Annotated in this window: 60 protein-coding genes and 1 tRNA gene (1 of these 61 running past the window's edge); 29 read left to right on the top strand and 32 right to left on the bottom strand. The window is 56.0% G+C overall.

Annotation, left to right across the window (positions count from 1 at the left end; translation table 11 throughout):
- Nucleotides 1-288 carry the 3' portion of a hypothetical protein gene (locus QFX31_RS04020; protein ID WP_348530837.1) on the top strand. 255 nt of this gene lie to the left of the window's left edge, so 288 of the gene's 543 nt are visible here — the last part of the coding sequence; the start codon falls outside the window, past its left edge; it ends in the stop codon at nt 286-288.
- 36 nt (nt 289-324) lie between these two features.
- Here QFX31_RS04020 and QFX31_RS04015 read toward each other — a convergent pair whose 3' ends face one another.
- The 3 genes from QFX31_RS04015 to QFX31_RS04005 all read right to left on the bottom strand — a co-directional run bounded on the left by QFX31_RS04015 (nt 325) and on the right by QFX31_RS04005 (nt 3,313).
- Nucleotides 325-1,560, bottom strand: coding sequence for a tRNA (N(6)-L-threonylcarbamoyladenosine(37)-C(2))-methylthiotransferase (locus QFX31_RS04015; RefSeq protein WP_348530836.1), 1,236 nt, complete (start codon nt 1,558-1,560; stop codon nt 325-327).
- A gap of 9 nt (nt 1,561-1,569) precedes the next feature.
- Nucleotides 1,570-2,601, bottom strand: coding sequence for an AI-2E family transporter (locus QFX31_RS04010; RefSeq protein ID WP_348530835.1), 1,032 nt, complete (start codon nt 2,599-2,601; stop codon nt 1,570-1,572).
- Nucleotides 2,602-2,758: 157 nt separating this feature from the next.
- Nucleotides 2,759-3,313 (bottom strand): hypothetical protein, encoded by a 555-nt coding sequence (locus tag QFX31_RS04005; protein ID WP_348530834.1) that lies wholly within the window; start codon nt 3,311-3,313, stop codon nt 2,759-2,761.
- A 577-nt stretch (nt 3,314-3,890) separates the two neighbouring features.
- On the opposite strand from QFX31_RS04005, the gene QFX31_RS04000 reads away from it, so the two are divergent.
- On the top strand, nt 3,891-4,088 hold the full coding sequence (locus QFX31_RS04000; RefSeq protein WP_348530833.1) for a hypothetical protein: 198 nt from the start codon (nt 3,891-3,893) through the stop codon (nt 4,086-4,088).
- Here QFX31_RS04000 and QFX31_RS03995 read toward each other — a convergent pair.
- Entirely contained in the window at nt 4,085-5,419 is a 1,335-nt protein-coding gene (locus tag QFX31_RS03995) for a signal recognition particle protein Srp54 (RefSeq protein WP_348530832.1), read from the bottom strand. The genes QFX31_RS04000 and QFX31_RS03995 overlap by 4 nt on opposite strands.
- Nucleotides 5,420-5,646: 227 nt before the next feature.
- On the opposite strand from QFX31_RS03995, the gene QFX31_RS03990 reads away from it, so the two are divergent.
- The 4 genes from QFX31_RS03990 (at nt 5,647) to QFX31_RS03975 (ending at nt 11,425) form a co-directional block, all read left to right on the top strand.
- On the top strand, nt 5,647-6,945 hold the full coding sequence (locus QFX31_RS03990) for a tryptophan--tRNA ligase (RefSeq protein ID WP_348530831.1): 1,299 nt from the start codon (nt 5,647-5,649) through the stop codon (nt 6,943-6,945).
- 486 nt (nt 6,946-7,431) lie between these two features.
- A complete protein-coding gene (locus QFX31_RS03985; protein ID WP_348530830.1) occupies nt 7,432-8,088 on the top strand; it encodes an ATPase domain-containing protein in 657 nt (218 codons plus the stop codon).
- A 2-nt stretch (nt 8,089-8,090) separates the two neighbouring features.
- Nucleotides 8,091-8,303: a hypothetical protein gene (locus tag QFX31_RS03980; RefSeq protein ID WP_348530829.1), complete on the top strand. Its 213-nt coding sequence runs from the start codon at nt 8,091-8,093 to the stop codon at nt 8,301-8,303.
- Complete coding sequence (locus QFX31_RS03975; RefSeq protein WP_348530828.1) at nt 8,300-11,425, top strand: DUF835 domain-containing protein; 3,126 nt, start codon at nt 8,300-8,302, stop codon at nt 11,423-11,425. The genes QFX31_RS03980 and QFX31_RS03975 overlap by 4 nt, the downstream gene beginning before the upstream one ends.
- Nucleotides 11,426-11,574: 149 nt before the next feature.
- On the opposite strand, the gene QFX31_RS03970 is transcribed toward QFX31_RS03975, so the two are convergent.
- Complete coding sequence (locus QFX31_RS03970; RefSeq protein ID WP_348530827.1) at nt 11,575-12,735, bottom strand: NAD(P)/FAD-dependent oxidoreductase; 1,161 nt, start codon at nt 12,733-12,735, stop codon at nt 11,575-11,577.
- A 54-nt stretch (nt 12,736-12,789) separates the two neighbouring features.
- Between QFX31_RS03970 and ala the strand changes: the two genes are divergently transcribed.
- The 3 genes from ala to trxA are packed head-to-tail and all read left to right on the top strand — an operon-like array spanning nt 12,790 to nt 14,823.
- Nucleotides 12,790-13,764, top strand: coding sequence for an alanine dehydrogenase (gene ala, locus QFX31_RS03965; protein WP_348530851.1), 975 nt, complete (start codon nt 12,790-12,792; stop codon nt 13,762-13,764).
- A 53-nt stretch (nt 13,765-13,817) separates the two neighbouring features.
- Nucleotides 13,818-14,408 carry a DUF1638 domain-containing protein gene (locus QFX31_RS03960; RefSeq protein WP_348530826.1) on the top strand — a complete coding sequence of 197 codons (591 nt, stop codon included), beginning with the start codon at nt 13,818-13,820 and terminating at the stop codon, nt 14,406-14,408.
- Entirely contained in the window at nt 14,401-14,823 is a 423-nt protein-coding gene (gene trxA, locus QFX31_RS03955; protein WP_348530825.1) for a thioredoxin, read from the top strand. The genes QFX31_RS03960 and trxA overlap by 8 nt, the downstream gene beginning before the upstream one ends.
- A gap of 206 nt (nt 14,824-15,029) precedes the next feature.
- On the opposite strand, the gene QFX31_RS03950 is transcribed toward trxA, so the two are convergent.
- Both QFX31_RS03950 and QFX31_RS03945 read right to left on the bottom strand, forming a co-directional pair.
- Nucleotides 15,030-15,689: a thymidylate synthase gene (locus tag QFX31_RS03950; protein WP_348530824.1), complete on the bottom strand. Its 660-nt coding sequence runs from the start codon at nt 15,687-15,689 to the stop codon at nt 15,030-15,032.
- Nucleotides 15,690-15,853: 164 nt separating this feature from the next.
- Complete coding sequence (locus tag QFX31_RS03945) at nt 15,854-16,015, bottom strand: hypothetical protein (protein ID WP_348530823.1); 162 nt, start codon at nt 16,013-16,015, stop codon at nt 15,854-15,856.
- 62 nt (nt 16,016-16,077) lie between these two features.
- On the opposite strand from QFX31_RS03945, the gene QFX31_RS03940 reads away from it, so the two are divergent.
- From QFX31_RS03940 to QFX31_RS03925, 4 genes are all read left to right on the top strand, one after another.
- Nucleotides 16,078-16,572 carry a hypothetical protein gene (locus QFX31_RS03940; RefSeq protein WP_348530822.1) on the top strand — a complete coding sequence of 165 codons (495 nt, stop codon included), beginning with the start codon at nt 16,078-16,080 and terminating at the stop codon, nt 16,570-16,572.
- A gap of 532 nt (nt 16,573-17,104) precedes the next feature.
- A complete protein-coding gene (locus QFX31_RS03935; RefSeq protein ID WP_348530821.1) occupies nt 17,105-18,034 on the top strand; it encodes an ABC transporter ATP-binding protein in 930 nt (309 codons plus the stop codon).
- Nucleotides 18,018-18,803, top strand: a complete 786-nt coding sequence (locus QFX31_RS03930; protein WP_348530820.1) for an ABC transporter permease — start codon at nt 18,018-18,020, stop codon at nt 18,801-18,803. The genes QFX31_RS03935 and QFX31_RS03930 overlap by 17 nt, the downstream gene beginning before the upstream one ends.
- Nucleotides 18,804-18,975: 172 nt before the next feature.
- Nucleotides 18,976-20,220 carry an anion transporter gene (locus QFX31_RS03925; RefSeq protein ID WP_348530819.1) on the top strand — a complete coding sequence of 415 codons (1,245 nt, stop codon included), beginning with the start codon at nt 18,976-18,978 and terminating at the stop codon, nt 20,218-20,220.
- Between the two features lie 19 nt (nt 20,221-20,239).
- Here the strand turns inward: QFX31_RS03925 and QFX31_RS03920 are convergent, their stop codons facing one another.
- From QFX31_RS03920 to QFX31_RS03900, 5 genes are all read right to left on the bottom strand, one after another.
- Nucleotides 20,240-20,482: a pro-sigmaK processing inhibitor BofA family protein gene (locus tag QFX31_RS03920; protein WP_348530818.1), complete on the bottom strand. Its 243-nt coding sequence runs from the start codon at nt 20,480-20,482 to the stop codon at nt 20,240-20,242.
- A gap of 94 nt (nt 20,483-20,576) precedes the next feature.
- Nucleotides 20,577-21,269 (bottom strand): MBL fold metallo-hydrolase, encoded by a 693-nt coding sequence (locus QFX31_RS03915; protein WP_348530817.1) that lies wholly within the window; start codon nt 21,267-21,269, stop codon nt 20,577-20,579.
- A 264-nt stretch (nt 21,270-21,533) separates the two neighbouring features.
- The gene (locus QFX31_RS03910) at nt 21,534-22,052 is read right to left on the bottom strand and encodes a hypothetical protein (RefSeq protein ID WP_348530816.1); all 519 of its coding nucleotides are present in this window, start codon (nt 22,050-22,052) and stop codon (nt 21,534-21,536) included.
- Nucleotides 22,053-22,089: 37 nt separating this feature from the next.
- Nucleotides 22,090-22,536 (bottom strand): N-acetyltransferase, encoded by a 447-nt coding sequence (locus QFX31_RS03905; RefSeq protein WP_348530815.1) that lies wholly within the window; start codon nt 22,534-22,536, stop codon nt 22,090-22,092.
- A 4-nt stretch (nt 22,537-22,540) separates the two neighbouring features.
- Nucleotides 22,541-22,924: a DUF2111 domain-containing protein gene (locus tag QFX31_RS03900; RefSeq protein WP_348530814.1), complete on the bottom strand. Its 384-nt coding sequence runs from the start codon at nt 22,922-22,924 to the stop codon at nt 22,541-22,543.
- A gap of 362 nt (nt 22,925-23,286) precedes the next feature.
- Here QFX31_RS03900 and cooS point away from each other — a divergent pair, with 362 nt between their 5' ends.
- From cooS to QFX31_RS03870, 6 genes are all read left to right on the top strand, one after another.
- A complete protein-coding gene (gene cooS / locus QFX31_RS03895; protein ID WP_348530813.1) occupies nt 23,287-25,158 on the top strand; it encodes an anaerobic carbon-monoxide dehydrogenase catalytic subunit in 1,872 nt (623 codons plus the stop codon).
- A 3-nt stretch (nt 25,159-25,161) separates the two neighbouring features.
- On the top strand, nt 25,162-25,665 hold the full coding sequence (locus QFX31_RS03890; RefSeq protein ID WP_348530812.1) for a 4Fe-4S dicluster domain-containing protein: 504 nt from the start codon (nt 25,162-25,164) through the stop codon (nt 25,663-25,665).
- 5 nt (nt 25,666-25,670) lie between these two features.
- A complete protein-coding gene (fdhF, locus tag QFX31_RS03885; protein ID WP_348530811.1) occupies nt 25,671-27,665 on the top strand; it encodes a formate dehydrogenase subunit alpha in 1,995 nt (664 codons plus the stop codon).
- A complete protein-coding gene (locus QFX31_RS03880) occupies nt 27,665-28,099 on the top strand; it encodes a 4Fe-4S binding protein (protein ID WP_348530810.1) in 435 nt (144 codons plus the stop codon). The genes fdhF and QFX31_RS03880 overlap by 1 nt, the downstream gene beginning before the upstream one ends.
- A 5-nt stretch (nt 28,100-28,104) precedes the next feature.
- Nucleotides 28,105-28,494 carry a ferredoxin gene (locus QFX31_RS03875; protein WP_348530809.1) on the top strand — a complete coding sequence of 130 codons (390 nt, stop codon included), beginning with the start codon at nt 28,105-28,107 and terminating at the stop codon, nt 28,492-28,494.
- Between the two features lie 594 nt (nt 28,495-29,088).
- Nucleotides 29,089-30,972 carry a SpoIIE family protein phosphatase gene (locus tag QFX31_RS03870; protein ID WP_348530850.1) on the top strand — a complete coding sequence of 628 codons (1,884 nt, stop codon included), beginning with the start codon at nt 29,089-29,091 and terminating at the stop codon, nt 30,970-30,972.
- Between the two features lie 231 nt (nt 30,973-31,203).
- On the opposite strand, the gene QFX31_RS03865 is transcribed toward QFX31_RS03870, so the two are convergent.
- From QFX31_RS03865 to artA, 6 genes are all read right to left on the bottom strand, one after another.
- A complete protein-coding gene (locus tag QFX31_RS03865) occupies nt 31,204-31,818 on the bottom strand; it encodes a hypothetical protein (protein WP_348530808.1) in 615 nt (204 codons plus the stop codon).
- A 48-nt stretch (nt 31,819-31,866) separates the two neighbouring features.
- Nucleotides 31,867-32,982 carry a fructose-1,6-bisphosphate aldolase/phosphatase gene (fbp, locus tag QFX31_RS03860; RefSeq protein ID WP_348530807.1) on the bottom strand — a complete coding sequence of 372 codons (1,116 nt, stop codon included), beginning with the start codon at nt 32,980-32,982 and terminating at the stop codon, nt 31,867-31,869.
- A 261-nt stretch (nt 32,983-33,243) separates the two neighbouring features.
- Entirely contained in the window at nt 33,244-33,570 is a 327-nt protein-coding gene (locus tag QFX31_RS03855; protein WP_348530849.1) for a dihydroneopterin aldolase family protein, read from the bottom strand.
- Nucleotides 33,549-34,190, bottom strand: a complete 642-nt coding sequence (pssA, locus tag QFX31_RS03850) for a CDP-diacylglycerol--serine O-phosphatidyltransferase (RefSeq protein ID WP_348530806.1) — start codon at nt 34,188-34,190, stop codon at nt 33,549-33,551. The genes QFX31_RS03855 and pssA overlap by 22 nt, the downstream gene beginning before the upstream one ends.
- Nucleotides 34,187-34,774 carry a phosphatidylserine decarboxylase gene (locus tag QFX31_RS03845; protein WP_348530805.1) on the bottom strand — a complete coding sequence of 196 codons (588 nt, stop codon included), beginning with the start codon at nt 34,772-34,774 and terminating at the stop codon, nt 34,187-34,189. The genes pssA and QFX31_RS03845 overlap by 4 nt, the downstream gene beginning before the upstream one ends.
- Entirely contained in the window at nt 34,771-35,532 is a 762-nt protein-coding gene (gene artA, locus QFX31_RS03840; protein ID WP_348530804.1) for an archaeosortase A, read from the bottom strand. The genes QFX31_RS03845 and artA overlap by 4 nt, the downstream gene beginning before the upstream one ends.
- Before the next feature lie 61 nt (nt 35,533-35,593).
- On the opposite strand from artA, the gene QFX31_RS03835 reads away from it, so the two are divergent.
- Both QFX31_RS03835 and QFX31_RS03830 read left to right on the top strand, forming a co-directional pair.
- Complete coding sequence (locus QFX31_RS03835) at nt 35,594-36,457, top strand: S8 family serine peptidase (RefSeq protein ID WP_348530803.1); 864 nt, start codon at nt 35,594-35,596, stop codon at nt 36,455-36,457.
- A gap of 1 nt (nt 36,458) precedes the next feature.
- On the top strand, nt 36,459-38,954 hold the full coding sequence (locus QFX31_RS03830) for a S8 family serine peptidase (protein ID WP_348530802.1): 2,496 nt from the start codon (nt 36,459-36,461) through the stop codon (nt 38,952-38,954).
- A gap of 258 nt (nt 38,955-39,212) precedes the next feature.
- Here QFX31_RS03830 and QFX31_RS03825 read toward each other — a convergent pair whose 3' ends face one another.
- The 8 genes from QFX31_RS03825 to QFX31_RS03790 all read right to left on the bottom strand — a co-directional run bounded on the left by QFX31_RS03825 (nt 39,213) and on the right by QFX31_RS03790 (nt 43,499).
- Nucleotides 39,213-39,362, bottom strand: coding sequence for a 30S ribosomal protein S27ae (locus tag QFX31_RS03825; protein ID WP_297757478.1), 150 nt, complete (start codon nt 39,360-39,362; stop codon nt 39,213-39,215).
- Entirely contained in the window at nt 39,363-39,662 is a 300-nt protein-coding gene (locus QFX31_RS03820) for a 30S ribosomal protein S24e (protein ID WP_348530801.1), read from the bottom strand.
- A gap of 26 nt (nt 39,663-39,688) precedes the next feature.
- Entirely contained in the window at nt 39,689-40,225 is a 537-nt protein-coding gene (locus QFX31_RS03815; RefSeq protein ID WP_348530800.1) for a GTP-dependent dephospho-CoA kinase family protein, read from the bottom strand.
- Between the two features lies 1 nt (nt 40,226).
- Nucleotides 40,227-40,412 (bottom strand): transcription elongation factor subunit Spt4, encoded by a 186-nt coding sequence (spt4, locus tag QFX31_RS03810; RefSeq protein ID WP_297757483.1) that lies wholly within the window; start codon nt 40,410-40,412, stop codon nt 40,227-40,229.
- Entirely contained in the window at nt 40,409-41,023 is a 615-nt protein-coding gene (locus QFX31_RS03805; RefSeq protein ID WP_348530799.1) for a DNA-directed RNA polymerase, read from the bottom strand. Before QFX31_RS03805 ends, spt4 begins: the two co-directional genes overlap by 4 nt.
- Nucleotides 41,023-41,406 (bottom strand): PIN domain-containing protein, encoded by a 384-nt coding sequence (locus tag QFX31_RS03800; protein ID WP_348530798.1) that lies wholly within the window; start codon nt 41,404-41,406, stop codon nt 41,023-41,025. Before QFX31_RS03800 ends, QFX31_RS03805 begins: the two co-directional genes overlap by 1 nt.
- Nucleotides 41,407-41,419: 13 nt before the next feature.
- Entirely contained in the window at nt 41,420-42,649 is a 1,230-nt protein-coding gene (locus tag QFX31_RS03795) for a translation initiation factor IF-2 subunit gamma (RefSeq protein WP_348530796.1), read from the bottom strand.
- A gap of 70 nt (nt 42,650-42,719) precedes the next feature.
- Nucleotides 42,720-43,499: a hypothetical protein gene (locus tag QFX31_RS03790; RefSeq protein WP_348530795.1), complete on the bottom strand. Its 780-nt coding sequence runs from the start codon at nt 43,497-43,499 to the stop codon at nt 42,720-42,722.
- 72 nt (nt 43,500-43,571) lie between these two features.
- On the opposite strand from QFX31_RS03790, the gene QFX31_RS03785 reads away from it, so the two are divergent.
- A complete protein-coding gene (locus QFX31_RS03785) occupies nt 43,572-43,799 on the top strand; it encodes a PC4/YdbC family ssDNA-binding protein (protein WP_348530794.1) in 228 nt (75 codons plus the stop codon).
- A 134-nt stretch (nt 43,800-43,933) separates the two neighbouring features.
- Here QFX31_RS03785 and rlmJ read toward each other — a convergent pair whose 3' ends face one another.
- On the bottom strand, nt 43,934-44,695 hold the full coding sequence (gene rlmJ, locus QFX31_RS03780) for a 23S rRNA (adenine(2030)-N(6))-methyltransferase RlmJ (RefSeq protein WP_348530793.1): 762 nt from the start codon (nt 44,693-44,695) through the stop codon (nt 43,934-43,936).
- 60 nt (nt 44,696-44,755) lie between these two features.
- Between rlmJ and QFX31_RS03775 the strand changes: the two genes are divergently transcribed.
- Nucleotides 44,756-46,474, top strand: coding sequence for a ferrous iron transporter B (locus QFX31_RS03775; protein WP_348530791.1), 1,719 nt, complete (start codon nt 44,756-44,758; stop codon nt 46,472-46,474).
- A 274-nt stretch (nt 46,475-46,748) separates the two neighbouring features.
- Here QFX31_RS03775 and pstA read toward each other — a convergent pair whose 3' ends face one another.
- A complete protein-coding gene (gene pstA / locus QFX31_RS03770; protein WP_348530790.1) occupies nt 46,749-47,978 on the bottom strand; it encodes a phosphate ABC transporter permease PstA in 1,230 nt (409 codons plus the stop codon).
- Nucleotides 47,968-48,873, bottom strand: coding sequence for a phosphate ABC transporter permease subunit PstC (gene pstC / locus QFX31_RS03765; protein WP_348530788.1), 906 nt, complete (start codon nt 48,871-48,873; stop codon nt 47,968-47,970). Before pstC ends, pstA begins: the two co-directional genes overlap by 11 nt.
- Nucleotides 48,874-49,085: 212 nt before the next feature.
- On the opposite strand from pstC, the gene QFX31_RS03760 reads away from it, so the two are divergent.
- The gene (locus QFX31_RS03760; RefSeq protein WP_297757408.1) at nt 49,086-49,766 is read left to right on the top strand and encodes a DUF5612 domain-containing protein; all 681 of its coding nucleotides are present in this window, start codon (nt 49,086-49,088) and stop codon (nt 49,764-49,766) included.
- On the opposite strand, the gene QFX31_RS03755 is transcribed toward QFX31_RS03760, so the two are convergent.
- Both QFX31_RS03755 and QFX31_RS03750 read right to left on the bottom strand, forming a co-directional pair.
- Entirely contained in the window at nt 49,763-50,008 is a 246-nt protein-coding gene (locus tag QFX31_RS03755; protein ID WP_348530787.1) for a glutaredoxin family protein, read from the bottom strand. The genes QFX31_RS03760 and QFX31_RS03755 overlap by 4 nt on opposite strands.
- Nucleotides 50,005-50,346: a hypothetical protein gene (locus tag QFX31_RS03750; RefSeq protein WP_348530786.1), complete on the bottom strand. Its 342-nt coding sequence runs from the start codon at nt 50,344-50,346 to the stop codon at nt 50,005-50,007. Before QFX31_RS03750 ends, QFX31_RS03755 begins: the two co-directional genes overlap by 4 nt.
- Nucleotides 50,347-50,854: 508 nt before the next feature.
- Between QFX31_RS03750 and QFX31_RS03745 the strand changes: the two genes are divergently transcribed.
- The 4 genes from QFX31_RS03745 (at nt 50,855) to polX (ending at nt 54,184) form a co-directional block, all read left to right on the top strand.
- A tRNA-Thr gene (locus tag QFX31_RS03745) sits at nt 50,855-50,949 on the top strand.
- Nucleotides 50,950-51,396: 447 nt separating this feature from the next.
- Nucleotides 51,397-51,819, top strand: a complete 423-nt coding sequence (locus QFX31_RS03740) for a hypothetical protein (protein WP_348530785.1) — start codon at nt 51,397-51,399, stop codon at nt 51,817-51,819.
- A 21-nt stretch (nt 51,820-51,840) separates the two neighbouring features.
- Nucleotides 51,841-52,302, top strand: coding sequence for a hypothetical protein (locus QFX31_RS03735; protein WP_348530784.1), 462 nt, complete (start codon nt 51,841-51,843; stop codon nt 52,300-52,302).
- Between the two features lie 166 nt (nt 52,303-52,468).
- Nucleotides 52,469-54,184 carry a DNA polymerase/3'-5' exonuclease PolX gene (polX, locus tag QFX31_RS03730; protein ID WP_348530783.1) on the top strand — a complete coding sequence of 572 codons (1,716 nt, stop codon included), beginning with the start codon at nt 52,469-52,471 and terminating at the stop codon, nt 54,182-54,184.
- Nucleotides 54,185-54,248: 64 nt separating this feature from the next.
- Here the strand turns inward: polX and QFX31_RS03725 are convergent, their stop codons facing one another.
- Nucleotides 54,249-56,267 (bottom strand): adenosylcobalamin-dependent ribonucleoside-diphosphate reductase, encoded by a 2,019-nt coding sequence (locus tag QFX31_RS03725; RefSeq protein ID WP_348530848.1) that lies wholly within the window; start codon nt 56,265-56,267, stop codon nt 54,249-54,251.
- Nucleotides 56,268-56,325: 58 nt separating this feature from the next.
- Between QFX31_RS03725 and QFX31_RS03720 the strand changes: the two genes are divergently transcribed.
- Entirely contained in the window at nt 56,326-57,120 is a 795-nt protein-coding gene (locus tag QFX31_RS03720; RefSeq protein ID WP_348530781.1) for a carbon monoxide dehydrogenase accessory protein CooC, read from the top strand.
- Nucleotides 57,121-57,160 lie beyond the last annotated feature (40 nt).

Here is a 57,160-nt window from a genome sequence, read left to right as displayed (position 1 = left end):
GGGCGTGCGATAGACAAGCATGCAAGGGCGCTGATAGAGATCATGAGCGAGAGGCCAGGGGACTACACCACCGCAGAGCTGGTGGACATGCTGGGGCTCAATAAAACGACAGTGATCACAGTGATGAAGCGCGCCGCAGATCTCGATCCAAAGCATGTCAGGCTCACGCACGGCAAGCGCAGGAAGCTGACGCTTACGTATGTGCCGGACGATTCGCTCACATCCGGCACCGGATCGGATATGAGCGATCGTGAGCGCATGAAGCTGGAGCTCATGGCCCTCACGTAGATTAGTTGCTGTAGACTTTCGGTCAGCTCAGAGCGTTCACAGACTTTCAGTGCATCTGGCCTTTATGTAGAAGGGCGTTGCATCTGTCGTCACCGCCCTCAACCATTTTCCAACGGAGCTGGCGCCATGGACCACGACCCCGACGTAGTTCCTGGTCCTCCCCTTCATGGTGCCGGCTCTCCCGTGCTCTGTGACCAGCACCTCCAGCTCCTGCCCCACGTACCGCTTGTTCCGCATGAGAGCGATCTCCTTCCAGAGCTCCGTCATCCTGCGCGACCTCTCCTTCTTTATCCTGTCAGGCATATCATACATCGTAAAGGCGGGGGTGTGAGGTCTCCGCGAGTACCTAGTGACGTTCACCTTGTCAGGCTGTGTTGTTCTTATCACATCCTCAGTCAATCCGAAATCCTGATCTGTCTCTCCCGGAAAGCCGGTTATCACATCGGTCGTGAGCGAGATCTCCGGAAATCTCGATCTGAAAGCATTCACGATATGAACAAAATCACCGGATGTGTAGCCCCTTCCCATCCCCTCCAGAACCCTGTCGGAGCCTGACTGGAGCGGAAGATGGAGAAATTTGTATACCTTCCCGCTCCTGTACGATTCCAGCAGTTCGTCGAGAATCCTCATAACAGAGTCAGGGTTCATCATGCCCACCCGTATCATGAACGTCCCGTCCATATCAGAGAGCAGATCGAGGAGCTCCGGAAGTGAAGCTCCGATGTCACATCCGTAAGCTCCGGCATCCTGTGATGCCAGCTGGATCTCAACAGCACCGCTGCTCACGAGACGTCTTGCAGCATCCTCTATTTCGCGCGGCTCTCGGCTCCTGAGAGGCCCCCTTGCCCTCTTCACTATGCAGTATGAGCATGCTCCTAGACATCCCTCTGAGATGCTGACAACTCCGCACAGGCTTCCGGGCAAGCATGATGTGATGCGATCTGGTTCCGGCTGCTCAGCTCTTCCAATGGCATCGATAACCCTGTCTATGCCATCTCTGTTCAGAACGCCCACGGCCTCGAGACCCTCAACCAGCTCCGGAATGGCAGCAGGCAGACAGCCTGCCACTATCAGCCTCCTGCCTCTGAGCTCGCCGATCCGCCGGAGCATGTCCCTCTCTGTGCGTGATGTAACTGCGCATGTGTTTAGGATCACGACGTCTGCATTATTAAGATCGCTCTCACAATGCCCGTGCGCTATCAGCGCTCCCCTGAGCTCCATGGAATTCCCGATGTTCGCAGTGCAGCCGTATGTCTCTATGCAGAACCGCATATCTCCACCTCAGAGATCCTGCTCGCTCTGAGGCTCCTTCGCCAGAGACTGCTCCCTTCTGACCTGGTATATGCCCACGATCACGCCCATGATCGCAGGGGCCAGGAAGAAACCGCCTATTCCAGCCACCATCGCGCCGCCCAGGAAAGAGAGTATAACAAGCAGCGGATGCAGTGAGGAGCGAGCCGCCACAAGGTACGGCCGTATGATCAGCTCAGATGGGAGATAGATGAGAGCGGATGCTACGGCGAAGAACATGAGCGCCTCGGCTGGACCCAGGAGAAGGTATCTGTATATCGATATCGGTACAATGACAGCCCATGCGGTCAGCACAGGCACCAGACCTGCTATGAAAACCAGGCTCGCCATTGCAAACGGCCTGGGAACATCGAATGCGTAGAAGACTATGGCCGAGATCACGCTTCCAACGATCGCGGTGTACATGCTGCCGAGGAATATGCCGCTCAGGATCCTGTCGATCCTCTCGAAGTATGCCCTGTATGTTTCCAGGCTCTCCTCAGGGACTATGGTGAACCAGGACTCAACGAAACGCTCGCCGTCGCAGAGCAGGAAGTAGCATACAGGTATCGAGAGCACAAGATTTATTGCGAGCAGGATCATTCTCCTGCCGTAATCGAATATCGGCATCCTCGCAGCTAGATCTGCCACGAAGCTGAGGACGTTCTGCAGGCTTCCCGTGATGAGCGTGTATATCTCCTCAGGGATCTCGAGGCCTGAGATGGTGCCGCTTATCTCCCTCGTTATGCTTCCCTGGTTCTGGGCGATCCACATGAACAGGTTCGCTATCTCCATCACGCCCAGGATCAGAACGAGCGAGATCGGCACTATTATCCATATGGATGCGATGGCTGAGCCCAGGCGTTTCCTGGACCCGAACATATCTCGTATCGGCCTTCCTATGTATGCGAAGACCGTGCCGAGGATGATGCCATCCATGAGTGGGAACATGAAGTAGGCTATGGCGATGAGCGCTACGAGAACAACAGCGGTAATCCAGCCAAGCCTGATGCTCAAGTTCACACTGCTTTACCCAGAATCCCAAAGTCTAAAATCTTTCCGGATGGGCGGAGACAACCGGCCCCCTTTTACGGAGATCGCATCTATCGTTGATTATTCTTGGAGCAGGAGCTTGAGCTGCTCTCGTTGATAGCGAGCAGGAGGGCGTAAACTCCGGTTTTCAGGCTGGAGGGGAAGTCACCGCCATCCCGCGTTCGTATGCGCCTGTCTCAGCTCTTCTGGCGCTCGTCTCCGCGGATTCAGCCATCGATCTCGCGATGCTCGCGTTCTCATATGCATAAGCTGCCATGAGTCTCGTCAGGTTGTAGATGGAGAGGACCTCAGATCTCACGCTCCTCGTCTCGTTAAGAGCAGCCCTGCATTCATACACGCTTGTTTTGGCAGCTCCGGCGTTCATCTCAGCGGATTCAGCCATCGATCTCGCGATGCTCGCGTTCTCAGATGCGTAAACCACCAGGAGTCTCGTCATGTTGTAGATGGATAGAACATCATCTCGTGCTCTCTTCGCCTCAGAGAGCAACGATTCCGCCTGATGGACCATCGCGCCCGGGCTCAGCGCCATCACCTGAGGGGAGACAGGCGCTGCAAATCCCCTCGTACCGAAGGATGGCACATAACCAGGAGATCTCGCCCCCACGTCGAGATTCACCACATCCTCAGGGGCGCCACGGCCAACCCACAGAGGCTCCTGGGCGTAAGAGACTGGGAGCATCATCAGAAGCACCAAAGCAATGAAGGGCAGGCGTGCATGCAATCATATCACCTTTTGGTAACACAAAGTAAATCTTTATTGTGGCAGTATGTAGCATCATTTAAATATCTTTCCGGGAGCCGGAGACTCACCGGCATGAAGGGACATATGATCACCCAACTCAGATCGCGGGATCGAATAACTGAACGGGCTGCTAGGAATCTTCATCCACTGGCAGGATGCCAGTCGGATCATGGGCTTGAACATCGGAAAAGCCTGTCAGTAATTCGATGTCCAGTGGCATGATACATCATGAATCCTGCGAGGTCAGATGCTTTTGATCTCAAATCAGGAAAGGAGGCAGAAGACCCTTCACATTAGGGGAGGAGGTCACACGAGCACACTACCAGTTGAATCCCACAAAGTCGCATCTCCATGCAGTGATACGATTGCGCGACCCTGGCTTACTGGACGCTAATGCAAACGCTTATGCATAACAGAGAGATGGTTATATATTGAATTCTCTACATCAACCCTCACTTGCATCACGAATATCATCTGAAAGGAGGGATCTGCTCTGAAGCTTGGAGATGTTCTGAAGGTGATTATTGGCATTCTGGTGGCCATTGTGGGCATATGGACCATGGCCGACCCGGCATGGTCTGGACACAACAGCTGGCTGTACGGTCTTAACTGGTGGTCGTACACAGCGAACATCATAAAGGGATCCATCGGGCCGCTTCTGATCCTGGTGGGGATAGTGATAGTATGGATAGCGTATGAGGAATCGAAGGTCTAGACCTTCGGCTGTCCCAGACGCTTCATGAGCTTCTTCACGTTCATACGCCCCATTCCCCCTCTCATCCCTTTTATGGCCTTCTGCATTGCTGCATGCGACTTAAGAAGCTCCTTGACCAGCTCGGGCCGAGTGCCGCTTCCGCGCGCGATTCGCTTTATCCTGCTCGCGTTGATTATCTTTGGATCCTCAAGCTCCTCCTCTGTCATGGAGTCCATGATGAACCTGTATGCGTCGAGCCTCTCCTTTGTGACCTGGTACTCTCTGTCTGAAAGCTCGATGCCCATTCCGCCGATCGGGAGCATCTGCATTATCTGCTTCAGCGGGCCCATCTTGTTCATCGCCTCTAGCTGCTTGTACATGTCCTTCAGGGTGAACTTGCCCTTCATCATCGCATCGACATCGACGTCGCTCTCGATCTGCACCTCCTGGGCCTTCTCGATCAACCCCTTTATGTCGCCCATGCCGAGAAGGCGTGATATGAAACGGTCAGCCTCGAACTTCTCCAGGTCGGCCGCTGTCTCGCCAACGCCTATAAACGCGACGGATGTCTTCGTCTCCGCGACCGCGCTCAACGCCCCACCGCCCTTCGCGGTGCCGTCGAGCTTTGTTATTATCACTCCCGTTATTCCAACGGCCTCGTTGAAGGCCCTGGCCTGCTCGCTAGCCTGCTGGCCGATAGCAGCATCCATGACGAGAAGCTTGTGATCAGCGTTCACAACCGCATGGATCTCCTTCATCTCCTGGATCAGATCGCTCTCGAGCGCGTGCCTGCCGGCCGTATCCACTATTCGCACATCGTACTTCTTCGTCGCCTCCAGGCCGTTCTTCGCGACCTCAGGCGCGTTCTTGTTCCCCTTCTCCCCGTAGAAGAAGATCCCCTGACGGTCGCAGAGCGCCTTGAGCTGATCGTACGCCCCCGCCCGGAATGTGTCCGCGCATATGACAGCTGTTCTCAGACCCTTCCTCTGGAAGTATGTGGCGAGCTTTGCGGCTGTCGTTGTCTTGCCGCTGCCCTGGAGACCAACAAGCATGATCGTCTGCTTCTTGAGCGGGATGTCTGTGCCCCTGCCGACGAGATTGATCAGCTCCTGGTAGACGATGTTTATCACGTGCTCCCTGGGATTCATCCCTGCAGGGGGCTTTTCGTTGAGCGCGCGCTCGCGTATCCTGTTCGAGAGGCTCATCACAAGCTTCACATTCACATCAGCCTGGAGCAGGGCGCGCTGGATATCACGCACAGCCTCATCCACAAGAGCCTTATCAACACGTGTTGCCGAGGCTATCTTCTTCAGGGCACCTCGAAGCGATCCGCCTAGGTTATCGAGCACCATAATTTCTCACGCAGACTTACAGAAGCTGTACCTACATGTTCATAACTTTTGGCATTGCCGTGCTGCTTGCATTCAGAATGATGTGGTATGCCCTGTTACTGAGATCCACAGCATTGAGCTGTCAGGATTCATGGTGCATTCTCACTGGATCGCAGTTCGTCTCAACCCACTCGATAAGAGCGGATGAGAGATAACTTAAATATACGTCCGGATCATTGCCCCCAGCCATGGAAGTGAAGCTGGATCCCTGGGGCTCATCTCAGATCGAAGATTACTCAAAGCTTTTCGAGGAGTTTGGCATCTCTCGGTTCGAGGAGATCCTGCCGGAGATCGAAGATCCGCATCCGTACATGAGAAGGCGCATCATATTCGGGCACAGAGATTACGATGTCGTTCTCAGGGCGATGAAGGAGCACAGGCCCTTTGCGGTCATGAGCGGCTTCATGCCCAGCGGCAGGGCGCACTTCGGCCACATGATGGTGATGAACGAGATCATATGGCATCAGAAGCACGGCGCGGATGCGTTCGTGGCCATCGCAAACATGGAGGCGCATGCAGTGCGCGGGATCAGCTGGCATAGGTGCAGGGAGCTCGGGATCAACGATTACATCCTGAGCCTCATAGCTCTCGGCTTCGAGCCCACCGGCCACATATACTTCCAGTCTGAGAACTACAGGATGAGGGATCTCGCGTTTGAACTGGCAGCGGAGACGAACTTCTCGGAGGTGAGTGCGATCTACGGTTTCTCCGGAGAGACATCGATCGGCCACATGGAGAGCGTGATGGCCCAGAGCGCGGATATCCTCCACCCGCAGCTTCCGGACTACGGAGGTCCGAAGCCTGTTGTTGTTCCGGTGGGATCCGACCAGGATGCGCACATGCGGCTGACCAGAGATCTCGCATACCGGATGCGAAAATTCCTGGTCGAGCAGAGGGAGGGATACATAAGCATCCGGGGGAAGGCGGCCGGTCCTGATCTCATCAGGGCTGCTGCAGATGCGCTGATCGATTCAGGGTACAGGATCAAGCAGTACTCAGAGCACATAGATCTCTTCGATGGTGAGAGCGCTGATAGGATAGATGAGATCATAAGAGAGGTCGAGGTTAAGAACGGCGAGTTCGGCTTCATCCCGCCGGCATCGATATACCACAGGTTCATGACCGGGCTGACAGGAGGAAAGATGTCGTCCAGCCGGCCGGAGAGCCACATAGCGCTGACAGAGGATCCTGATGAGGCTGCGAGCAAGATCATGAGGGCGATAACCGGAGGGAGGCAGTCTCTGGCCGAGCAGCGACGCTATGGTGGAGAGCCTGAGAGGTGTGCTGTCTACGAGTTCCTGCTCTTCCACCTCGCCGAGGACGACAGGGAGCTGGAGGAGCTGTACGGAGAGTGCAGAAGCGGCAGGCAGATGTGCGGCTCGTGCAAGAAGATCGCTGCAGCCAGAATCAGGGAGTTCCTGAGAGAGCATCAGAGCGCCCGCAGGGATGCCGTCCACAGGCTGAAGGAGTTCGGGCTGAAGCTGTGATGCTCGCCTGCGCTCCTCCTATGGCGAGTGCCGCAGGATCGCAGAGGTGTAGCCTGTTAGATCCCGATTCCATAGATCGCACATAATGAGACATGTAGATACTTTTGAGATGTGCTGTCTTAGCCCGTATTCATGTTCATCTCTGCGAATTATCGGAAAGCTGGATCTCGGGGCATTTTTAGCATCACCTCCAGCCGTTCTAGCTGCTCACTAATTCACCTGTGATGTACCCATTGATCGTACAGTCAGAGGTCGTCGATTCCTGATGCCCAGCTGTTTTAGGCATTTATCGATGCCTTCAGCTCATCAGTCCAATGAACATCGGTTTTCCCCAATTTTGCACCAGATACGAAGCCTGCACGATCTCCTTCAGATTATCTCCACAGACAAAAGAGAAATAATAAAAGATGGTAATTGATCACTCAGGATTCAGGCTTTCATGCTCCGCCACATAATGGAGGCGGTCGGACGGGACAGATAGAGAAGATGCCCACGGGAATCCCGGGGCTGGATGAGATGCTGGAGGGCGGGATACCGGTACCTTCCAGCGTTCTGATCTCAGGGGAGACCGGCAGCGGAAAGACGACCCTGTGCATGCAGTACCTCTTCAAGGGAGCGGAGCTTGGGGAGCGCGGGATATACTTCATGGCCCTCAGCGAGCCTGCCGAGCTGATGCTCAGGTTCATCTCCACCTACGAGTTCGTGGACCACAGGCATTTCGGCACCCTGATAAAATACGTTGATCTCGGCGAGGTGATCGAGAGGGGTGATGAGGACGAGATCCTGGAGCTGATGGATCGCGAGGTGAGGAGCTTTCAGCCCAGGAGAATAGTCATAGACTCCCTCCCATTCCTCAGGACGGTGCTGAGGGATGGCTACAGCAGATTCCTCTTCAGGCTGGGCGCCATGATGAAGAGCTGGAACAGCGTGGTTCTGATAACAGCCGAGTCCAGATCTAGCACTCCGTATCCCCAGGATATAGCCTGCATAACAGATGGGGTGATAATACTCTACAACATGGAGATAGGCAGGACCAGAAGGCGGTCCCTGGAGATTCTCAAGATGATGGGCACATCCCACCGCGCTGGGAAGCATGCTCTCGATATATCATCGAAGGGCATCACGGTTTACCCGGGACTTTAGGCATGACCATATCAACGAAAGGACTATTCGAGCAGGTCGAACTGTGGGTTCTGGCCTTCGTGATAGCTGTGGCTCTGTTCAACTGGCCGATACTCTCGATACCCAGCCCCGCTGAGAGGATACTGGGTTTCCCCGAGCGGCTGGTTTACATCCTTCTTGTGTGGTCGCTTGTGATAACCTGGGCTTACCTCTTCGACAGGAGGGGTTCCAGTTGAGCGCGCCGCTCTTCGCATTCTCCCTCATAGTCTCATACCTCCTCCTTCTTAGCCTCATAGCGTATTACGCGGACAGGCAGAGGCAGGCCGGCAGGAGCATAGTCTCTAATCCATATGTCTATGCGTTATCCCTGGCGGTATACTGCACAGCATGGACATTCTATGGAAGCATCGGGAGGGCTGCGACAAGCGGCCTGGAGTTTCTCACGATATACATCGGCCCGACACTTGCGATGCTGCTCGGATGGGTGATGATACGCAAGATAGTCCGCATATCAAAGGAGTACCGTCTCACATCTGTCAGCGACTTCATAAGCTTCAGGTACGGCAGAAGCTACGCCATAGGCGCAATAGTCACCGTTGTGAGCCTGATGGTCGTCATACCTTACGTTGCGCTCCAGCTCATCGCCATCTCCAGCTCTATACAGATAATAAGCGGCGGAGAGACATTCTGGGGCACAAAGCTCGTCGTGGCAGTCCTGCTAGGCATATTCGCCATAATCTTCGGGGCGCGCCATCTCGATCCGATGGAGAGGCACGAGGGGCTTGTCGCAGCTGTTGCGTTTGAATCCATAGTCAAGCTGACCGCATTTGTTGTCGCTGGCGCATACATAACGTGGGGGATATTCGGCGGATACTCGGAGATAATCGACCGTGTCCTTTCAACAGAGGAGTTCTCGCATCTAATTAACATAGATTACACATCCTGGTTCTCGCTCACGGTGATATCCTTCTTCGCTGCGTTTCTTCTCCCCAGACAGTTCCACGTGATGGTTGTCGAGAACGCTGATGAATCGCACATAAGAAAGGCGATGTGGCTCTTCCCGCTTTACCTGCTCCTTATAAACCTATTCGTTCCAGCGATAGCCGGCGCAGGCCTGATTCTGGGCGTTCCCGGCGTGAAGGATATGTTCGTGATAGAGATCCCGTACTCCACGGGCAACATACCTCTCGCTCTGCTCGTCTTCATAGGAGGTGCGTCCGCAGCCACTGCGATGGTGCTTGTGGACAGTGTTGCAGTTGGCCATATGATGCTGAACGAGCTCGAGCTGCCGTACCTCATGAGGTACATAGGCAGGGGAAGGGGTCTCCCGGGGCTCCTGCTCAACGCCAAGCGCATCAACATCATTCTCGTGGTGATGCTCGGATACCTCTACTCCAGGGCTGTCGAGTACCAGAGCCTGGTTGATATCGGTCTGATATCATTCGTGGCCGCGAGCCAGATGGCGCCAGCTGTTATTGGAGGTCTGTACTGGAGGAAGGGCAGCAGGGAGGGGGCCATCGCAGGCATGAGCGCAGGGTTTGTGCTCTGGGTATACACCGCGCTTGTACCCACAGTCGTCAAGGCCGGCTGGCTCTCGCAGTCGATCTTGGACGCAGGCCCGTTCGGGGTATCTGCGCTAAATCCGACGAACCTTTTCGGCGTGGATCTGGATCCATGGACGAACTCTGTGTTCTGGAGCCTCTTCGCGAACGCGAGCCTGTATGTGCTGTTCTCCCTGATGAGCGCCCCGACGCCTGAGGAGAAGATCCAGGCAGAGGGATTTGTCGAGATATTCAGCGAGAGGAGGGGTGCGATCCCGATCGAGAGGCCTGCCATAAGATTGGGGACTGTAGATGAGGTCGAGTCGATGCTCTCCAGATACATAGGGGCGGAGAAGGCCAGGATGCTCATAGACGCGGATCTTGCAAGGCTTGGCGTCTCCAGGGAGAGGGTCGATGCCAGGCATCTCCTTGACCTCTGGGATCACGTGGAGAGGGTTCTCACAGGCTCGCTCGGCACATCAACAACGAGACTCATCGTGGAGGAGGAGATCACGTTCAAGCCGGCTGTCGAGAGAGCCGGAGCTGCTCCGCTGAAGTTCAGACTCGAGCCTGGAAAGATCTACTTCTCCGCTGAGAAAGCATATGAGGTCTTCACGGATCAGGTGACGCATGGGTTTGAGGGGCTGTGCGTCACACGCAGGCCGCCAGAGGATGTGAGAAGCAGTCACGGTCTCACCGAGACTCCGATCATATGGCTGAACCCGAAGAGGGAGGGCAGAGAGAAGCAGATATCGCCCGCGAATCTTCCGCTGCTCTTCCTCACGATAAAGACGTTCGTCGAGTCCAGCAAGAAGGGCGTGATACTTCTTGACAACCTCGAGCATCTTGTTCGCGCCAATGAGAATGTGATACCTGAAGAGGACGTGCTGGATTTTGTAAATCAGCTGGAGAATCTCGTTCGCAGAACAAACACAAGACTCATCCTGGCGGACTCTTCTGACTTCATAGGCTTCTGCGGCGTATCCGGGGCTGAGCCCACAGAGGTCAAAGGGCTGATATTCACAGCAGGCCCGCTGCCCTCGTATCTCCTCAGGACGTTTATACTCGCCATAATCGCGGGGACGAGATCGCCTGAGGCCGCGATGGATATCGCCAACTCTGTTCTCAGCGAGCAATCAGGGATCGCAGAGGGCGCATCCTGCGATCCAGACATGCGCGGCAGGGGCCTGATCGAGATCGATACGCGGTGCAAGATCACGAGGAGGCATTTCTTCGCGATAATAAGACGCATCTGCTCCAGCGTGAGCAGAGCTGATCCTGGTTTTGATTATGTAAAGGCGCTGAGACCGCTCATCGACAAGTACGGATTCAGCATCTACGAGCTGATACTGAACCCAGGAACGACATATGCGATCGAGGAGGACAAGCCGGTTCGGTGCTTCGAGATATTCAGCGAGCTCATCCACGCAGGGCTGGATGGACTGTGCATATCCAGGTACAACCCTGAGAGCCTCCGCGAGAAGTACGGGATATCTCCTGAGAGGGTCATATGGCTCACGCAGAAGACTGAAGAGGGAAAGTTCAGATCCGTGGATCCCACAAACTTCCCCAGGCTCAGCTCGATGATATCAGATTTCCTCAGGAGAGCTGAGTACCCTGTTATACTCATGGAGGGCATCGGATACCTGATAACACAGAGCAACTACGAGACCGTCCTGAGGTTCATACAGTCGCAGAGGGATGAGGTCTCGCTGAGGGGAGCTGTGATGCTCGTGCACATCGATCCGCTCGCGCTGGACACGAAGGAGCTGCACAGGCTTGAGGGCGAGATGGAGCAGCTGAAGCTTCTGAGCTGATGCCACATTCATCCTGTCCCAGAGCTGCACCAGCAACCAACGGCAGGATGTGATCCTTCAGTGCATTCAGGTTCCGGGGCCCCTACCGATATACCGTGTGCCGCTGGCTATTTCGAGACGGGTTCACGCAGATCCGCAGAAAATGATCCTCAGAACACGGCCTTTAGTATCGTTCTGATAAAAGAGAGATCCCGCGCCAGCATCGGCATAAGCCGGAGCAGCACACGGCTCGGTCTGTCGATATCGCCATGCTCCTCGATCGCCCTTATGGCCTCCGGCGTTGAGGCGATCTTTCTTATCATCATATCGATCTCTCCATCGCTCATCCGCCTCAGGATATCGTTGACCCTCATGCCAAGAGATATCTCCCTGCCGATCGCGGATCTCCATTCGCGCTCGTATCTCTCAAGCGGCCTGCCACTCAGAGCGTGCTCAGCTGCAACCCTTCCTGCGATTCGTCCGCATACTAGTCCAGGATACACACCTCCGCCGGATGTGGGCTTCACCTGGGCCGCCGCATCCCCGACGGCGAGCATGCCATCTGCACATGTCCTCTCCGGAGGGCCTAATGGAAGACCTCCGACAACAAGCGAGACAGGAGAGCCGAGGATCCTCTCCTTTATCCTCGCTGAGCTCAGGAATCTTTTGAGGTGATGGCATGCGCTCTCTGTGGCGCAGAGGCCTATCCTCGCTGAGCTCCTGGATATCGGGATCACCCATGCGAAGAGGCCTGGCGCGATTTCTCTGCCGAGATGCACCTCCACCGATTCTAAATCATCAACATCAAAAGGCACCTCAACCTGTGCGCCGGAGAGCAGGCGTTTTGGAGGGGGGATGCCGGAGCGCCTGGCCAGCGATGCCCTCACACCCTCAGCGGATATAACAGCGCGCGCTGCTATCTCTTTATCGCGGAGATGCAGAACCATGAGGTCGTCGGCTCTTCTCATGGACCTCACATGCGCGCCGAGCATGATCTCAACTCCATGATGGACAGCGGCCACTGCCATGCTCCTGTCGAAGAGCCTTCTGTCGACGGCCCAGGCACGGACATCCGATGACCTGAATGATAGCCTGGAGCCATCGGGGGAGACGAATACAGCGCCCCTGAATGGGTTCAGCAGAAAGCCCTCCGCCTGAATTTCTGATGCCTCAAGCGCTCTGACGCCGAGAAGGCCCGCGCACTGGACAGGGTGGCCGATGGCCCTGTGCTCCTCCAGGACAACAGTGCTGGCGCCGCAGATTGACGCATGCTTCGCTGCCATGAGCCCTGCAGGACCCGCGCCTATCACAGCCACGTCATAGCGATCCATCGCACAGAGCTAAGATTATCTCCCATAACATCTTTTTGTGTGCCGGTGTTGAGCTTGGAGATACTCTGGCTTTCAGAAGATGACGTGAGATCTGTTCTGACCATGGAGGATGCTATTCCGGCTGTTGAATCTGCGTTCGCAGAGCACGGCCTGGGGAATGTTCAGATGCCACCGAAGTCGTATCTCTACTACGAGCATGGCGATCTCAGAACGATGCCTGCGTACATCAAAAAGCTCGAGGCGACAGGGGTCAAGATAGTCAACTCCCACCCAGGGAACCCGGAGATAGGTCTGCCCTCTGTCATGGCAGTGGTCATCCTGAATTCCGTCGAGACCGGCGCCCCTCTTGCCCTGATGGGCGGCACGTATCTCACAGCCATGCGCACCGGTGCCGCAGGCGGGATAGCGGCGAAGCACCTGGCACGCCGGGATTCGAGCGCTGTGGGCATCATCGGCGCGGGAGCGCAGGCGAGGACCCAGATCATGGCCCTCGCAAAGCTATTCGATCTTGAGGCTGTGAGGGTCATGGACAGGAGAAAGGAGCGTGCGAGGGCATTCGTCTCAGATGTGAGTGGTTTCCTGGAATGCGAGTGCGTTCCTGTGAGCGATGCAAGGGATGCGTGCGACTGCGATATACTCGTCACAGCCACCCCCTCGAGGGCGCCTGTTGTTCTCTCGGAGTGGGTGAGGGATGGAACTCACATCAACGCGATAGGCGCTGACGCTCCTGGAAAGCAGGAGCTCGACCCGAGGCTCCTGAGGCGCGCGAAGGTGGTCGTCGATGATCTCTCCCAGGCGGTCCACTCCGGCGAGGTGAACGTCCCGATATCCAGAGGGGAGTACAGGAGCGATGAGATTCACGCCCAGCTCGGAGAGATCGTTGCCGGGAAGATTCCAGGAAGGGAAAACGACATGGAGATAACAATCTTCGACTCCACAGGACTGGCAATACAGGACATCGCTGTCGCCAGCCTGGTTTACAGAAGGGCTAGAGAGCTCAGTATCGGCACCTTGCTGGAGTTCATGTGAGCTTTGCTCAGACACATATGAGATCAGCTACCACTGCACCCGAGGAGGTTCCTATGAGCACCGCTGGGTACTCCATGATCGCATGCGGCGTCTTCAGAAAGGAGATCGAGCGTATCTCCGGGGATCTGGATTTCTCGTTTGATCCAATTTATTTGGATCCGGGTCTGCATGTCGATTTCGATGCGCTGGCGCTCCGGCTGAGAGAGGCGCTGGAGTCCTGTAAGAATAGCAAAATCATCGTGGTCTACGGCGCCTGCCATCCGAAGATGAACGATCTTCTAAGAGGATACAGAGCTGAGCTGATAGACTGCCAGAACTGCATAGACGCGCTCATAACAAGGCGTGAGGTTGAGAGGATCGCATCAGAGGGGCTATACTTCTACCTGACCCCGGGATGGATCGAGTGCTGGCGCGACATATTCAGACGGCTCGGCTGGGGCATGGAGGAGGCACGACTCGAGATGGGATGCTTCAAGGGCGTTATATTCATAGACACGCTGGGAAATGCAGACGCTTACGAGAAGGATCTCCTGGAGTTCATGGACTTCACGCTCCTCCAGTACCGCATAATCCCTGGAAAGCTTGATCACTTCAGATCGCTCATATCTGATGCGGCGAAGAGGCTGGAGGTCCGCTATGGATGAGCTGGATGAGATAAGGAGAAAGAAGCTCGAGGAGCTGAAGCGCGAGCTGGCCGCGAGGTCGCATGTGGCGAGCGAGCCCAGAATAGAGTACCCGGACAGGCCGGTTCTGGTGACGGACAGCAGCATGGATTCCGGAATAAAGCAGTACCCTGTATTCGTGGTTGACTGCTGGGCTGAGTGGTGCGGGCCTTGCAGGGCCATCGCGCCTGTGATAGATGAGATGGCGCGCGAGCTGAAGGGACGCGTGGTGTTCGGGAAGCTGAATGTGGATCAGAACCCGCTCACATCGAGAAAGTACGGCATCACCGCGATACCAACGCTCCTGGTCTTCAGGAACGGCAGGCTCGTCGACAGGCTTGTTGGAGCGTATCCGAAGCAGATCCTGATGAGCAGGATTAAGAAATACCTGGATTAGGTCGCATCGGGCGCCCTAGGAGATCGCATCGGTGCGATATCACGCATCTTCATTCGATGGCGCGCCAGCAGAGCGGCTTATAGATAATAAACATGGCGCAAGCTCCGGTCTTCAGGCCGGAGAGGAGTGCGCTTAGCAGCGCCATCTGGAGGATGAATGTCTTCATGAGTGGCCAACCGCCAGATGGGGTAGGGCTGGTGCGATCCCTAAAGACCAGCCTGCCGCTCCCCCACTCTCACGATCATGCTCTCCACCCAGTCCCAGTCGTGCTCATAGATGTGGGCTGATGCGCTAAGCGTGGTGATGCTCCCCGGTGCCGTTCCGGTCTCCTCTGAGACATAGCGGAGGAGCCTTGTCAGAGCGTAAACATTCGCAGGATAAGCTCCGGCGAAGTCATGGCTCCTGAACATCACTGTGAGGTTCAGCCTGCCGGATCTTATTTTGAAATCGCAGACTACCATGCACGGCACCTCATCCCTCCTGTGATCCACCGGAGGAATCCAGGTCACCGCGGTCGCCCTCCTCGTCCCGGGATTCTTTCTAAGGCGATTTATTATCACAGCGATCTGGTCGACCTCTCCGTTCCACGACCTGAGCCTCTCCCCGTAGGTGTACTCGAACCCGGGGTTCTCAGGGGAAAGGAGCTGTGACGCATACTCATCCAGACGCTCCTCTGTCCAGGAGTACTCGCGGGGTGCAACGCAGGAGCTCGCGTCCTCGACGACTACCATGAGGTTCATCAGCTCCTTCGTCCTCGAGCCCCTCTCGTCCTCGATCTCGGCGCCCTGCCGCCATATGATGTTGAGACCACGGCGCCACGCTTCATCCGCTGCTCTGGCACGAACAAGCCGACCGATGCTATTCATGATGCTGATCCCGAACCCGCAGAGGTTCGCAAGAATCGAGATATCTTGGGCTCTCCGACACCCTCACCTGTTATCATCAACTGCATTGCTCCCGGAACCATGAGTTCAGCGATACCACCGGATAACAGTGAAACAGAGCTATGTATGATCAGGCCCCGGAACTCTCAGCTCTTCTTCTCCAGCTCCTCCAGCGCCTCCGGGGGGAGCTGCTTTACTATATCGATCTTCTTAACGCATCGGGTCGGGATCCCGTACTTCTTGGCTATCGGCCTGAGATCCTTCATGGTGTACTTTGCCGCTATCTCCTCCAGGTCCAAGAAAACCACCCTTTTATTTTTCGATCACAAGAATCATAAACATATCGATTATCCCTTCACATGGGGTCTGCTTGGCTGAGTTCGAATGGGAGCTCGTGAGGGCATTCAACACGTTCTTCGAGGAGGAGGGGATCGAGGCGATCGCTTACAGGCTAAGGCAGGCCAGGTTCTCAGCGCAGCATATGGACGTGCTCGTCGACTCGAGATACCCCGAGTACTACCTCGCCATAGAGTGCAAGAGCCTCGCCACAGAGGGACCACTGTATTTCAAGCAGCACTTCTCCCCGGATCAGATCGAGAGGGAGGGCAGGTTCATAGAGCTCTCAGGCCGCACAGGGGTGCTGGCGGTTGAGTTCCGGGGCGGAAGAGGCAGATCGAAAAGCGCTCATCTGATACCCTGGTCTGTCCTGAAGGAGATCCGCGACTCGGGCGCTTCCTGTCTGAGCATCGAGACGGTCGAGAGCTATCCGGAGATCCCCAGAAGCAGAGGTGGCTACAGGCTGAGCCACGTGATCATCTCAGAGGTGTATAATGCATGCCGGTACAGATGTGAAAAACACATATGAACACAACAGCATCTCTGTGTTAGGGCGTACAGGCTGCATCCGAGTGGCTACTTATAGCGGTCACTGCTTCTACCCCAGATGCACATCTCAGCGCTGCTCAGGTTGTGGCATCATCGTACCGAAAACGCTGAAACGCTGCATGCGACATTAGAGGCGTGCCAAAAGGATGAAAGCGTTTGAGATGCGGGTTGGTTTCGTCCAAACAACCCGACAAGTAAGGTCAACCCTCCATGTCGTGCTTTCATGGTAACGATAGAGTCCATGAATGCCTGCGGTGCGGGATCAAGCTGGACAGAGACCGCAACGCAGAGTAGCCACTTATATAGTAGGACACTTCCTCTACGCCAGTAGGAGCACACTGGGTAACAGGATCCATGAAGCCTTCGACAGCTCTCGACTGCGTCGAGAGGCTTCGACAACATCGAAGCTCGTCGAAGCGCATGAAGCCCTTTCCCTTACTGGGAGGGAAGTCACGAGATGAACAACGATGGCAGGTTTCGTTTGCATCAGGGAGGATCAGGTCATTTGAGCCATGAATGATGCGGTCTGTGCACTCGGGATATGCAAGGGATTCAACACGCTGTTCCGGAGGAGGAAAGAGGTTCTCAAGGATATCAATCTCCTGATAGATGGAGAGGAGATATTCGGCATACTCGGTCCGAACGGCTCCGGTAAGACCACCCTGCTCTCGATATTCTCCACTCTGATATACCCTGACAGGGGCGAGCTCACGATTCTGGGTATAGACGCCCGCAGGAATACACACGAGGTCAGGAAGCACATTAACATAAGCACAGGCAAGCCGAACTTTCCGTGGAGCCTTACTGTCAGAGAGAACCTGCGCCACTCAGGCATGCTATACGGTCTCCATGGAAGGGAGCTCGAGAGGGCAGTGGACTGGTCGATGGAGAGCTTCGGTCTCTACGAGTATCAGGACACGCGCTTCGAGAACCTCTCGACCGGCGTGAAGCAGAGACTATCGCTTGCGAAGGCGATGCTGAACGGGCCTAAGCTCTTGTTTTTGGATGAGCCTACGACCGGCCTGGATCCGCAGATGGCCCAGAGGACGAGAGCGCTGGTGAGGAGAATCCACAGGGACATGGGCGTCTCTGTGGTCATGACCACGCACTACATGCCAGAGGCCGAGGAGCTCTGCGGCATGATAGCGTTCCTGAAGGAGGGGCGCATCGTCGCACAGGACACACCGGCAAGGCTGAAGAGGAGCCTGAAGCTTGGAGAGAGGCTGACGATATGGTACACGGGAGATATAGAGGCAAATGCCCTCCGGTCGATTCCAGGAGTGATATCAGCAGATCTTTCATCGGGCAGGGCCGATCTGGTCATCGATAAGAACGAGGCTACATTCAGCAGGGTCATGCGCACATTTCAGAGCGCTGAGATTCTTGATCTTAGTGTGGAAGAGCCTGATCTGGAGGATGTTTTCATTGAGCTTGCAGGGTGAGATCAACAAGTGCCTATCAGCGGCATACAAGAACTGGATAATATCAAAGAGGAACGTGTTCACGGTCTTCGAGCTCGTCTTCTGGCCGCTGATCAGCCTTCTCTCCATCGGCCTGATGACCAGGTTTTTGGGTGTAGGGGGGAACACAGTCGCGTTCCTCCTAGTGGGTGCGATCGGGCTGACGATCCTCCAGATATGCCAGATAGATGTCGCCTACGTTCTGCTCTTCGACATGTGGTCGAAGAGCATAAAGAACACATTCGTATCTCCTGTGCGTGGGTACCACCTCGTGCTCGGCGCCCTCCTTTTCGGGATGGTGAGGGGAACATTTGCATTCACGATACTCGTTGTCATCAGCAGAATCCTCTTCGGCTTTGATTTCCTCGCAGGAGGTATCCACACGGTTCTGATATTTCTGACAGGGGTCTTCGCAGTCTCAGCCATAATAGGGATGATCGTCTGCATCTCGATCCTCCTCTTCGGGCAGAAGGCAGATGTTGCAGCATGGAGCCTGAGCGGAGTGATCATGCTCATAAGCGGGATATACTATCCGGTCAGCGTTCTTCCGGAGCCGCTCCAGCTCATGGCACGTGCCGTGCCGCTGACGTACTTTCTGGAGTACTACAGGTCCGCCTACGGCTTTGGGGATCACCACATCCTGACAGGAGCGGCGATGGTGAGTGCGTACATGATCGCAGGACTGATCGCCCTGGAGATAACGATCGAGCGGGCCAGGAACACAGGCATACTCCTGCGCCTCTCGGAGTGAGAGCAGGGGGCAGAGCGATTTGCTCGATTCATTGAGAACAGCACCCCGGGGCAGTGGAGTTATCTGGAGCTGATCATCCTCCGGATCGCCACTCTTGGAGCAAAATATATATACCATGAAATAGCTGGGACTCGCTTCTGTCCAGAAATTCGATGCCAGAGGATGACCACAGTTGATCTCACCACTTATTCTGATCCTCGTGCTCGTGCTCATAGCGTTCAGGCAGGTCGGCGGACTCAGGCTGAAGATCTGGCAGATAATGACAGTAGGAGCGATAGCTGTCGTCGCGCTCGGCGAGATCTCCCCCGTGGATGCCATCCGCTCGATCAACGTCGATGTAATGATCTTTCTTGCAGGCATGTTTGTGGTCGGGGAGGCGATGCGCCAGAGCGGATATCTGTTCCATCTCACAAACAGGCTCTTCGGGAGGGCTGACAGCACAGATGAGCTTCTCATAATGCTGCTCTTCGGGATGGGCATGCTCTCCGCGTTTCTCATGAACGACACAATAGCGATAATAGGCACACCTGTGGTGCTTTACCTCTCCAGGGTCCACAGGGTCGCACCAGGTCTCATGCTCCTCTCGCTGGCGTTCGCGGTGACCATAGGAAGCGCGATGAGCCCGATCGGCAACCCACAGAACCTGCTCATAGCGATCGACGGTGGTCTGGAGAACCCATTTGCAGACTTCTTCGGGAATCTATTCATACCGACATGCATCAACCTCTTCATTGTATATCTCCTGATGAAGGCGTTTTACAGGAACGAGTTCAGGAGGCTGGATCAGATACATGTGAATGATGCGCTCAGGGACGAGCATCTCGCAAGAGCATGCAGGATCTCTCTCTCGATGATCGTGATTCTCATAGTGCTGAAGATGGGAGCTGTGATATGGGGCATCGGGGAATCGTTCAGGCTGACATACATCGCCGTGGCAGCAGCTCTCCCGGTTATCCTCCTGAGCAACCGCAGGTGGGAGATACTCAGAGGCATCGACTGGGAGACGCTGATATTCTTCGCATCGATGTTCGTTCTCATGGAGGCTGTTTGGAGGTCGGGCTTCATCCAGGGCTCACTGAATCTGGATAGCAGTGAGATCGCCTCCATACCCATGGTCCTCGGGCTGAGCGTCACGCTGAGCCAGCTGGTATCGAATGTGCCTTTCGTCGCCCTCTACCTGCCGGTGCTCAACCAGATCGGGGCGACAGCCCAGGCGATGGTCGCGCTGGCTGCTGGCAGCACCATTGCTGGCAACCTCTCGATTCTTGGAGCCGCAAGCAACGTCATAATCATTCAGAACGCAGAGAAGGATGGAGCCACGATAACGTTCGTGGAGTTCATCAAGGCCGGCATTCCCCTCACAGCAGCGAACCTGGCCGTCTACTGGCTCTTCCTGGAGATCCAGCCCCCTCTGTGAGATGTGCGCAGAGCGACTCTCAGAACGCCCATCCCATGATGTGAAGTGCTATCACCATCAGGGCGCCGAGCGCTCCGCCAAATGCGCATATCAATACAACAGACCAGTCGTATCCTATGCCGAGACCTGCGGCTGCATTTGCGAGGTACAAAACAAAGAGGCCTATAAGCGCGTTGACCAAAAACGTTCTGAGGGACCTGAGGATCACGAAGATGCCAATAACGACTGCGATCAGCAGCAGTACCATGCCGAGCTCGATCACATCACCATCTCCAACTCCTCGTTTCCACGCTCCTCGGTCTTAACCATTTTGAGCTGAGAGGAGCAGCTCCTCTCAGGATCGCGCGTCATCCCGCCTAGGTGCTGTGGGACTGGCCGTATCTCCTGAGGTATGACTCGATGTACCTTCTCGCCTTCTCTCCCCTGTAGACGCCTGCATGCCCCTCACAGAGCACATCTATGTTCAGCGAAAGCAGCCTGGCCATCGATTTTCTCCACATCGCAAGATCCGAGCCCCATTTTGGGGAGAACGGCCCGTGGATGTCCTGGCCGAAGAGGACCCTGCCATCTTTTGTCTCGATGAAGGGCGATATGGATCCGGGAGTGTGGCCTGGCGTGTGTATCATGTGGAAATCGAGATCTCCTATGCGGATAACCTCATGCTCTCCCTTCAGGGGTATGTCGACCCTCGTCGGCGTGTATTCGATGCCGTAAAGGTCCGCGGCAGTGAGATCGTCATGCACCTCCTCTATTCCCCTCCGGTCCAGCTCATGCGCAATGACCTTGGGACCGTAGAGGTTCACCAGCGGCGCTATGCCCCCGATGTGGTCGATGTGGCAGTGTGTCGCTATGATGTACTTTATGCAGTACGGCTCGTATCCTGCGGACTGGACGTTTCTCAGAATTTTATCGACGCTCCTCCCCAGGCCTGCATCGATGAGAGCGAGATCAGCACCGCAGTCCACAAGGTACACACAGCAGTCGTCGCCGCCTGTGATATCAGGACCTCCAACCGCATAAACCCTGTCGCACACGTTCCTGTATCGCATGGTAGCATCTTGTGGGAGCGGGTACTTAACCGGATCGGATGTGTGTGCAGGGATCCTCAGATTAGAATGGCTCCGCTGATGCCGTTGCGAGCTGGATTTTTATCATCACACCTGATACTGGTTGCATCGCCGCATGCCTTCGATTTCTACAGTGGCTCATCCCAGTGATTTTGCGGATAGGTAAACTCACAGAAAAATACTGAGTCTATTGCTGCTGATTTGGGTACCAGAGTCACCTCTCCGACGAATTGACTGCATAAGCCTCTACAGTATCCGTATCGATCTGAAGAGATCGATGCTGCGGTTGCCCCATACCGTGGAGCGTCCGACGATTATATCGCGCCCCCAGCCGTCATCGCCGTCAGGGCTGAAGCATACCAGGCGCATCTTCGGATAGTAGAGATCTGTCGCATTTATGAGTACCCCCTTGTGACCATCCACCTCAAAATCCCCATGCTCTGTGCTCCAGCCCTGGGGAATAAGATGCTCAGCGAACGGCACCAGCCTCTCCATGCTCACGTTTATCTCTCCATCCAGCCTGTGAAGCTCCAGAACGACATCATTCGCATGGCCGATGGTGGTTGTGTAGAGCTTGCAGTTGAGCTCCTCTGGCCGGTGCGTCTCCTCGATCATCCCATGGACTACAACATACGGATCCGGCACGCAGCTCATGTCGATGTAAATACTCCGTGGTCCGAGGGAGATCGTCTCTGCGCACGCATCACAGCAGAGCACATACAGTAGCAGGCACACAAGAAACAGAAATGCAGCTTGCTTGCTCATGGCGTAACCTCCTGGGTGCGGGGGGGTGGTGGGGAGCTCAGGGAGGAGTATTTGATACCTCCTTCCAGAGCCTGACGGCATCCTTACCGTAACCGTAGTAGTTCCTGAGCACCTCTCCCTCCACATATCCAGCTTTCCGGTAGAGGTTCAGCGCAGCTGTATTGGAGATCGCAGCCTCGAGCCTGAACCGCCTCGCCCCGGCAGCCTGCATCTCTCTCTCGATCGCACCCAGCAGCGCTGATCCCACACCCTTTCGTCTGTGATCAGGATGCACATCGATCGTGTATATCACGCCCGTCCTGCCTGTGAGATACCCTATCACAAAGCCCACGATCTCATCGTTATCGCATGCAACAAGGGCTGTCACATTTCTAAGAAGAAATGAGAAGAGACCTCTTGTGAAGAGAACATCCTCCGGGAAACAGAGCTTCTCGATCTCCACGATCCTGTCGAGATCATCCATGCATGCTCTGCGGATCCGCATGTGCTCAGGGCTTCCTGTGCTCCGAGACCTGTCTCACGACATCCACGTATGCTCCGAAGATCTCCGGGATATCGATGGTTCCAACAACATCCACCACGCCGACAGCTGCAAGAACACGATCTTTGAGCTTGATGGGGGCGACAGATACCGGAACCCCCTTGAAGGCGCCGCTGGAGGGTATCGTCCTCACCGCCCTTCCGGATCTGAGAACGTCCTCAAGGACTGGACCTGTGTAGTCATCATCCACCACCATGCCCCTCTCCACCCTCACCCCCCTGGCTCCCGCGCTTCTCATCGTGACAGGAAGGTTGAGTATCTCGTTTATGGCGATTGCGATGGGTGCCAGCTCCTCAGCACCTGAGTTTTCTGAAATCTCTATCTTAGGCATAAAAATTTCTATTGTGCTACAATAAGATAAGTGTTACTTATGGCAGGTGACATCTTTTAAATGCAACATTCAGCGTCATCTAGCCGGCAACATAGGCCGGAGACTTCTATCATAAAATTGTCAAGTATCCATATCTTTTTATACGATACACTAAGGCATGTCATACATACGCACACAAGTCACGCATCTGCAATGCAGAGCCTGCTAGGCGGATCCGTGAGAAGTCGTCTCAAAACTGCATCAGCAATCGACTGCGATAGGTGACCCGCGATAGGCGACCCTGCAGTGCCTCTCCAGGACCGTGCTACCTATCAAGGCGGCTGGCTATTTTGGGACACATTCATTAAAATGGTGGATCAGACATGGCGAACAAACCTGCCACTGAGAGCATCGATCCAGCCACCACGAAGATGCTGCTCGAGGCACGCAGGGCTGGACTCGAGACTGCCTGGGATCGTTTCAACAAACAGCAACCTCAGTGTGGATTTGGACTTCTCGGCATATGCTGCCGCAACTGCAACATGGGGCCGTGCAGGATAGATCCCTTCGGGGAGGGACCTGATAAGGGCGTCTGTGGCGCGACCGCGGATATCATTGTTGCACGCAACCTCCTGAGGATGATAGCTGCAGGTGCGGCCGCACATGCAGACCACGCCAGAGACGCTGTCATTGTTTTCAAGGAGGCATCCGAGGGAAGGGCGAGGAGCTATCAGATCAGAGATGAGGCTAAGCTCAGAGCGCTTGCAGCGGAGTACAACATCTCGAGCTGGGGAGAGGGTGGAGGTGCAGCAGATCTCGCAAACGCCCTGCTCTCGGATTTCGGAAGACAGCAGGGATCTGTGATGCTCACGCACAGAGCCCCGGAGAAGCGGCAGAGGATCTGGGAGAAGCTGGGCATAATCCCCAGAGGCATCGACAGGGAGATCGTGGAGTGCATGCACCGCACAAACATGGGTGTGGACAACGATCCGCTTCACATCCTGCTCCAGGGGCTGAGAACCAGCATCGCTGACGGCTGGGGCGCGTCGATGATTGCAACAGAGGTGCAGGATATCCTCTTCGGAACGCCATCTCCCAAGAGATCAGAGGCGAACCTGGGCGTGCTCAGGGAGGATGAGGTGAACATAATCGTCCACGGCCACGAGCCCATCCTATCGGAGATGATCGTTGAGGCCGCTTCAGATCCTGAGATGATCAGGCTCGCAGAGAAGCTCGGGGCGAAGGGGATCAACGTCGCCGGGATATGCTGCACCGGCAATGAGGTGCTTATGCGCCACGGTATCCCAGTGGCAGGAAACTTCCTCCAGCAGGAGCTCGCCGTGATAACAGGCGCTGTTGAGGCCATGGTGGTCGATGTGCAGTGCGTCATGCCGTCGCTCGGAAGCCTCGCCGCGTGCTATCACACGAAGTTCATCTCAACATCCCCGAAGGCGGAGTTCCCCGGAGCCCTCAGGATGGAGTTCAGCGAGGAACGGGCAGCAGAGATGGCAAGGGAGATCGTGAGAACAGCGGTCGAGAACTACAGGAACCGGGACAAGAGCAGGGTGATCATACCAAGAGAGAAGAGCGAGTGCATGGTCGGGTTCAGCGTCGAGGCGATACTGAATGCGCTTGGGGGATCACCGCAGCCGCTCATAGATGCTGTGGTGAATGGATCGATAAAGGGCATCGCAGCAGTCGTCGGCTGCAACAATCCAAAGGTTCAGCATGATTCTGGTCACATCAACCTCGTCAGGGAGCTGATCAGGAACAACGTGCTCGTCGTGACGACCGGATGCAATGCGATCGCATGCGCGAAGGCAGGTCTGCTCAGGCCTGAGGCTGCAGCGGAGGCTGGGGACGGGCTGAGGGGTGTGTGTGAATCCCTGGGTGTACCTCCGGTTCTGCACATGGGCTCTTGCGTTGACATCAGCAGGATTCTTGTGGTGGCGGCTGCGATCGCGAACAGGCTTGGAGTGGACATAAGCGATCTTCCGGTTGCAGGCGCAGCTCCTGAGTGGATGAGCGAGAAGGCGGTCAGCATAGGGGCATATGTTGTGGCCTCAGGGGTGTACACGGTCCTGGGCACGGTGCCGCCAGTTCTCGGAAGCCCTGTGGTGACGAGGATCCTGACGAAGGACCTTGGCGATGCTGTTGGGGCGACGTTCGCGGTCGAGCCGGATCCGTTCAAAGCAGCCAGGCTCATCATAGAGCACATAGAGAGCAGGAGAAAGGGCCTGGGGCTGAAGGTGTAGATCATGAAGGAGATACTGGTGCGGCCGGAGAGATGCATGGGCTGCAGGTCATGCGAGATCGCCTGCGCTGTCGAGCACTCCGTGAGCAGGGATCTCTTTAGGGCGCTATCAGAGATGCCGCAGAAGCGGCTGTACGTGGAGCATGTTCCGGAGTACTCGCTTGCTGTGCCTATACTATGCAGGCACTGTGAGGATGCGCCGTGTGTTGCAGTCTGCCCGACAGGAGCGCTGACGCAGGACGCTCTCACAGGAGTGGTGCGTCACAACAGGGATGTCTGCATCGGATGCTGGACGTGCGCCTCTGTCTGCACGTACGGGGTGATCGGGAGGGACAGAAGGGCGCGTGTTGCGATAAAGTGCGACAGGTGCCCGGAGCTGGATGTCCCTGCATGCGTCAGTGCGTGCCCCACCCGCGCCCTGATCTACGGGGTGGTTGAGGATCTCTCGGAAGCGAGGAGGGCCGCGTCCGCTCTAAAGCTCGCGCGGGGTGTGGCTGCCAGCCGGTGATGCAGATGAGCGCGAGGACCCCCACAGTCTGCCCCTACTGCGCTGTGGGCTGCGGGTTTTACATCACCCGGAGCGGCATTGAGTACATGCAGGACCACCCTGTCAATGAGGGCTCTTTATGTCCAAAGGGAAACGCAGCCCTTGATGTTCTGAATCACGTGGATAGGCTGCGGTATCCCATGATGAGGATTGGAGATGGCTGGATAAGGGTGTCGTGGGAGGAGGCGCTCGACAGGCTCGCAGAGGAGATGAAGAGAGCTCTGCGGGAGATGGGGCCAAAATCCATCGCATTCCTTGGCTCTGCGAAGTGCACCAACGAGGAGAACTATCTTTTCCAGAAGATCGCGCGCCTGGTGGGGACGAACAGCATCGATAACAGCGCGAGACGCTGCCACTCGCCGACGATCGTCGCGCTGCGCCGGATGCTCGGAACCCCTGCGATGACCAATCCGATAACAGATCTCGCTCTCTCAGATTGCATTCTTTTGATAGGATCAAACCTCGCAGAGAACCATCCTGTGGTCGCCAGGTGGATCCTGAGAGCGAGGGATCGGGGCGCAGCTGTGATCGTCGCAGATCCGAGGGTGACGCCAACAGCGTGGCTCGCAGATCTCCACCTGCAGCTCAATCCGGGCACAGATATCGCTCTCATCAACGGCATGATCAACGTCATACTGAGAGAGGGGCTGGAGAACAGGTCGTTCATAAAGGAGAGGACAGGAGGATTTGAGGAGCTCGATGTCAGCGATTACACACCTGACAGGGTATCATCCATAACAGGCCTGAGTGCCGGAGATATAGTCAGAGCCGCGAGGCTCTACGCGAAATCCAGCGCATCCACAATAGTCTACTGCATGGGCATAACCCAGCACACATGCGGGACAGATAACGTGACAGCATGCGCGAACCTCGCACTCATCTGTGGGCAGATCGGAAGACCCGGCGCAGGTATACTTCCACTTCGCGGGCAGAACAACGTTCAAGGGGCATGTGACATGGGAGCTCTGGCTGATTTCTATCCTGGATGGAGATCTGTGGATGACTCCAGGGAGATCGACGAGCTCAGACGTCTGTGGAATGCGGGTGCCCTTCCGGTGGGGCGCGGCCTGACCGCTGATATGATGCCAGACGCAGATCTGAGGTTCCTCTACGTGATGGGCGAGGATATCGTGAACTCGGATCCCACCGTATCCCGGAGGAGGGGGAAGCTCAAGAGGTGTTTCATGGTCGTGCAGGAGATCTTCATGACAGATACCGCAAAGCTTGCGGATCTCGTGCTGCCGGCTGCGGCATGGGCCGAGAAGGAGGGCACATTCACATCCACAGAGCGGAGGGTCCAGTGGGTATCCCGGGCAGGAGAGCCTCCTGGAGAGGCGAGGCCTGATATCTGGATCTTGGCAGAGGTGGCAGCGCGCCTCGGATTTGATTTTCCCTCTGAGCCGGAGGAGGTTCTGGCGGAGATAAACCAGGCGGTCCCTGCATACCGCGGCATCAGCAGGCGCAACGCCGGAGCGCGCGGCGGGATAATCTGGCCGTGCCCGCATCCAGACCATCCAGGAACTCCTGTTCTCCATGCAGAGAGATTCTCCACTCCGGATGGAAGGGCGAGGATCTCCCCAGTCCATCACACTCCGCTGGAGCGGACATCTCCGGAGCACCCTCTGATCCTCCTCACGGGGCGTGTGGTCCTCCACTACAACTCGGGATCTATGACCATGAGGAGTGAAGGGCTTGTGAAACGGGAGCCGGAGATGCATGTAGATGTGAATCCTGATGATGCCGCGCGGTTCGGCGTGGCTGATGGTGACACAGTCGTGGTCGAAACAGGATGGGGCAGAGCGAGGGCGCGGGCAAGGGTCACGCCGAGACAGAAGCGCGGGACTCTTTTCATGCCGTTCCACTTCCCAGAGACGAACCTGATAGCATCAGAGCTTCTCGACAGGAATGCCATGATGCCCGAGCTCAAGATCGCTGCGTGCAGGATCGGGAGGGCTGATTGATGGCGAAGATATACCTCAACCCGGAGAGATGCATCGGCTGCCGCTCATGCGAGGTCGCGTGCGAGAGGGAGCACGGGCATCCACGCATATCCGTGGGCACTGTGAGTGATCTGGCAGCTGTGCCCCTCTACTGCCACCAGTGCGACGCAGCGCCATGCGCCGCCGTCTGCTGCACCGGCTCGCTGAGGCAGGATGGAGATATGGTCAAATTCAATCCAGATCTCTGCACCCTCTGTGGTCTGTGTCTCGTTGCGTGCCCCTTTGGAGCGATAGAGCTAGACTCAATGGTACAGAGATGCGATATGTGTGGAAATGGTACGCCGGTCTGCGTCACGACCTGTCCGGCAGAGGCTCTTGTGCTTGGAGATGTCGATGTGGTCACAAGATCCACCAGAGCGAGGGCTGCAGCCGTCCTTGCAGCCAGGCTGAGGTGAGCATCATGAAGATAGATGAGAGGAGATGCATCGGCTGCCGGGCGTGCTCTGCGATATCGAGCAGCATATCTGTATCAGAGGACTCAGATGTGCGCAGCATAACGTTTCATCCGCATGATGAATCCATGACGGAGAGGCTCATCGAGGCATGCCCTGCAGGTGCGATATCACCGGGTCTAAAAGCAGAGAGCTTCACGCTCACATTCAGGATGAGGCGGTGCAGCACCTGCGGGGAGCCCTTCGCCACAGAGCGGGAGATCGAGCACGTGGCAGCTCACATCTCCCAGATGCAGGGGTTCCAGATGAGCTGGCTCGATCTGTGCCCGGAATGCCGCAGAGACGGGCAGCGGAGGTCGCATGCTTTGCCCTGCATCCGGACCAGGGGAAGAAGGTGAAGCGAGCGGGAGGTAATCGGTGGTCTTTGTTTGGTTAAAGGGGAATGCGTCCATCAAACAAACCTGAGCCCACATCATTTCATGCCGGAACGCTGTCTGCGAATCAGCAGGTGCAGAGACCGAGCCGGACATTTCGGTATCTGTGCGGCCGTTTTTATGGTATCTGATAACCCCCTGATCTAAAGTGTCTCCTATTGGGCGGCGGCAACCTGGATGCCCTCCAGAACGGCTCCGACACCATTCGCTCGCCAGGAGAGGATGACGGTCGTGGGCTTGAATCACTGAATGGTTCTGAAGGAATCGATTGTTGAGGACAATACATCCCACGATTCTGGACAGTTTTAGTGATGCGGATTCCAATGATACAAGCACACGACTCGCATAGCAATGCCTTTAGATGCAGCCTATCAGATGTATTGATGCCTGCCACCGACCGAACAAGCCTCACACAAAGTTCAGCATGCCACCAATAACCCCACATGCTTGAAAAGTGGTTTATAGTAAATGAATTACAGAGACTGTAAGCTGCATCCAGGCTGTGCAGCATAAAATAGACCGTGAATTATGAAGATGAGATCGCCCGTATCTTTGACTATGATCGTGCTAATGGTGACTGCAGCAGTGGTACCTGCAGCACTTATGGGACTGCTTTTCCATACGGAGGTCAGCAGGATATCGGGATCGATCCAGGCTCAGCCCGGCGACATAAACAGCACCGTGATCAATTACTCATCGGGCGCAACAGATCAGGAGCTTCTTGTATCCTCAAAGGCAATGCAGTACGAGGAGTTCTTCAGGAGGATCGCGGAGAGCAACCAGTTAGTGGCGGATTATGTTGCTTCCGGTTTCTATGATATCGATCGAGTGGCAGATCCGAACAGCTCCCTGTCTCAGACTCTGAGGAGAGCGATGAAGAGAAACAGCGCGATCGAGCACATCTACCTGGCGACCGCTGATGGAAGGATCGCCTCATGGCCGGAGATGGAAGGTACCAGGAACACTGCCAGGAATGCATCTGAGATCAATTCGCTGAGATGGTACGCAGCAGCACAGGCTGCCGGAGGAACAGTGTGGATTCCCGGAGATGAGATGAATCTGATATGCGCAGCACCAGCTTACCGCAACATAACTCTGTACTGTGTTGCAGCATCAGAGGTATCTCTGTCAGATATCTACTCGGATCTCTCAGGGCTCAGAGGCAGCGGCTATCCGTTCATAGTGAACAGGACCGGCGATCTTGTGATGATGCCCAAGGTCAGGAGAGGAGATGCCCCGTGGGACAGCCTTCTCATCTCCGGAAACCTCTACAGATCAAACATCTCTGCATTCGCGGAGCTCGGTGATCTTATATCAAAAGGGAAGAGCGGATCGGATTTTCTCGCTATAGACGGACAGAGATGGTACGTGGTTTATTCGCCCGTGAAGAGTGTCGGCTGGACTGTTGTTGTTGTATACCCCTCTGAGCAGATGATGGTGCCTCTGAGCCTGATGGAGAGCAGCTTGAACTCCCTCAGCCAGAGGTCAGCGGAACTGATGCGCAGCATCTCATCAGCAATCTTCTCTAAAGGTCTGCTCCTGATAATAATCTCCGGCGTGGTGTTCGGATTGGCAGGGATGACCGTCCGCAGGCGGTTCAGAAAACATGCAGAATGCATATCAGAGACGCTGAGGCGCATCGGTGAGGGCGACCTTGATAAACGTCTGCCTCCAGACTGTGACCTCGAGGAGATCGCGGAATCCGTGGAGTCCATGCGCAGGTCTCTAAGAACTCTCATCGACGGTGCCAGAGCTGAGGGATATGAAAGGGGGACTCAGGATCGGGAGAGTTCTTTATTAGAAAAGTTCGACCGTTTCCTTTTCACAGACTCCCTGCCCCCCGTCGAGGGATACGATCTCTGCGTCCGACAGATATCGAGAGGCGGCACTTTTTATGATATTCAGGAGATCCAGCCCGGAAGGATCGCTCTGTGCATGGGCAGGGCGGGTGGGGATTCACTGGAATCTGCTGCCCTCGCAGCCACCGCCAGGGCAGTTATAAGAGCGCACTCGTCCCCACAACCTCACGATGTGATAAAGCGTGCGAATGGCATACTGGCAAAGAGCTCACACTTTCCCATCTCCTGCTTCTACGCAGTTCTCGATCACAGCTCAGGAGAGGTGATCTACTCAAACGCAGGACATGCCCCGCCATTTGTGGTGGGCCAGAACGGATCTGTGGATACGCTCTGTGGCGATGGTATACCCATGGCGATCAGGGATGAGCTCGATCTTGGGTATGAGAAACGATCGATCTCAGAAGGGGATGTTCTCGTCATCTACTCTGAGAGCATGATAGAGGTGCAGGGCTTCGACCTGGAGCATCTCATAGGGGTTGTGCGCGGATCCAGAGCGAAGAGCGCCTCAGAGATAGCAGATGATATTGAAAATGCAGTCCCGAAGAGGGATGGTCTGGCGGTTATTGTGATGAAAGCAGTTTGATGCCTTCATCATACATCTTTGCGAGCTGTGCTGCTGTGTTGGATAAGTCATGAATATCGGCAAGCAGAAGGTGATTCATGTAATGTGTGGAGAATAGATCGGAATCGAAATCTTTAGACGTGATTTTGAGAAATTTATCCAACACAGCAAGCTGTGCACACTATTGCTTCGTCAAGTTGTACAAAACGATGCTCCCAGAGGGAGCTGTGCCACCAGCCGCTGCGGAGACCCTCAGCAGAACCGGTCCCCATCGATCTCATCCTCTTTTCTCCGGATCCTGGGTCTGGTCGCCTGCGAGGCAACTACATCAATCGAGCTGCGCTCCCTCTCCCTCTCAAGCTCATCCTGTATCGCCTCCATGAGCTCTCTCTTCATCTCCTCATCGGTCTCCAGCATCGCGACCGCAGACATCATGCTCTCCAGAGCTGCATGCGCCCTGCTCAGATCCATGCTCCTGCTCTCGAAGGCGATCCCCTCCCTGTAGAGGGCGTCTATCTGATCCGGAGGCAGGTTCAGGGCGGTGGCAGCGCTTATCGCCCTTCCGTACATCTCCATCGATATGTAGTACTCAAGACCGCTGCGCAGCAGCCGCTCCGCCTCCTCTGGGAAGCCTGCGCTCTTGGTTATCTGAGCGGCCCAGAGGTAGTCTCCCGCATCAACCAGAATATCGACCGCCCTCTGGATCATGCCGTGCTCCCTGCAGAGCACCACCGCGTACTCTATCTCGTTTGCTCTCAGCAGGAGATCTATCGCGGGCTCCACAAGCTCATCCGGCAGGTTCCGCAGATTGTTTATCACATACTCCAGCCTCTGCTGGGGCCCCATCTCATCAAAACTCTCTCTCATTTACAGCTCCTAAAAATGGCTCCTGGTGGAGCCGTGGTCGTTCCGATATCATTCAGCAGGCTCAAATCTCTCAGCAAGCCTCTTCATCACATGGGGGAGAGTTGTGTACTCCATCTCCTCAAGCGGCAGCCTGTGCGGCTCGAACGGCCCATGCGCCCTCATGTAGTCAGTGATCTCCAGCACCCTCATACGGGTGAGATCGAAGGCGACATCCGCGAAGAGATCCACAGGACCGATGAGGAGACCATTGCATAGCTGGAATCCAGCCGCGATCACCCTCGGCGGGCCGTCGAATCTTGTGGGGTGCGCGTCCTCGAAGGCGCATGGCATCAGCGGGCCGTTGTGCGAGCCCCGCATCCATCCTGAGACGAGATGGCCCAGGGCGAACGGCTCCAGAACCTCTCCGAGTGCAGGAAGCCCGGACTGGGCCCTGACAAGCGCAACCGGGTCGTCCTTTCCGACGTATGTCCCCGCGGTCTGGTAAAGCTTCTCGGTGCTCACGACCGCCACCGGCTCCTCGGATGGTAGCTTGCCCCCTGGCTTTGGGTACACCCTCTTTATGACGTACCGGCTCTTGGCCCCGATGAGCGCCAGGATGTCGTACATCTCCTCGGGGCTGGACATGAAGACCTTCTTGTGATCTATGATATCCCATATCTCGAAGACGAAGCCGTGGTGGAGCGATGGATCTATAACAAGACCCGCTGTGTTGAAGGGGTCCGCAAACATCCTGAAGATGGGAAGGTTGAACGCCCCAGGCTCGGTCTTGTCCATCATGAACGCGACCAGCGGCTCTGCGCCGCGCTCGGTGAACTGCATCTCAGCGACGCCAGGCCCCATACCGCGTATGTTGCCGGAGAACGCATCGCAGAGCAGGTCCTGCCCCGCGCCGTAGAGCTTCAGGCTCTTCGCCTCTGCGGTCGCCTTCTCAAACGTCTCCCAGGCGATCGCATGGATCTCCGCCTCATCTGTTCCGAGCCTGTGTGTCATCAGCAACTCAAGATCGTCGCCGCATGCCATGACCTTGAAGTCTATGAGTGTGCCCGCGGATTTCGCCTCAGATAGAACCTCCTCAGCCTTGTCGATCAGCGCCGGATGCACAGAGGCGTGCCCGGGCCAGCCGCCCACATCAGCCTTGATAAGGCTCACAGTTACCTTGCTCATGATCAGCACCAATGCTACAAAGTGAGGGGAACATAAAAAAGTAATCCACACGGCACTTGCAGCACCAGCGTGCTGTGAGATCCTGAAGATGCTGCCATCGAACCCCCCTGCATGAAGACGGGGGTTTGCGCCCTGAACTCAGGTACGGCTTACGTTACGCATCTCCGGTTCTGCATCGCATCACCGAGATCCGGAGTGGCGCCAGATTATGGAGCGCAGATCATGAGATCACATTCACGCAACGATAACTTCACCCATCTCTCACTTCAGACGCATCATCGGATAATCTTTTTCAGGATCGTACTCAAGAACCGCCCCCACGCGTGCCCCCTCATAAACGATCTCGATCTCAGCCCTGATCATCTTCCCGGAGAGCTCTGAGTAGCCGAACATATTCCCCCTGAGCATGCTTCTGTCTATGCGCACGCTCACAGATTCCACATACGGCTGCAGGGATATCGATCGCTCGATCGCCCGCTCCAGCGAGTCCGCGGTCTCCTCGCTCACGGGCGTTCCGACGAACTGGTGGTACAGAGCGCCCAGCTTTATCCCTGCCTCGAATGCTGCTATCTCTCTCGAAGTGTACAACATCTCACCACCGGCATCATCAGATAAAATGCCATTGGGATCAGGATGACGACCGCTGAGGCCTTCACGCCTGAGGTGTAAAGCGCTGAAAGCGCAACCGCTCCAACCATCAGAGATACAGGAAACAACCTGGGATCTCTGAGCTTCGGATACGGCACAGTGCTCACCATGAGGGCCGAGAGGATGATCATCAGAAATGACGTGAGCGGGAGTGAATCCAGAAGCAGGCTGACACCAAGTACCAGTCCTGCAGCTGTTATGGGGAGCCCCTCGAAGTGCGTCCACTCCGCTGGAGAGATGTTGTACCTCGCGAGCCTGAGCATCCCGCAGAGCATGTAGAGGGCGCATATGATGAGAAGATACGGCTCACGGTGGATGAAGAACGTTGCAGCAGCGGGGGCGACCCCAAAGGATACCATATCCGCGAGAGAATCCAGATGTGGCCCAAGCTCGCTCTGCTCGGATCTCCTTGCAACGATTCCATCAGCTCCATCAAAGAGCACAGCTGCTATCAGCATGAGCACAGAGATGTCCCGGAGCCCGAGATGCGCTGAGATCGTGGCGCTGAAACCTGATATGGCGTTCATAAGTGAGAGGAAATCCTGCGCTCTGAGCCTCATCCCCTCAGCTCCGCTATCACGGTCTGGCCGGCGCGGACATGCTCCCCCTTCCGTACGGTGATCCTGTATCCTGGCGGGGCTGTGACCACTACACCAGACCCAAATCTGATCATGCCTATCCGCTGGCCACGCCTCAGCCTGTCGCCGGGCGATACCCAGCAGACAACCCTCCTGGCGGCCATCCCCGAGATCTGCTTCAGCGTGAAGCGCCCCGTCTCAGTCTCAATTTCAATAATGCTGTGCGCGTTCCTGAGCGGATGACGGAATGCAGGCGAGTGCTCTCCGCTTCTGAACTCCACGCTTCTCACGACCCCATCTAAAGGGGATCTGTTCACATGAACATCCATCGGCCCCATGAATATGTAAATGTGCTTTTCATCTGCATCCACCACTCTGCCATCAGCGGGCGATACCATGCCATCGCCCTCAGGAAACCTCTCAGGATCACGGTGGAAGTGGATCATGAAGGCTGTCACGAGCAGCAGGATCAGTGAAAGTGCCCTGCTCAATGAATAAACCAGAAGGGAAGCCGCAAATGGCGCCGCAACCCATGGCATAGATCCAGGGGCGAGCCTGAAGCTCAAACCTCCGGCCTCCTCGATGCCCTTAGCTCGGCGAAGAGATCATCGATCAGCACGAGCAGCTCTGGGAGAATCGCAAAGACGATGTACGCTATGAGCAGCAGCGCCAGGGTCGAGCCCACCTTCGCGATAACGTTGTGCGCCAGGTAGAAGCTGTCCTGCCCGAACCACTCCTCTCCGTAGGCGAGGAGCACGAAGGCGTTCCTGCCAATGTTGAGAGTGTATATCGTCGCCGTGGATAGTATGACGGCTCCAAGCCTTCTCGCCCTCGGGGCTCTGACCGAGAGGATCACACCTGCGAAGAGCGCGATGCTCTCTATGGCGGTGCACGCGAGCACGATCTCCACCGATCGGCCGTTGAGCGCCAGAAGATTCCAGCTCTCCATCGAGACGGGAACGTTCAGTCCGGCAAGCAGCCAGAATGTCAGAAGCGTTGTGCATCTTATCAGGATCTCTGATAAGCTCTGGACCTCTGCAAATGGAAAGTAGAGGAGACCGCAGATGGCGGCTGCCATGCTGATCCATTCGGCTGTGTCAGACATTCCTCCCGAGAGAATCCTCCAGCAAAAGGAGAAGGAGATTGCAGCAGCTCCGACGACCACCATCACGTTGAAGTAATCCTTTATCGACGTGTAGTGCCAGGCCTCCATGAGCCAGTAGGCTCCTAGAAGCAGCCAGCCAGAGCCTGAGATCATGGGGCGTCTTGTGATTGAGGAGATGAGAAGCAGTATCAAGCTGAGCCAGAGAATGCCGCCTGTCATTGTTATGATCTTGAAGGGCAGGTTTATTTAGCATTATCTCTCAGGAGGTGTGAGAGGCGGGATGGTTCCAGCCACTCTGGAGATGTCTCCGTCCCCGCGCCCTGGAGGAGTTATGAGACGTGTGCCTCTTGTGTTGGTTCTCGCTGCGGCCCTTCTGCTCTCCATGCAGTTTGCGCATACTGAGAGCTCGAAGATCGATCCCGCGGTTGAGAGGATGATGAGCAGCGACGATCCGGTACCGGTGATAGTGATCTTCAGAGATGGATGCTCCCCAGATCTTGGTGGTATAGATGTTCGGTACAGATACCATCTCATAAACGGGATCTCTGCGGTCTGCGAGGGGGATGAGATAAGGAGGCTCGCTGAGGATGATGGTGTGGAGGGAATATACCTGGACGGAGATGTGAGCGTCACCGCCCCTGTCTCCTCACAGGGTGGAGATTCCGTCTGTCCATCGGAGATGGTGGATGCTGAGAGGGTGTGGGCAGAGGGCATAGACGGCTCAGGGGTGATCGTGGCCATCATAGACTCAGGGATCGATAAGAACCATCCAGATCTTGCGGGAAAGGTCATCGGCGAGAGGAACTTCGTGGAGGGTGAGGACACGACAGAGGATCTTGTCGGGCACGGAACGCTCTGCGCTGGCATAATCGCCGGCTCCGGAAAGGCATCCGGCGGGAGGTATAAGGGAATAGCGCCCGGAGCGCGGCTTCTGAACGTCAGGGTCATAGGAAGCGATGGAAACGGAAAGGTCTCAGATATAATCGCGGGGATCGAGTGGTCTCTTGACAACGGAGCAAGGGTCCTGAGCCTGAGCCTGGCGGGTCTTAACCTGGGCGAGACGAATCCTCCGGTCACGATGGCAGCGGACAAAGCGATGGATGCCGGAGCAGTGGTCTGTGTTGCAGCCGGAAACAACGGTTAAATTGGCGGCGTTCTTTGTTCTGCTGCTCGCCCTCAGCGGATGCATCGACTCCCCTGGAGATGGCGTGAAGGTCATAACGGTGGGAGCCACAGATTGCAGGGGCCATATAGCGGACTTCAGCGGTTCAGGGCCGACCAGGGATGGCAGAACGAAGCCGGATATCGTCGCCCCCGGGGTCAACGTCATAGCATCAGCTCCTCTGGGTCTCAAGGATCTCAAGTATGTGGATACATACTATGCAAGATCATCGGGGACCTCGCTGTCAACGCCGGCTGTTGCAGGAGTCGCTGCGCTTCTTCTCCAGAAGAATCCGTCGCTGAGCCCTGCGGGTGTGAAGGCTGCTCTGTTGAAGGGCGCGGTCCGTCTGAACAACACGCTCGGAGAGGAGTACGAACCCTACTACCAGGGAGCTGGGCTTGTGAACGCCTACAACTCCTACAGGCTCCTGAGCGATGATCTGTGCGGTGTGATGCCAGATCGCTGGATTGTGGGCAGATGGGCGTTCATGAGCGGTGGGAAGGCGGTCTCTGCAGGTCTCGATTCGGGCGCGGACAGGCCACAGAAGAAGATATACGCGCTCGCGCCGGGCGACGAGGACTGGACCACCAGGTTTGTGTTCTTCACCGATAGAGCGCGCGAGAATCTGAGCGTTGCTGTGAGAGGTGATGTCAAGGATTGGATAACAGTCATGGATCTGCCGGAGTCTCTGGCGGAAAACAGCCATGCCGTCTTCGGAGCCAGCATCGCAGTGCCTAACGGGACCGCAGCCGGGGTTTACACCGGTTCGGTGGATATCTGCGAGAAGGGCAGAACCATAATCTCGGTGCCTGTGCGTGTCGAGGTCGCCGCGCCACTGATCATGGTGATGGGGAGTGCATCGGTGGCTGACGAGATACTCCCAGGATCCTGGCGCTACTACTATCTGGATGTGCCGCTCGGCACGCAGCAGATCAGGGGCAGGCTGAGCTGGTCCGGAAGCTCAGACATGGATTTATTCCTCCTTGCGCCGACGAGCGAGTACTATCATGAGGACTCCCCGAACGGCATGGAGGAGGCTGTTCTCAACAACCCTGCCTCAGGCAGATGGATTCTGGCTGTGCATCAGAGGAATGCGAGCTCCCCTGAGAGATACCTGCTCAGGGTCGAGAGGTCGTTTGTGAGGAGCGAGCCGGGTGCGTGGAACGCCGGCGCTGTTATGCCCGGCGGAGAAGCGTATGCCACGATGCTGCTCGAGAACGAGGGTCTTCCGCTCAGAAACATCAGCTACAGCGGCATCGTGGAGAACAGCACATCGTTCAGCATAAATGGTTATGTGAGCGAGAGGCTCTCCTGGACCGCAAAGTTCGATGTCCCTGAGGATGTGAGGAGGCTCTCGCTCAGACTGCTCTGGGATAACCCGGAGAGCGATCTCGATCTCAGGCTTTACGCGCCGAACGGGAGGCTTGCGGCTCGATCAGAGGGGTATGAGAGCACCGAGGAGATACAGGTCTACGATCCCCCTCCCGGAAGCTGGACTGTCGTCGTCATAGGCTATGATGTCTTTTCTGATAAACAGAACTTCGAGCTTGTAACAACGCTGCACACCAGGGAGCCATGGGGATGGCTCGATGTCCTGGGCCCTGACGAAATTCAGCCCGGCACTGCTGCAAACGTCAACCTCACGCTCAGAGTGCCTCCGGATGCACCCGGAAAAGAGATCCGCGGCTATCTCGAGATTCGAGGGGATAACAGCTCACTCGAGATACCTGTCGTGGTCACAGTCGCAGGAGCCTCTGTGAAGGGTGTGGAAGGCATCAGCTTTGAAGATGGTGATAATGATGGATTTATAGATGCACTCTCTATAAAGATCGCAGTGAATGCTTCTGTCCCGGGCGTTTACAGAGCTGAGGGCGGGCTCTTCGACTGTTCCGGCAGGATGATAAAATGGATGAGCGGATCCGCGCCGATCCGCGGTACCGGCAGCATCGAGCTCAGGGCCGATGGCAGAGAGATCTGGAAGAGCGGTGGATGCGGCCCTCTCCACCTCAGAGATATCATCCTCTACGGAGAGGATGGCGATGTCTTGGAGGAGCGCAACCAGACGACAATCATAGACAGAAGCCCGTCCGACTTCCAGCCGCCCAAGGCATACTTCAGCAGGATCTTCACAGATATGAGCGAGCTTGCTGGAGGCAAGATAAGCAGCATCGTTATCGGTGTCGGGGTTACTGTCAACGTCCCCGGAACCTACACGATCAGGGCCAGGCTCAGGAACGATGATGGCGATGTGATAGGAGAGATCGCGAACACCACCTCACTTAGAAAGGGGAACAGCACCGTCGCTCTCAGGTTCAACCCGACGAAGTTCGTGATGCTCGGAGAACGTTCACGCCTGCATCTGACAGATCTCACCCTCAGCTCAGGAGATGAGGTTCTCGACAGGATCGATGAGGCATGGTCAAGCAGCCCGATGGATCCGGATGAGTTCACAGCAAAGAGGGCGATGGTCTCGATCTGACAGGGCGCAACAGGGTGCAAGCTCCGGTCTTTCAGGCCGGAGAGGAGGTCACACCAAGCATCTGAACTCGCGATGCATTACTGTAAGCATGCTCCGATGCTTTTCTCCGATGCTTTTTGATGCCAGATCAGAGTAAGTTCGCGACCAACCGCTTCATCAAGGCACAAGCTGGCCGACGGAAAAGATCAAGCAGAACCGGCGGAGCGTCCGCGCGCGCTCCACCTTTGCCTTCTAAGCAATATAATGTTACTCTAAACTTCACTTCTTGAACTCTGTGTAGCCGCACCTGCCGCAGCTCATCCTGTCCTTGTGCTCCGCTAGAAAGACTCCATTACCGCACCTCGGACAGATGGGCTTTCGCGCCTTTATGGTCTCCCCGCTGAGCTGATAGTATCTGTGCACGGCCATCTAGCTGGCCTCCTTCTGCTCTGACAGGACGTTCCTCTTCACTATATGCGGGTTCTCCACCTGCCTCATGCGCTCCTCGCTCTCGTAGATCCTCGCATGGGCTATGCTCTCCCTCTTCCCGAACAGGCTGTTCATCTTTCTTATGACAACCAGTCCCGGCTTAGAGTCCTTGATGGCTGCAAGCCTCTCCAGGACGCTCCTCCTTGTCGGCGTCGAACCCTCGCCGTGTATCACCTTAAGCACGATCTCCCGCCTCTTCAGCAGCGGATTCTCGCGCTCGCTCAAGATCTCTATATCCATAATCGGATCACCTTCCTCCACATCTCTTAAACCTTTTCTTTAACGATCATTCTTTCAAGAATTCCCTTGATCTCACTCTTCTTCTCAGGTGTGACCATGACAAGAACACTCCCCACAGACGGCTGGCCGTAGACGACAGCAGATCCGAGTGGTGCGTAGAGTATTGCGGGCAAAGCTGCCAGGTCCTCCTCGCCATCGACTACGATCTCGGTGGGCGTGCATCCGTTCAGCGATTCGCGGACCGCGTCCATAAGATCAGCTGTGATGGTCCCGGGCGGATTCTCGACCGTCACAACCCTGTAGCTTCCCTCGAGATGTCTCCGCTTGATGCTGTCCTCGACAGGAGACCTCTTGGTCTTGTGATCGACTATCATCAGGTCGGGCGTGAAGGACGCCTTGAGGATGTAGAATGTGGTTATATCCCCAACCGCGATCAGCCTCTCCGCGCCTCTAAGATGCTCTGCCATCATCTCGACGCACTCGACCCCGTGACACCTGTAGAGGGTTCCAAGAGGCGCCTTCAGCTCCTCACGCATCTCCTCGGGAAGTACAAGAACTCTCAAGCTATCGCACCTTCAGAGCATATCTTCCGGGCAGCGTTATGCCCAGCTTTGCGGCAACCTCCGAGCCCTTCGGATCTATGACCACGACGTATCCGGCCCAGTCCTTGCTCAGAGAGGACGATCCGCAGATAGGGCACACCAGCCCCTCCACGATCCTGTGGCACTCACGGCATGCCTGCTCGGTCATTCAGCCTCCGCCTTCTGCTCAGCACTCTCGCTCTTCTTCACAGGCTCCTTTGCCTCCTGGGTCTCGCCGCGCCGCAGGGCCTCGAGCCACTCGATCTTCCCCAGACCTGTCTGGCGCATCGTGAGCCCGATCTTGCTCCCCCTGGGATCCTTCTCGTTCAGGCTCACAGCGATTATCCTCGCACGAACCCTGTCGCCCTCGGCCAGGAACTTGTTTGTGTCCTTGCTCACAAGCCTGGCGTTCTTCTCATCGTATGCCATGTACTCGTCCGTGATCTGACTCACGTGGAGCAGACCATCGAACGGCCCGATGCTCACGAACGCGCCGAACTTGACTATCTCGACGACCTCCCCCTCCACGACCTCCTGCATCTCAGGCTTGAAGACTATCGCATCGAATACCACATCGTAATACACAGCGCCGTCGCCAGCTATTATGCGACCCTCACCTATGCTGTCGACGCCGAGGATGGCCACGATGGCGCCCAGCGTCCTGTCGACCCTCGCCTCGTACTTGGTCCGGAGGGCCATCTCCACCGCGTCATTCAAGGGGTTGCCCATATCCTCAGGGGGTATCCTCACCACACCCTCAAGCTTCATCCTTCTGTACATCAGAACCTCCCCTGCGCATCGATCTCGAGGTACTGGCTCTGGCGCAGGTAGATAACCGTGATGCCTCTCTTAGATAACCTTTTCCTGAGCTCCTTATCGCCTGTGAGCACCGCGGCTCCGGTCTCGGATGCAAGCCTCTCCAGGACATCATCCGCATCTCCATCCGCATCCAGGATCCTGCATCTGGAGAGGAGGCCGAGCGCGACGCTTGCAGCGCGCTTGTCTCTTCCTCTGTCTGCAAGCTTCGCGATCGCCTTGAGCTCCCTGATCACAGCTGTTGGCACCATGTACTCGAAGTACCCCAGCCTCTCGAGCTCCGAGAATATATCGACACCGAACTGCTCAGGCATCATCAGCGCGTTTGTATCCAGGAGAACCTTCAAGCACCCTCTACCTCTAGGAGACTATGGTTCCGACCCCGATCAGACGCCATCTGGCCCCGATGCGCCTGCTGACCGCAACCCTGTCCCCAACCTCTGCGCACACCGGCCTCTTGAGCTGTACCTGGACCTGGCCGCTCTCCCTCGCGCTCGTGACAACTCCCACAGTAGTCGCCGTGCCCACGTTGAGCATCAGAGGCTCGCTTGTGTGTATCGGCTCGACAGCAGCCTCCTCCGTGGACCCAACCACCCTGTCCAGGAGCTTCATGTCCATGACGAAGCTGTGCCACACGGGAGGAAGCTTCCCAGGAGCGCCCGCCACCTGTCCAACCAGATTGTCGCTCTTCGTTATCGCAGGGTCGAGGTTTGTTCCGACGCCGATCAGACCTCCAGGGGTGACCTCTGCGACGTCCTCCCCTCCAGCTCTCAGGTTCGTCACCTTGGTCTGTATCGGAACCCACTGCTTCTTGCCCTCCGCCTCGACCAGCCTGCCGGGTACTATCTCGAGCTTGTCGCCCTTCCGGAGCACGCCCTGGCTCAGGGAGCCGCCGACTACTCCGCCGATCAGGTTCTCGACAGATGCTCCTGGGCGGTTGACATCGAAGGATCTCGCTATCTTAAGCAGCGGCGGCTTCTTGGTGTCTCTCGATGGAGTGGGGATGACCTCCTCTATCGCCTGGATCACCATGTCTATGTTTATGTTCTGCTGAGCCGATATCGGCACCACAGGAGCGTTCTCAGCAACCGTGCCCTTGACAAAGGCCTTTATCTGCCTGTAGTGCTCCAGCACCTCCTCCTTCGAGACTAGATCTATCTTGTTCTGCACGATGACTATCTTGTCTATCCCTGTTATGTTCAGGGCCATGAGATGCTCTTTCGTCTGGGGCTGGGGGCATGGCTCGTTGGCCGCTATAACCAGCACCGCCCCGTCCATTATCGCAGCCCCGCAGAGCATTGTGGCCATGAGGGTCTCGTGGCCGGGGGAGTCCACAAAGGAGACCGTTCTGAGAACGGTGGTTTGGGATCCGCAGTGCTTGCAGACCTCGTCCACTGTGTAGCAGTCTGGCGCTGGGCAGCTCGGGCACTTCCTGAAGGTAGCATCGGCATAGCCAAGCCTTATCGATATGCCTCTCTTTATCTCCTCGCTGTGCTGATCGGTCCATACGCCGGACAGTGCCCTGACCAGTGTGGTCTTCCCATGGTCCACATGGCCGACCATGCCTATGTTAACTTCCGGTTTTGGCAATTTTGGATCTCCTCGAGTATCGATGATGCACCCTACAGCATACACTATATAAATACTTCACGAACCGCCTTCAGGCATAGCCTGCGTATGCGTCTCTTATCTTGCTTCTTATCTCGGAGACGAATATCCGGTAGCTGTTCTGCGTGAATCCCTTCCAGCCGATGAACTCCTCGTAGAGGCCTGCGCCGAACGCCTCCTCATCTGCAGTGTTGCTGGGAGTTCCGAAGCGTCTCAGGATCGAGAAGTTCTCCTCAAGATACAAAAGAAGAGCCATCTCTGAGTAGGGTCTGGGCAGCAGGGGCTGCGTCCCGATCAGCTCCAGAAAGAGCCTCTCGTCCTCCCTAAGATCCTCCGGGGTGATGTTCAGTTTCCCTATGCGCTCTGAATCGTACGTCCTGACCTCTGAGCCTGACTCCCTTGTTATATCCTCAAATATCCTGGCCACCTCGAGCTCGTGCTCCAACGTGAACAAAAGCATCTTCTCCGTCGCCCTCTCCGCATAGCTTTTGTTCAGAGAGATCATCGAGAACCAGAGACCCCTGTAGTACATACGCCTGCTCATAGAGATCGAGAAGTCGAGCGCATTGCTCCTCCCACCAAGCGACGGAAAGAAGTTGATCGTATCTGTCTCTAAAAATATATGCTTTTCAGTATCCCCGCAATGCAGCCCCTTCACACGATCGATGCTTGAGAGCTCGCGAAACACCTCCAGAGGATCCTCGAGCCTCCTGTACTCGCTCAGCAGACGATCCCGCTCAGGCTTTGAGAGGCATGCCATCCTGCTGCCGACCTTCCCCGCAACAGAACGTATCCACTTTATGTACTCCATCTCGAAGAGTGCTCTGTCCATGCTCACATCTCGCAGGTTTCTCATTCTGTGGGTACACAAAGTATTTAGCAGGAGCGGAGATCTGGGTCTGAGGTGAATGAGGTGGAAGAGGAGATCGGGAGGATCAGAAAGAATGAGAGCACTGAGGTTGTGATCAGAAAGACGGAGTTCAGGGGATCTGTGGGTGTGGATATCAGGGAGTATCTTACCTCTGAGAGATACACTGGATGGTCGAAGAACGGCGTGCGCATACCAATAGAGCTCTGGCCAGAGTTCAAGGCGCTCCTGGACAGGGTTGGTACTGGAGATGAGAAAGGCTGAGCACATCATATCCAGTTCTGAGCTCAGATGGATGGCGATGCCCATAAGCAGCAGCTATCTCGATCTGGTTCGTGGGGATTTCCCGGCCACTGGCCGGTGATGTCTCAGCCGCATGCCTCCACGGAGCCCATCTCTCAAACAACATCCTGTCCTGCGACCAGCCGTCTCAGGGTGGATCTGAATCTCTCCGCGCATGATCTCAGCCGTCTCCTCAGAATCACATCACCAGATGACACAGCCACGATGCAGCCCCGCCACCTACCGCCCTCCAGGCCCACATCGTGAAACGTCAGGGGATGCAGGTCCAGGCATTCAGGAAACTCCACGTTATCCATGATGTGCCAGCTCATCGCCGACCAGCCACGGTTTTCAGCTTCAGTTAAAAGATCGATGGCCCTGTCGTGATCCTCCGGGGAGGGAGGGTCGATGAGCAGCAACCCCGGCGCGCTTATCTTCAGGAGTTTCATCACGCCGGAGAAGCCATCGCCGAGATGGAAATGTACGCCAGGGCAGCTGCGCCAGCTCTTCCCGACGTCCTCGCTGATATCCCAGAGCTCTGCCAGTACCCTCCGACCGAGAGTTCTGCCGAGCCTGAGAACGATCTGTGCAGACCCGGGGTATCTCAGGAGCTGATCCCCGTTCATCTCCTCCAGGACCGCGAAGTAGGGGCTCTCGACCTCTGATCTCAGCTGCCAGCACCGCCCTATGCCCCATCTCCATTCCCCATCGGGCTCAAGCCTGTACTCCGGGTAGCCGGCATGCGATTCTGCATACACCAGGTGATCTGAAGTTGAGAGAAGATACGCAGCAGCCGCTGATAGCAGAAAGTGCTTCCAGAGATCACCGGCATTTCCTGCATGCTCTCTGTGGTCGTATGTCATCGATACCCATCTCATCAGGGAAGCTATATCTTTCTCTTCGATAACCTTCCGATAACCTCCCGCAGGAGTCTCGATATGCAGGAAGAGAGGCCACTCAAGATACTTCTCATGGGCAACCCGAATGTGGGCAAGAGCGTGATATTCTCGAGGCTGACAGGAGCTGATGCCATCTCCTCCAACTACCCAGGGACAACTGTGGGCTACACAGAGGGCAGCATAAATGTGCTGGGGAGGAGCGCCGCGCTGATAGATGTCCCCGGCGTGTATTCACTGGATCCGAGCTCAAAGGCGGAGGAGGTCGCGAATCTCATACTGGATCAGGGCGCTGATCTAATAGTCAACGTTGTGGACGCAACAAACCTGGAAAGAAACCTGAATCTGACCCTGGAGCTCCAGGAGCGCGGGATCCCGATGGTCGTAGCCCTCAACCTCTGGGATGTTGCTGTGAGGAAGGGTCTTGAGATAGATGTCGGGAGGCTCTCAGAGGAGCTGGGCATAAGGGTGGTGCCCACGGTTGCTGCCAGCGGACTTGGAATACGCGATCTCGTGGAGGCGATCGAGAGCTCCATGGCTTCAAAACCGCCTGCGCTGAGCCTGGATCCAGGAGAGAGGTGGCAGAGGGTTGGCGAGATCGTATCGAGGGTGCAGAAGGTCCATCACCGGCATCCCTCTCACCTCGAGCGGCTGGAGGATCTCACGATACGGCCCTGGACAGGGATACCCGTGGCGCTCGTGGTTCTCTACATCTCGTTCAGCCTGATCGTGGGAGCCGGAGAGCTCTTCACGGAAAAAGTGAGCGATCCTCTCTTCCTGAGATACAGCTACTGGATCTTCTCGCTGGCCGGTAGATACACATCGGGTTTCGCGCATGACATCCTTGTGGGGAGATCTCCGGAGCTTCTGGAGTCGTTCGGCCTCCTGACAACAGGGCTCTACATACCATTCGGCATCGTCCTCCCGTTTCTCGTGCCCTTCTATCTTGTGCTGGGGTTCCTCGAGGACCTGGGATATCTTCCCAGGGTGAGCGTGCTTATGGACGCTCTCATGCACAGGCTTGGCCTCCACGGCGCTGCGATAATACCATGCGTGCTCGGGATGGGTTGCAGCGTTCCTGGAGTTCTGGGGCTGCGCGTTCTGGAGTCGTCGAAGCAGCGCTTCCTCGCTGCAACCCTCATGACCATGAGCATACCCTGCGCATCGCAGACCGCGATGGTATTCGGAATCCTGGCCCCATACGGCCTGAGATACATCTTCGCAGTCTATGCGACTCTGCTAACAGTTTTCATCATCTCGGGCATGCTTCTTCACAGGATGATCCGCGAGGAATCGCCTGAGATATTCATGGAGATCCCTCAGTACAGGATGCCTGTAGCCGGTGCGCTGCTCAAGAAGACATTTCTGCGCATCAGGACATTCATATCAGAGGCAGTCCCCTACATAGGAATCGGTATAGTTGTTATGAATATCTTCGAGATCACAGGGCTCATGATGAGCATCGGGGAGCTGGCGAGGCCGGTCGTCTCAGGCATCCTCGGCCTCCCAGAGGAAGCTGCGACAGCCCTAATTCTGGGCTTCCTGAGAAAGGATATCGGCATAGGCATGTTCGTCCCGCTTGGGCTCTCGCCGGAGCAGCTCGTCATAGCGGCTGTTGTGCTCGCGATGTACTTCCCATGCGTAGCAACCCTGACTGTGCTGATGAAGGAGCTCGGAGCCTATGATACAACCAGAGCGCTGATCTTCCGACTGATCGCGGCTGCGATGGTGGGGGGCATGCTCAGGGTTGTTCTTCTGTGAAGCGGTGAACTGACCTTTGATGCGAGCACATGAGCAAACCGCAGCATTATCCGGTACCCAGAGGTCCGGCTTACCGACCAAAATCTATAAGTATTAATAACTACAATTAGTTTTTTTGCTGTAGCTCTGATGGGAACAGCCAGGATATGCTCCTCGAGAGCGTTTTTCGCCTGGCATGCATCCGGCGAGGCTCGGAGGTCAAAGTTGTGCGCGCCGTGATGGGCGCAGCATCGCTCTGAGCAGGGGGAACCGGGGTGTATCAGAGCTGCAGCACCTACCACCTTATCTTCTTTCTGTAGTGGTTTCTTACAACTATCGCCAGGAGGTTCATAGCCAGCACCAGGCCCATGAGAACCAGAGCCGTTCCCCATGCTCTTCTCTCCACATCCCACGCTCCTAGGAAGTATATCAGCTGCAGAAGATGATAGCACAGGTTGTTCACAGGCTGATACACATCCGGAAACACGCCGTAGACCTTATCCACATACACTGGGGTGAAGGTCACAGCTGTCCACATGATCGGCGCGGTCTCTCCGGCTGCCCTCGCCACGCCGATTATCAAACCTGTGAGTATGCCCGGAAGCGCTGAGGGAATGACTATCCTCATGATCGTCTGCCACTTTGTGGCCCCCAGGGCCATGCTTCCCTCGCGCAGGGAGTCAGGAACCGCTTTCAGCGCCTCCTGCGTCGTCAGAATTATCGTCGGCAGGTTCATGAGCCCCAGGATCACAGATCCCGCAAGCAGTGATATTCCGAATGTTGTGACGAGGAATGCGAGCCCGAAGAGACCGTAGACCACTGACGGAACCCCGTTGAGGCAGCTTATCGATATCGTTATCAGGCGATTGAGCGTGTGGCTCCTCGAGTACTCGTTCAGGTATATTCCCGCGCCTATGCCGAGCGGGGCTGAGACGAGCATGGCGCCGAGGACAAGCCACATCGTGCCCTCGATGCACGTCACAATGCCGCCCTCCTGCCCGAGGTTCCTGTGCGGCTCTGTCAGAAACTCGATGCTTATGGCGCCAATGCCGTTGTAAAGGATCACCGACAGTATGCCGCCTAGTATCAGAATGGCCAGCACCGCCGAGCATCTGATAAGCGTGAAAGCCAGAACCTCTCTCGCCTTTGCGCCGAAACCGTAGAGCATGTTGATGGCATCTTTTAAAATCAAAACGCCCGCGATGAACACGGCTGATGGCGCAAGAAGCCTGTAGCTGAATGAGGCACCCAGGTTTGAGGGGCTGATGACAAGATCTGGACGTGAAAATAGAAGAAAGATCTCGATCGCGATGATGATCAGGGCATCGAGGTACACAACAATCGCACTTCTGGTTTTCAGCCTGAGGGCCAGCAGGATGAGCATGAGCGTCGCAACTGGAAGGAGAGATCTCCAGAGCACCAGGAGATGTCCAAGCGGCGGCTGAATGACCAGCGCCATCAGCGATGTGAGAAGCAGAATCGCGCCTGCAGCTGTGAGCGCTTCTGTTCTTTTATCAGTAGCCACCGAACCTCCTCCTGATGCGCTCGCGAGCGAGATCTCCTATCACGCTCAGTACTGATACTATTATGAGAAGCATCAGCCCCACAGCGAAGAGCGCGTGGTAGTGCAGTGAGCCGTGTGCCACCTCACCCATCTCTCCTGCTATCACAGAGGTGAATGTCGCGCCACGGTCGAAGACATCGTATATAGGTCTGGGAATCCTGGCGATGTTCCCGACAACCAGCAGCACAGCCATCGTCTCGCCGATTATGTTGCCTATGTTCAGAAGCACTGCCGCTGTTATGCCGGACGAGGCTGCCGGAAGCACAACATACCTTATCGTCTGCCATCTCGTCGCTCCGAGGGCCATCGAGCCCTCCTTGAACTCGGTCGGCACCGCCCTCAATGCATCCTCGCATATCGTCGTTATCGAGGGTATGAACATCACTCCGAGCAGTATTGCGCCAGCCAGTATTGATCTGCCTGTGAGCATGTCGAAGGTGTTCCCCAGGTAAGGCACGAGAATTATGATGCCCAGAAATCCATACACTATCGATGGAACCCCGGCGAGCAGCTCCACAGCCGGCTTCAGCACGGCTCTGCTCCTGGGTCCGGAGAGCTCTGCCAGATATATGGCAAGGGGTATGCCCACCGCCATGTTTATCGCCAGTGCGAGGATAGAGACCAGGAGCGTGTTCACTATCAGGGGACGCATCCCGAAGATGTTTCCAGAGGAGTGCCACTTCTCGCCCAGGACCAGGTTCAGCACACCAACCTCAGAGAGTGCAGGCAAACTCTCTCTTACGAGATATGCGAAGATGAGTGTCATGAGAATGATGGAAGTCGCTGCTGTAATCAGGAGCACGGCCTCTATGATCCTCTCGTGCATCCTTCTCAGGGCAGGGGGCAAGACACTCATACAACCCCAGAGATCGATGTGCAGCATAAAGACCTTATCTATATTCAGTATATAGATGAATGACCTCCTTTCAGGATGCCTTTCAGCGGACACAGTAGTGAAGGGGCGCATGGTTGCCAGGCACATGGGCTGCAACGAGCCTTTTCAGAGGTGAATGATCTAAAGATTCATCTGGTGCTTATCACACTGAGGTCTGATGGAGGTCTGAGATAATGGGGGATAAGACGAGCTTTGCGATAAACATAATATGCGAGGACAGGCCCGGGATGCTGCGCGATATAGCGGGCGTGGTGGCGGAGCACGGCGGCAACATCGTCTACACCCAGCAGTTCGTCCTGGACAGGGGCGTGAACAGGGGGAAGGGGACTGTTTACATGGAGATCGAGGGGGATGTGCGTGGTGGTGTCGAGGGAGTGGTTGAGGCACTCAGATCGATGCCAATGGTCTATGAAGTCACAGTGCATCCCTCATTCAACCAGATCTACGGCTCGAGGGTCATAATCATAGGTGGAGGCGCCCAGGTCGCCCAGGCTGCTGTCGGAGCGGTCAGCGAGGCCGACAGGCACAACCTGCGTGGGGAGAGGATAAGCGTCGACACGATCCCGCTTGTGGGAGAGGATGCGATCGCTGATGCCGTGAGCGCTGTGAGCCGGCTTCACAGAGCCTCAATACTGATTCTGGCAGGCGCTCTGATGGGCGGGCGCATAACAGAGGAGGTGGCGAAGCTCCAGAAGGAGGGTATACCCGTCATAGCCCTGAAGATGGCGGGCACAGTTCCCAAGCAGGCAGACCTCGTCGTCACAGACCCGATTCAGGCAGGGACCTTCGCGGTCATGCACGTCGCCAAGACGGCGGTGTTCGATATAAACAGGGTGAGGGGCATGGAGTTCTAGAGCTTCAGCTCCCTGAGCCGATCCCCATCGAAGAGGTCTCCTGTTGTGTAGAACCTGCCGTTCATCTCCAGCACAGGCGCTGACATCGTGAACACTCCGTTGACCCTGAGCTCTGTGAGAGCCTCGGCTGTTGTCATGTCGACAACCTCGAAGCTCACGCCCCTGCTCTCAAGAAACGCCTTCAGCTGTTCACATCTCGGGCAATCAGGCGTTGTGTAGATCCTGCATGCCAAGCACCTCACCTCAGAGACATCGGGTAATCCCTGTCAGCCCAGATGGCATATCCCTGGTTCACCGCGCGCTCTGCGCACTCCCTGCAGCATGAGAAGTTCGCAAAGTACTCGACTCCGTTCATCTCATATTCAAAGACATTGTTTATTGTGAAGCCACTTATCCTTCTGAAGTCCTCACCCATGCAGAAGAAATCGTTCGCCACCTCAGGAGGGCACTCCTCAAGGTACCAGTCCTTTGGCACGAGCACGGGCAGAATGGCCATGTCCATCCCGCAGCCACACGGGCCGTAGCAGTCCTCAGGCCCCAGGAAGACTATCGCCTTGTTGACAGGAGGCAACTGACTCACCTCTTACCTGAAATGAGCACCTTCGGAGCTCCACACTCTCTGTGTCGGGATCGCATTTTAAGTTGTTGGCGTGACTTCCACCCTCCCGCGCTTCGATTTGCTTCGACTCTGTCGAAGCCTCTCGACGCAGTCGAAGGTTTCATCGATCTGGTTCATCCAGTATGCTTCTACTGACGTAGAGGCAGCGACTGCCATAAGTAGCCACTTATACCTGGCATCAACCAGCTCGACGGCCTGCTCTCGCAGCCCTGCAGGTGCATCTGCCATCGTAGACGCAATGGCTACTATAAGTAGCCACTTAGTGAACCGGCTGGCTCATCTCCGCGAATTATCGGAAAGCTGGATTGGTCCGGATTTCCGGTACCGTTGAAGCTTCCCTTTCGCCATTCTCAATATTCCGCTAATTCACCTGGATGATCCTCTGGGTTTTATTCAGACAGGCCCCCTTCGTAGATCGCAACGCTTGATCGTAACGCTTAAATCAGGATCCTCCTCAACACCATCCTGTGCCGCCGTGGCTTAGCCCGGTTAGAGCGGCTGATTCGTATGAGCCTCAGGCTCCGGTATATCAGCAGTTCATGGGTTCGAATCCCATCGGCGGCTTTATTCAGCCAGACGCGGATTCTCCGCGCTTTTCCGGCGTTCAGCATCATTTTCGGAAAGTTTATACCCTAAGAGTGCATAGTAGAAGAGCGGATGGGTAGCACTGAAGGGTAATTGACAGCATTGCTCCAGAGGTTTGCGCCTTTTAGCTGCGCAGGTACTTTCCTTCAACAAACAGAATTAGCTTTGCTGTTCAGTTTAGAATATTATATTATGATAGTATAAGATTGTTTGTATCGCGACACGGACCATTTTTGAGATATCTGGTCCTGGTATATGTCCAATACACCGGTATTAATCAGATTTAATTGCCGGCATGTGGTTAGATTCGTTTGATATCTTTGTTAGAATATATAACCTGGACTTAAGAAAGTTACCAAAAAATATAAATAATTCCAAGTAGACTAACTCTTACATCTAAAGGATGTATGGGTGGTGAAAAAAAGCATGAAAGGAGCGATATTGCTGGCTGTGACACTGGCGCTGTTGACCACTGCCATGGCCCAGGACTTTGCCCCGATGGCTGGGATGGGCACATCTCAGACGGCGTTCATAGCTGCCAATGGAGTTTACTCCGCGGGCGGCGCTGGCTTCGCGTTCCCGGTCATTCCAGGACAGAACTACAACTACAATGATATCTACTCCGCAGCCGGACCTGATGTGGCGGTTGCGGCGTTCGGTGCAGTTGCAGCAAATACAAAGACCGTGACGAAGAGCCAGGATGCAAACGCCTGCTGTGATGTCTGTGATTGTAACGCCACACCGACGATCAATCTCCAGAGGATCGGACTCCCACAGCAGATTGCCCTCGGCGCTGGTGCTGGCAGCAGGGCCACAAACACAGTCACAATAACCGACCAGCAGAAGTGAACAGGGGAGTAGCAGAAGGTTATGAACGATATGCAACCGCCCGTCAGCGTTCTTGTTCTGCTGACGGGTGTTGCACTGATTTTTCTCGCAAACGCATCAGCACAGGAGAGCATGCAGAGCCTCTCCATAGAGGACGTTAGGGCTTTCCATCAGGATTTTCTCCGGAAATCCAGCAATTTAAGCCTCATGCAGTCTGATGTCCCTGAGATTCCAAGTGCGTCCTTCGCCAGGCTCGCGCCTTCCAGCAGCGGAGATCTTGTTGCAATGAACTCGAATATGGAGAGGGATCTCTCATACGGCGGTGAGATCGCGGAGAGCGCGCCCAGGATAAACTACATGGACATCTCCCTGGACAAGATCACCGTGATAGCGATCAACATGGGCCGGGGCGGAAGCGCCATCGCGACGTCCAACGTTATGATAACGCCAGTACAGTCGCAGGGCGGATATCCATCGTGCTCGGCACTGGACAAGCTGAGATGAGCTGAAGTTCTGCTCCTGAAATTCCAGGAAGAGAGTATCAAAGAGCATCGCGCTGAGAACCAGCGCTGTTATGTAGTTCTACGCTCAGCGTGGATCTGTCCCAGATCCCGCGTGTGGCCGCACACATGGCCAAGTTTGTTATACCACCTTGCACAATTTTAATCCTGTGAGAAACAAGGAGATCGCGGCCATACTCTATGAGATGGGGGAGCTGCTGGAGCTGAGGGGGGAGAACCGCTTCAAGGTGATAGCGTACAGCAAAGCAGCGAGGGCGATTGAGTCCCTCAAGGAGGACATAGAGGATGTCTGGAGGCGCGGTGAGCTTGACAGAATACCCGGTATCGGGAAGGCGATAGCAGAGAAGATATCTGAGTATCTCACGACAGGCCACATAAAAGCGTATGACGATCTTGTATCCTCCACACCACAGGGAATGAAGGAGCTGCTCCAGCTTCAGGGTGTTGGTCCCAAGACCGTCGCGCTCCTCCACGAGAAGCTTGGTGTGTCGACAATCGACGAGCTGGAGGCTGCTGCGCGGCAGCACAGAATCCGAAGGCTTCCCGGCATGGGCCCTACGAAGGAGACGAACATCCTGAAGGCGATAGAGCGGTACAGGAGGCGATCCACAAGAATACCGCTCAGCGTTGCTGCGCGCATCGTGGACAGAATCATGCACTACCTTGGGGGCATCGAGGGTCTTAGCAACATCACCGTCGCCGGCAGCTTCCGGAGGGGAAAGGAGACCGTTGGGGATATAGACATCCTGGCGACCTCATCAAGGCCGTCAGATGCAATAGCCGCGTTCGTTCGCATGCCGATGGTTGATGAGATCCTAGGCCAGGGGCCGACGAAGGCGAGCATCATCGTCGAGGGCACCGTTCAGGTCGATCTGAGGATCGTCGAGCCGAGATCCTATGGAACCCTGCTCCAGTACTTCACAGGCTCCAAGGAGCACAACGTGAAGCTGCGCAGCATAGCGCTCCAGCGCGGTTACTCCCTCTCAGAGTACTCCCTCAAGAAGCTGGATACCGGCGAGGAGCTCTTCTTCGATCGCGAGGAGGATGTGTACAGAGCTCTGGGCATGCAGTACATCCCTCCTGAGCTGAGGGAGGATCGCGGTGAGATTGAGGCGGCGCTTGCCAATAGACTTCCACATCTCGTGGATCTATCCAGCATCAGAGGAGATCTCCATGTGCACAGCACATGGTCAGATGGCATCGGATCCATCGAGGATATGGTCTCCCGCGCAAGATCGCTGGGATATGAGTACATAGCAATCACAGACCACTCTCCGAGCGTCGGGATAGCCGGAGGCCTCTCCGATAAGAGAATGCTGGAGAAGATAGACGAGATATCCAGGATGAACGAGCGGCTCGAGGGATTCAGGATACTCGCCGGCACAGAGGTGGACATAAGGGCGGACGGTAGTTTGGACTATGCAGATGAGATCCTGGAGAGGTGCGATGTGGTTGTGGCTGCGATCCACATGGCGCAGAGCCAGAAGGAGCGCGAGATCAACAGCAGGCTCGTGGCCGCGATGGAGAACGAGCACGTCGACATAATCGCGCACCCCACCGGTCGGATCATAGGGAGGAGGGAGCCGTACCAGGTCGACATGGATCTCATCCTGGAGACAGCCGCGAGAACAGACACGATCATGGAGATAAATGCGTATCCGGAGAGGCTGGATCTCAGTGACGAATGGGCGAGGCGAGCGAAGGAGATCGGGGTGAAGATGGCGATCAGCACAGACGCGCATTCGCCTGAGCAGCTGGGCTTCATGCGCTACGGGGTCACGGTCGCACGCCGGGGATGGCTGGAGCCATCTGATGTGATAAACACCCTGAGCGCCGGCGAGCTCATGAAGCATCTCGGATTATGATGGAGGACAGCAGTTGTGAACTCCTGTCTTCAGTCCGGGAAGAAGATCACCTATAGGCAGCCGATCATCCACCGCAGAACCTGCAGCCGTTCGCGAGAGCATCGGGCTCTCCGAGGTAGAGGACCTGCTCCCTGGAGCCGTACCTGTAAACGGTGATTCCCTTGCAGCCCAGCTCGTAGGCCAGCCTGTATACCCTGATGACATCGCTCACAGACGCCTTCTCCGGGAGGTTCACGGTCTTCGAGACCGCATTGTCTGTGTGCTTCTGGAAGGCTGCCTGGATCCTGACATGCTGCTCTGGGCTTATGTCCAGGGCTGTGAGGAACAGCTCCTTCAGCTCCTCCGGAATACCTGGAATATCCTGTATCGAGCCCCTGCGCGCGACCTCTGCTCTGAGTGCCGGAGTCATTATTCCCCTCTCAGTTGCCATCCTCTCGAAGAGCGGCGAGCTCTCTATAAGCCTCGCCCCCTCGAGCACATGGCGAACAAAGGACACGGCGAAGAGCGGCTCTATGCCAGAGGATGTGCCGGCGATTATGCTTATCGTGCCTGTGGGGGCGATAGTGGTTACGGTTGCGTTCCTCATCGCATCCCAGTTCTTCAAAGAGGACTCTTCGAAGAGCGGGAACGATCCCCGTTCCCTCCCCAGAGCACACGACTCCTCGCGTGCTGTTTTTGTGATGAAAGCCATCAGCTCCTCCGCGATCCTGAGGGCATCCTGGGATGCATACGACACACCTATCTGGATCAGCATCTCGGCGAACCCCATGACCCCAAGCCCGATCTTTCTCGTGCGGAGGGTTGCCTCTTCTATCTGCTTCAGCGGGAACCTGTTCGCATCTATGACATCGTCGAGAAACCTGACCCCCAGCCTTACGGTCTCCTCAAGTCTATCCCAGCAGATCTCGCCCCTCTCAACCATCCTGCTCAGGTTCACAGACCCCAGGTTGCATGACTCGAATGGCAGGAGCGGCTGCTCTCCACACGGATTCGTCGCCTCTATGAGCCCAGGCACAGGGTGCAGCGCGTTTATCCTGTCTATGAATATCACCCCGGGATCACCGCGGCGCCATGCGTACGTCGCCATCATGACCATCAGATCCCTGGCGTTCATCTCACCGGTCGCCTCCCCGGTCCTGGGGTTTATCAGCTCCACAGAGCCATCGCGCTCGCACTCGCGCATGAACACATCTGTGATCGCCACAGAGATGTTGAAGTTCTCCATGCCGCCGCGATCCTTGCATGCGATGAACTCTGTTATATCAGGGTGATCAACCCTCAGGACGCCCATGTTCGCGCCCCGTCTCCTCCCGCCCTGCTTTATGACCTCTGTCGCGGCGTCGAATATGCGCATGAACGATACCGGGCCGCTTGCGACCCCGCCCGTGCTCCTCACAACATCCCCCTTCGGGCGGAGCCTGGAGAAGCTGAATCCGGTCCCCCCACCGCTCTGGTGTATGAGCGCCATGTACTTCAGAGCGTCGAATATCCCGGAGATCGAGTCCTCCACGGGAACCACAAAGCATGCCGAGAGCTGGCCGAGGGGGAGGCCCGCGTTCATAAGCGTAGGGGAGTTCGGGAGGAAGCTGAGAGATCTCATCATCGAGAGGAACTTGTTCCTGAAACCATCAGCATCCCCACCATAGCGTCTTTCCACAGCGGATACCGCGGAGGCGACACGCTCGAACATCTCCCCAGGGGTCTCGATGACATTCCCAAGCTCATCCCTTCTCAGATACCTCTTCTTCAGAACCTCGACCGCGTTGACGCTGAGCTTGAGATCATCTGAAACTCCAAGATAGTGCTTCGCCTCCCTTATCTCAGACCGCCTCTGCCTGTAGAGTATGTACGCCTTGGCGACCTGAGCGTAGCCGGCATCTATCAAAACCTCCTCGACGATATCCTGGACGTCCTCCACGGACGGTATTCTATCCCTGAAGCGTTCGTCAACAATAGCCACAACCCTTCCGGCGAGCTCCACGGGCGTTCTCTCGTCCACGATACCCAGCGCATCGAATGCCCTGGATATCGCCCTGGATATCCTTGAGGGATCGAAATCGACCGTTCTACCGTCCCGCTTTATTATCTTCTCGACCAGCTCGCTCCCCCCGGTGCAAACGATATATACCTCTATCCTTTACGTGAATATAAACTCAGACTCTGGGGGTCGTCGCATAAAGCTCGCAGTCTCAGGAAAGGGTGGTGTTGGCAAGACAACTCTCGCCGGAACGCTTGCGCGTCTCTTCGCCCGTGATGGCTACAGGGTTCTCGCGATAGACGCTGACCCTGACATGAACCTGGGATCGGCTCTTGGGATAGAGAAGAATCCGAGGCCGATCACCGAATACAAGGAGCTCATCGAGGAGAGGGCGAGCATGCCGATGGGCATGTACCGTATGAACCCAAAGGTGGATGATGTGATAGAGAGATGCGGATGCACGGGTCCGGATGGTGTGAGGTTCGCTGTCATGGGCACCCTGGAGACGGGCGGGAGCGGATGCATGTGTCCTGCAAGCGCGTTCCTGAAGGCCCTTCTCAGGCATGTCATCTCCAGGGAGAAGGACGTCGTGATACTCGACATGGAGGCTGGCATAGAGCACCTCGGCAGGGGCACCGCGAGAGGCGTCGATGCGATGATAGTGGTTGTAGAGCCCGGCCTGCGATCCATAGAGACCGTGGAGCGGATCAAGAGGCTGGGCGAGAACATAGGAATAACTAACCTGCTTGCCGTGATCAACAAGACCGACGATCCCGGAATAGTGAAGGAGAAGCTCGAGGAGATGGGAATACCTGTTCTCGGGACCATACCATTCGACAGGAATCTGATAGAGGCAGATCTCACAGGAAAGGCGCCCGTAGATGTTGGCGGGCCTGCTGTCGAGGCCATAAAGAGGATCAAGGAAGAGCTGGTCAGGAGGTTTGAGAGCGCCCCCTGAAGGGGGATCTCCTGCACTCCGCTCTAAATATCCACTCACA

Source organism: Methanothrix sp., assembly GCF_030055635.1.
In the GTDB taxonomy this organism is placed as follows: domain Archaea; phylum Halobacteriota; class Methanosarcinia; order Methanotrichales; family Methanotrichaceae; genus Methanothrix_B.
Note: the sequence above shows the minus strand (reverse complement) of the source record. Positions and strands in the feature narration are given on the sequence as shown.

Excerpts from the sequence above, each read along its gene's own strand:
- QFX31_RS03880 (WP_348530810.1), top strand. The coding sequence starts at position 27,665 with ATGGCGAAGATATACCTCAACCCGGAGAGATGCATCGGCTGCCGCTCA.
- pstC (WP_348530788.1), bottom strand. The coding sequence starts at position 48,873 with ATGAGTGTCTTGCCCCCTGCCCTGAGAAGGATGCACGAGAGGATCATA.
- QFX31_RS03825 (WP_297757478.1), bottom strand. The coding sequence starts at position 39,362 with ATGGCCGTGCACAGATACTATCAGCTCAGCGGGGAGACCATAAAGGCG.
- QFX31_RS03900 (WP_348530814.1), bottom strand. The coding sequence starts at position 22,924 with ATGCCTAAGATAGAGATTTCAGAAAACTCAGGTGCTGAGGAGCTGGCA.
- QFX31_RS03990 (WP_348530831.1), top strand. The coding sequence starts at position 5,647 with ATGGAAGTGAAGCTGGATCCCTGGGGCTCATCTCAGATCGAAGATTAC.
- QFX31_RS03915 (WP_348530817.1), bottom strand. The coding sequence starts at position 21,269 with ATGCGATACAGGAACGTGTGCGACAGGGTTTATGCGGTTGGAGGTCCT.
- QFX31_RS04015 (WP_348530836.1), bottom strand. The coding sequence starts at position 1,560 with ATGCGGTTCTGCATAGAGACATACGGCTGCACTGCGAACATCGGGAAT.
- QFX31_RS03735 (WP_348530784.1), top strand. The coding sequence starts at position 51,841 with ATGAACGATATGCAACCGCCCGTCAGCGTTCTTGTTCTGCTGACGGGT.
- QFX31_RS03950 (WP_348530824.1), bottom strand. The coding sequence starts at position 15,689 with ATGAATAGCATCGGTCGGCTTGTTCGTGCCAGAGCAGCGGATGAAGCG.
- QFX31_RS03970 (WP_348530827.1), bottom strand. The coding sequence starts at position 12,735 with ATGGATCGCTATGACGTGGCTGTGATAGGCGCGGGTCCTGCAGGGCTC.
- QFX31_RS03985 (WP_348530830.1), top strand. The coding sequence starts at position 7,432 with ATGCCCACGGGAATCCCGGGGCTGGATGAGATGCTGGAGGGCGGGATA.
- QFX31_RS03905 (WP_348530815.1), bottom strand. The coding sequence starts at position 22,536 with ATGCGGATCCGCAGAGCATGCATGGATGATCTCGACAGGATCGTGGAG.
- cooS (WP_348530813.1), top strand. The coding sequence starts at position 23,287 with ATGGCGAACAAACCTGCCACTGAGAGCATCGATCCAGCCACCACGAAG.
- QFX31_RS04005 (WP_348530834.1), bottom strand. The coding sequence starts at position 3,313 with ATGATGCTCCCAGTCTCTTACGCCCAGGAGCCTCTGTGGGTTGGCCGT.
- QFX31_RS03805 (WP_348530799.1), bottom strand. The coding sequence starts at position 41,023 with ATGTACAGAAGGATGAAGCTTGAGGGTGTGGTGAGGATACCCCCTGAG.
- QFX31_RS03790 (WP_348530795.1), bottom strand. The coding sequence starts at position 43,499 with ATGGACAGAGCACTCTTCGAGATGGAGTACATAAAGTGGATACGTTCT.
- QFX31_RS03775 (WP_348530791.1), top strand. The coding sequence starts at position 44,756 with ATGCAGGAAGAGAGGCCACTCAAGATACTTCTCATGGGCAACCCGAAT.
- QFX31_RS03995 (WP_348530832.1), bottom strand. The coding sequence starts at position 5,419 with ATGGTGCTCGATAACCTAGGCGGATCGCTTCGAGGTGCCCTGAAGAAG.
- spt4 (WP_297757483.1), bottom strand. The coding sequence starts at position 40,412 with ATGACCGAGCAGGCATGCCGTGAGTGCCACAGGATCGTGGAGGGGCTG.
- QFX31_RS03935 (WP_348530821.1), top strand. The coding sequence starts at position 17,105 with ATGAATGATGCGGTCTGTGCACTCGGGATATGCAAGGGATTCAACACG.
- QFX31_RS03980 (WP_348530829.1), top strand. The coding sequence starts at position 8,091 with ATGACCATATCAACGAAAGGACTATTCGAGCAGGTCGAACTGTGGGTT.
- QFX31_RS03740 (WP_348530785.1), top strand. The coding sequence starts at position 51,397 with ATGAAAGGAGCGATATTGCTGGCTGTGACACTGGCGCTGTTGACCACT.
- rlmJ (WP_348530793.1), bottom strand. The coding sequence starts at position 44,695 with ATGAGATGGGTATCGATGACATACGACCACAGAGAGCATGCAGGAAAT.
- fdhF (WP_348530811.1), top strand. The coding sequence starts at position 25,671 with ATGAGCGCGAGGACCCCCACAGTCTGCCCCTACTGCGCTGTGGGCTGC.
- trxA (WP_348530825.1), top strand. The coding sequence starts at position 14,401 with ATGGATGAGCTGGATGAGATAAGGAGAAAGAAGCTCGAGGAGCTGAAG.
- QFX31_RS03865 (WP_348530808.1), bottom strand. The coding sequence starts at position 31,818 with ATGAGAGAGAGTTTTGATGAGATGGGGCCCCAGCAGAGGCTGGAGTAT.
- QFX31_RS03870 (WP_348530850.1), top strand. The coding sequence starts at position 29,089 with ATGATCGTGCTAATGGTGACTGCAGCAGTGGTACCTGCAGCACTTATG.
- fbp (WP_348530807.1), bottom strand. The coding sequence starts at position 32,982 with ATGAGCAAGGTAACTGTGAGCCTTATCAAGGCTGATGTGGGCGGCTGG.
- QFX31_RS03960 (WP_348530826.1), top strand. The coding sequence starts at position 13,818 with ATGAGCACCGCTGGGTACTCCATGATCGCATGCGGCGTCTTCAGAAAG.
- artA (WP_348530804.1), bottom strand. The coding sequence starts at position 35,532 with ATGACAGGCGGCATTCTCTGGCTCAGCTTGATACTGCTTCTCATCTCC.
- pssA (WP_348530806.1), bottom strand. The coding sequence starts at position 34,190 with ATGAGGCTCAGAGCGCAGGATTTCCTCTCACTTATGAACGCCATATCA.
- QFX31_RS03835 (WP_348530803.1), top strand. The coding sequence starts at position 35,594 with ATGGTTCCAGCCACTCTGGAGATGTCTCCGTCCCCGCGCCCTGGAGGA.
- QFX31_RS03890 (WP_348530812.1), top strand. The coding sequence starts at position 25,162 with ATGAAGGAGATACTGGTGCGGCCGGAGAGATGCATGGGCTGCAGGTCA.
- QFX31_RS03760 (WP_297757408.1), top strand. The coding sequence starts at position 49,086 with ATGGGGGATAAGACGAGCTTTGCGATAAACATAATATGCGAGGACAGG.
- QFX31_RS03875 (WP_348530809.1), top strand. The coding sequence starts at position 28,105 with ATGAAGATAGATGAGAGGAGATGCATCGGCTGCCGGGCGTGCTCTGCG.
- QFX31_RS03910 (WP_348530816.1), bottom strand. The coding sequence starts at position 22,052 with ATGAGCAAGCAAGCTGCATTTCTGTTTCTTGTGTGCCTGCTACTGTAT.
- QFX31_RS03820 (WP_348530801.1), bottom strand. The coding sequence starts at position 39,662 with ATGGATATAGAGATCTTGAGCGAGCGCGAGAATCCGCTGCTGAAGAGG.